The following is a 56840-nucleotide window of genomic DNA, read 5'->3' on the forward strand; positions in this document are numbered from 1 at the left end:
TGGTCTAAGCCGTGCAGATGTCCTGCTCCATCACCTCCACAACTCGGCCCTTAGGTATCGCGCGCCCCCAGCCTGCGCCAGGGTTCGCGCACTCGCCGGCCGCAGTCTTCCCTGTCGAGGTCGATCACGCTCGCCTGCACAGCATCAGGCGGGCGGTCCTGCCAATCTGGCGCACGCCTATCGGTCAACAGCCATAGCCAGCCTCGCCGCTCGGTCCGGCGGCCGAAGGTAGCAACAGCTGCGCCTGCGCGATGGCCGGCCCCCGCGGCGTGCCGCCGCCCGCGCCGATCGGGCGATCCATTCGTCGTTCCACGCGCCGCCTTGCGCGGCGGCCGGCGCAGATTCACGCGCGTGCGGGCGAAGCAAAGTAGCGCCATACGCTCCATGTCTGGTGCCCCGCCGCTGGAGGCCCGGCCGGGCTGGCACGCGATGCGGGCCGTGCGCGAGGGCCGGTATTGCCGGATCGCTGAGCCGCGCTTCGACGTGCTGGTGCGGCCGGGGCCGCGCATCGACGAGGCCGCGCAGGAGGTGCTGGCCTGCCTGGCGGCGGTGGACCGGCGCGTGGCCAGCACGCCCAGGCCCAGCAGCAGCAGGGACGCCATGCCCGGCTCGGGCACCTCGCCCACCGCCGGCGCTTCGAGCACGAAGGCCAGGTTGTCGGCATAGCCGTCGTTGTCGCCGCCGCCGATGCGCTCCATCGACAGCCAGAAGGCCAGCTGGCTGGTGCCGGCCGGCAGCAGGCCCTCGGCCTCGCGGTAGAACAGGCCGGTCTGGTTGTTGCGGTCCGCGGGCAGCACCGGGCCGATGGCGGCGCCGCCGATCTCGGTGCCGAAGCCGTCGAGGAACTGCACGTAGAACAGCGCGTTGTCGCCCTGGCTGCTCCAGCCGCCGAGCCAGCCGCTCAGCGAGAAGGCGATGGACCCGGTCGTCGCCATGCCGAAGTCCAGCGTCTGGTAGCCGACGGCGTAGGCGCCCGTGCCCGTGAACATCCTGGCGCCGCGGTCGGTCGGGCCCGGCTGCGTGGGCAGCACCCAGTTGCTGCCGTAGTTGACCGACTGGATCGGGCTGTAGCTGGAGTAGCCGGTCCAGCCGGTGACGCCGGCCTCGGCGTTGCCGTTGACGACCAGGTTGCTGCCGTACACGACGGCGGCCTGGCTGCTGCAGGCCACGGCGAGCAGCGCCGTGGCGATGAGGTGTCGAAATTGCATGGTGGTGATCGTGAAGTTCAGTTGATGCGGTATTGGTCGAGCTGTGCGGCGCCCTGCATCGCGGGGTCGCTGATCGACGGCAGGCCGTTCTCCAGGTGGCCGGCGAAGCGGCGCAGCCAGGCCGGCGCGCTGTTCACGCGCAGGCTGTAGTCGTACCAGTTCGAGCTGACGGCCAGCGGCAGGCGCACGCTGCTGCGCGAGCGCGCCACCACGCGCACCTCGGGCAGCTGGTGGGTGTAGTACTTGTTGGCGCTCAGCTGGAAGGTGCAGGGCTGACCGCCGTTGTTGACCAGCTCGACCACCAGTTCGCCGGTGGCGCGTTCGGCCCGCAGCACCATCTCGGGCAGCGCGGAGCCGCTGGCACGGCGCACGTCGCCCGCGATGTGGCGGTGAAAGCCGTTCGGCCCCAGCACCCAGAGGTCGTAGGCCGCGGTGGTGTTCCAGCGCCCTTTCAGCTGCTTGCCCGGCTCGACCGTGTAGCGGCGCGGCACCTGGTCCAGCGCCAGGCGGTCGTACACGTGGAACACGGCGCCAGCTTCGCCGGCGTTCTCGAAGGTCAGCACCACCTGGCCGCCCGCGTCGGGCACCTCGGCCTGCACCTGCAGCTCGTACGGCAGGGCGCGCGCCGGCCGCACGCCGGCGGCCTGCACCGGCGCGGCCAGCGCGGCCGGCGTGGCCGGCACCTTGGTGTCCACCAGCGCCAGCGACCGCGCGCGCCGCGCGGCCGTGGCCGGCAGCAGCTGCATGAAGCCGTTGTCTTCCGGATTCAAGAAGTCGAAGCACGACAGCAGGTTGCCGGACACCGCCCGGCGCCACGGGCTGATCAGCGGCTCCTGCACGCCGAAGCGGGCCTCGATGAAGCGCAGCACCGAGCTGTGGTCGGCCACCTGCGAGTTGACCCAGCCGCCCTTGGTCCACGGCGAGACCACGTACATCGGCACGCGCGGCCCCAGGCCGTAGGGCCGGTTGATGGTGCGCGCATCGGCGCCGTTGAGCACGTGGTGGTATTCGCCGGTGGTGTCGACGGTCGATGCGCCGGCCAGCTGGGCCTGCGCCGGGTTGGCGTTGTAGGCCGTGTACGAGGGCACGGCCGGCGGCGGCATGTGGTCGAAGAAGCCGTCGTTCTCGTCGAAGTTGACCAGCAGGACGGTCTTGCTCCAGACCTCGGGGTTGGAGGTCAGCGCGTCCAGCACGCGCGCGGTGTAGTCGGCACCCGATGCCGGGCTCGAGGGCCCTGGATGCTCGGAGCCCTCGGCCGTGGCGACGATCCAGCTGACCTGCGGCAGCCGGTCGGCCAGCACGTCGGCCTTGAGCAGGTCCAGGTCGCGCGTGCTGACGCCGCGGTCGCGCAGGGCCTGCGAATAGCCGGGACGCAGGTACCACGCGTTGCGGAACGGGCGGAAGCCGGCCAGCGGGTTGTCGGTGAAGTTGTCCGCCATGTTCTGGTAGACCTGCCAGCTGATGCCGGCGGCCTGCAGGCGCTCCGCATAGGTCACCCAGCGGTAGTCGGTGTTCTGGTCGGGGTTGAAGCTGTCGCGGCTGTTGTCGGTCGACGGGCCGCCGGCCTGGGCCAGCGGGTCGTTGTGCCCGGTCCACAGGAACAGGCGGTTGGTGTTGGTGCCGGTCTGCGTCGCGCAGTGGTAGTGGTCGCACAGCGTGAAGGCCTTGGCCAGCGCGAACTGGAACGGCAGGTCGGCCTCGGCGTAGTAGCCCATCGAATGGTTCTGCTTGGCCGTGCACCAGTCGTTCATGCGGCCGTGGTCCCAGGCGAGCTGCGCGTCGAGCCAGGAGTGCGGCGTGCCGGCCACGCGCATGACCGGAAAGTCCTGCTCGGTGTTCAGGCGGAACGGCGCGATCGGCTTGCTCGTGGGCCAGTTGGGCCGGCCGGGCACGGGCGCGCCGCCCACGGTCTGCTGCACGAACACGGACTTGCCGCTGAACAGGTTCTGCCGGTCCTTCACGGGCACCGGGAACGGATCGCCGAAGCCGCGCACGCCGGCGAGCGTGCCGAAGTAGTGGTCGAAGCTGCGGTTCTCCTGCGTCAGCACGACGATGTGCTCGACGTCCTGCAGCGTGCGCGTGCGCTGGTTGGCCGGCAGCGCCAGCGCGCGCTGGATGGCCGGAGGGAAGGTGGCGAGCACGGCGCTGGCGCCGCCGGCCTGGGCCAGGGTGCGCAGGAAATCGCGGCGGCTCATGGCTGCGCCTTTGTGCGCGGGAACGCGTTGGAGGAATGCATTTTGAGGTTCCGGGTCGATGGGGGGCGCTGACGCGGGTCAGCGAGGGCAATGTAGGCAGCGACGGTGACCGCGCGATGACGCGCTGTCGCACATGCGCGCATGCGGGCGCACAGGCCGGTCGCACACCCCGGCCGCTCGCCCCGGTCGCACACCCCGGCGCGCGTGCCGGTGCCGACGACCGACTCAGGCCCAGTCCCCGGGCCGCAGGCAGTCCACGCCCCAGGCCAGCGCCAGCGCCTGCGCGCGCCCCAGCCGCACGCGGCCCTGCTCGAAGTCGATCACACGCGCCTGCGCGGCCTCGCGCGGGCGGTCGGGCCGGTCGCGCGCACGTCCATCGGTCAGCAGCCACAGCCAGCCCTCGCCGCCCGGCCCGGCGGCCGAGGCCAGCAGCTGCGCCGCCTGCGCGATGGCCGGGCCCAGCGGCGTGCCGCCGCCCGCGCCGATGGGGGCGATCCAGTCGTCGTTCCATGCCGCCGCCTTGCGTGGTGGCAGGCGCAGCTCCACGCGGGTGCCGGCAAAGCACAGCAGCGCCACGCGCTCGCGCCGGCGGTAGGCCTGCTCCATGAGCGCGAGCAGCACACCCTTGGCCCGCGCGAGCGCGCCGCCCGTGGCCATGGAGCCCGAGCAGTCGAGCACGAAGCAGTGCAGCCGCTGGCCGGACGGCGGCTGCGGGCGGCGCCGCAGGTGTTGCGCCGCGAGCGTTGCGGCGCCGCGCGCGGCCAGCGTGCCGGGCCAGTCCCACCCGCCCGTGGCGGGGCTGCGCTGCGGCTGGCTGGCCAGCCGTGCCTCCGCACCGGTGGCGCGCCCGGCCGCATGGCCTGGCGCGGGATCGGCGCGGAGGCTCAGGCTTTTTTTGCGGCGGCCTTCGCGCTGGCGGACAGCAGTTCCGGCACGGCCAGGCGCACGGTGCCGGTGGGCTCGGGCGGCATGGCGCCCCAGTCCGATGCGCCAGCGGCTTCGGGCGGGGTGGCCCCGTCGGCAGGCGGTGGCCGGTCCGCCGTGGACGGGCCGGCGGGCGATGCGGCGGGCGGCACGGCCGGTTCCGGCGCGGGCGCCGGCGGCGGCACGCCGGGCTTGCGCCGGTGCACGAGCGCCAGCTCGGCCACGGCCTGCACGTGCGCGGGCGTGACCGCGTCGTCGCCTTGCCAGGCGGCCCAGGCGCGGGCCGCGCGCAGCAGCACGAGATCGGCCCGCAGCCCATCGACCTGCGCCTGCACGCACAGCGCGCCCGCGGCCTGCAGCACGGCGTCGGACCAGGGCAACGCGTCGGGCGCCTGCACGCGCGTGCGGGCCGCGCCCAGGCGCTGCGCCAGCGCGGCCTGCGGCGAGGCATGCTGCGCGCGGAAGGCGGCCGGGTCGGCCTCGAACTGCAGCCGCGCGCGCACCGCGGCCTGGCGTTCGGCCGGCTCGCGCAGGTTGCCGAGCCGCACGCACAGCCCCAGCCGGTCGAGCAGCTGCGGGCGCAGCGCACCCTCCTCCGGGTTCATGGTGCCCACGAGCACGAAGCGTGCGGCGTGGCGGTGCGAGATGCCGTCGCGCTCGACCACGTTGACGCCGCTGGCCGCGGCATCGAGCAGCACGTCGACCAGCGCGTCGGGCAGCAGGTTGATCTCGTCCACATAGAGCACGCCGCCGTGCGCGCGCGCCAGCAGGCCGGGCGCGAACCGCACTGTGTGCCCGGCCAGGGCCTGTTGCAGGTCCAGTGTGCCGGCCACATGCTCGAGCGAGGCGCCCAGCGGCAGCGTGACGAAGGGCGCGCCCGCCAGCAGTTCGGCCAGCGCACGCGCCGCGGTGGACTTGGCCGTGCCGCGCGGCCCTTCGACCAGCACGCCGCCGATGCGCGGGTCGATCGCGGCCAGCAGCAGCGCCTGGCACAGCGCGGGCTGCCCGGCGATGGCGGCAAAGGGAAACAACGGCGGCAGTTCGGTCTCGGACAGGTTCATCGCCCTCCCTCCATCAGGTTCTCGTGGTCCAACAGCAGATCTTCGAGCTGCTGGCGGTAGTCGCCGGGCTGCTCCCACAGGCCGCGCTGCATCGCCTCCAGCAGGCGCTCCAGCATGCCGCGCAGGGCCGCGGGGTTGTGTTCGGCCACGAATTCGCGCACCGCAGCGTCGCGCACGTAGGCGTCGGCCACCAGCGCGTAGTGGTGGTCGGCCACCTGGCCCGTGGTGGCGTCGAAGCCGAACAGATAGTCCACCGTGGCCGCCATCTCGAACGCGCCCTTGTAGCCGTGGCGCATGGCGCCCGCGATCCACTTGGGGTTGGTGACGCGCGCGCGCACCACGCGGCCGATCTCCTGGTGCAGCGTGCGCACGCGCGGCTGCTGCGGGTTGGCGTGGTCGCCGTGGTAGAGCGCGGGCGTCCTGCCCGAGACCTCGCGCACGGCCGCGGCCATGCCGCCCTGGAATTGCAGGTAGTCGGACGAGTCGAGGATGTCGTGCTCGCGGCTGTCCTGGTTCTGCGCCACGATGTCGAGCGCGCCCAGGCGGCGGCGCAGCGCGCCTGCGGCCGGCTCGCCCTCGCTGTCCTGCCCGTAGGCGTGGGCGCTCCAGCCGATCCAGGCGCGGGCCAGGTCGCCGGCGTCCTGCCAGTCGCCGCTATGCAAGAGCGGGTCCATGCCCGTGCCGTAGTGGCCGGGCGGCGCGCCGAACACGCGCCAGCCGGCCTGGCGGCGGGCCTGCTCGGCCGTGGCGCCAGCGTCCTGCAAGGCCTGGGCTTCGGCCAGGATGCGCGCGCGGATCGGGTTGTCTTCGGCGTCTTCCTCCAGCGCGGCCACGGCCTGCACGGCGGCGTCGAACATCTGCACCGCGAGCGGAAACGCGTCGCGGAAGAAGCCGGAGATGCGCAGCGTCACGTCCACGCGCGGGCGGTGCAGGCCGGCGCGCGGCACCACCTCGAAATCCTGCACGCGCTGGCTGCCGGGCGCCCAGCGCGGGCGCACGCCGATGAGGGCGAAGGCCTGGGCGATGTCGTCGCCGCCCGTGCGCATGGTGGCCGTGCCCCAGACCGACAGGCCCAGCGTGCGCGGGTACTCGCCATGCTCCTGCAGGTAGCGCTCCAGCAACTGGCGCGTGGCGAGCTGGCCCAGTTCCCAGGCGGCCTGGGTCGGGATGGCGCGCGTGTCCAGCGTGTAGAAGTTGCGGCCCGTGGGCAGCACGTCGGGCCGGCCACGCGAGGGCGAGCCGCTGGGGCCGGCCGGCACGAACAGGCCGCGCAGGCCGCGCATGAGCTGGCGCAGTTCCTCGCCACCGCAGGCGTCCAGCGCCGGGGCCAGTTGGTCGCGCACGCGCTGCAGCACGGCCTGGGTCTGCGGCCAGTCGGCGGCCTGCGCCGCGCCGTCCAGCAGTTGCTGGGCGATCAGCTCCAGGCGTTCGCGCGTGTCGCCTTCGTGGCGCCAGGGCTCGGTGCCCAGGGCCTGCAGCACGGCGGGGCGCGGGCCGGTCCAGGGCCGGGCCGCCTCCAGGCGCAGCGGGTCGAAGCCCGTGCCCGGCAGCAGGTCGGCCGCCAGCGCGGCCAGCAGGCCGGCGTCGGCGCCCTGCCCGCTGCCGTAGGGGAAGCGCGCGAGCGCCAGCAGCGTGTCCCTGCGCTGGCGGCCTGCGGGCGAGCGGCCGAAGACATGCAGCCCGTCGCGGATCTGCGTCTCCTTGAGCTCGCAGAGGTAGGCGTCGATGCGTTCGAGCAGCGCGTCCTCGTCCTGCGCTGCGCCGGGCGGCAGATCCAGCTCGCCGGCCAGGTGCTGGCGGCGCACGGCCTCCACGATCTGGCGGCGCAGCAGCGCGGCGCGGCGCGCGTCGACGAGCAGTGCGTCGTAGTACTCGTCGACCAGGCGTTCCAGGTCCTGCAGCGGGCCGTGGTTCTCGGCGCGCGTGAGCGGCGGCATCAGGTGGTCGACGATCACGGCCTGGCTGCGGCGCTTGGCCTGCGCGCCCTCGCCGGGGTCGTTGACGATGAAGGGGTACAGGTGCGGCAGCGGGCCGAGGATGGCGTCGGGCCAGCACGCGGCGGACAGCGCCAGGCTCTTGCCTGGCAGCCATTCGAGGTTGCCGTGCTTGCCCACGTGGACGATGGCGTCGATGGCGAACACGTCGCGCAGCCAGAAGTAGAAGGCCAGGTAGTGGTGCGGCGGCACGAGTTCGGCATCGTGGTAGCTGGCGTAGTCCTGCGCGCCCGCGGTGCCGAGCGCACGCGCCGGCTGGATGCCAATGAAGACCTGGCCCAGCCGCAGGCCGGCCACCATGAAGCGGCCCTGGCGCAGCGCGGGGTCGGCCTCGGGCGGGCCCCAGCGCGCGTCGATGGCGGCCGCCATGCCCTCGGGCAACGCAGCCAGGCGCGCCAGGTAGTCGGCCAGCGCGTAGCTCTGCCAGGCCGGGCGCAACGGCCACTGCGCGGGGTCGTTGGCGATGCCCTGCTGCAGCTGGCGCATCAGCGCGTCGCCGTCGTGCGGCAAGGGGCCATCGCCGAGCGCGTGGCCCTCGGCGGCCAGCGCCTGCAGGATGGCCATGACCGAGGCCGGCGTGTCCAGCCCCACGCCGCTGCCGATGCGGCCTTCGCTGCCGGGGTAGTTGGCCAGCACGAGCGCCAGCCGCTTCTCGGCCGCCGGCAGCGTGCGCAGCCGGCACCAGCGCTGCGCGAGTTCGGCCACGAAGTCCACGCGGTCGGGCTCGGCGTGGTAGGCCGCGATGTCGGCCTGCGTGACGGGGCAGCGGTGCGCCAGCCCCTTGAAGCTGATGGCGCGCGTGACGATACGGCCATCCATCTCGGGCAGCACCACCTGCATGGCGATGTCGCGCGGGCGCAGGCCCTGGGCATCGGCCCGCCAGTCGTCGCGGTTGCCGCCGCTGGTGATGACCTGCAGCACGGGCGCATCGCCCGCCAGGGCCTGGCCCGGCTCCAGCGCCGAGAAGGCCGTGGTGTTGAGCACCAATTGCACCGCGTGCGCGGCGCACAGCGTGCGCAGCGTGGACAGGCACAGCGCGTCCTTCAGCGAATCCAGCGCCAGCGGCAACGGGTTCAGGCCGCGCGCATGCAGCGCCAGGGCCAGCGCGTCGAAGGCGGCCGTGTTGCCGGCCAGGAGGTGCGAGCGGTAGAACACCAGCGCAACCACGGGCGCGCCGGGCCGCCAGGCGGCGCGCAGGTCGTCGATGCCCGGCACCGCATGGGGCTGCGCGCACAGCGCGGGCGGCACGTACAGCGCGGCCTGCGGCAGGCTGCGCGGCGGGGGCGGCGCCTCGCCCTGCCCCAGGCCCAGGTGCGCCACGGCCTGCAGGAAGGCGCGCGCATTGGCCGGCCCGCCGGCGCGCAGGTATTGCCAGAGCTGGCGGCTGTCGGCCTGCGGCAGCGTGCCGCGCGCGAGCAGGTGCGGGTCTTCCTGCAGGTCGCCCGAGAACATGGCCAGGCGCTGCCCCTTGGCGCGCGCCAGCGCGGCGATCTGCTGCACGCCGTAGGGCCAGGCCGATTCGGAGCCCAGGTGGTCCACCACCACCACGCGCGCGTGCTGCAGCACCTCTTCCACATACAGGTCGAGCGAGGCCGGCTGGCGCAGGTACAGCAGGTTGGCCAGGCGCAGGCTGGGAAAGCCGTTGAGCTGCTGCGCGGCGGCCGACAGCAGGGCCAGCGTGGTGTCGGCGGAGCTCAGCACGACGATGTCGGCGGGTTGCTGGTCCAGGCGCATGACGACGCTGGGGTCTTCGACGAAGCCGCCGGGGCGGGTGGAGAGAAGGTGCATGTCAGTCGCCTGCCGCCAATAGCGCGGCCGAGCGCAGCGATGGCCCGTGCATGACCCCGCGCCCGGGGCCCCTGTGCCCACGCCGAGGAGCGCAGTGGCCTGGGCGGCGCGGGGAACCTCGCGCTTTGTGAACTGACTCATTGCACTTGTTCGAGCTGAACGAACGCAGTGAGTGGTGCGAGTTGTGCAATGCGCCCAGGCCGCGAGCACCGCAGGTTGCCCGGAGCGCCAGCGGAGGGNGCACTTGTTCGAGCTGAACGAACGCAGTGAGTGGTGCGAGTTGTGCAATGCGCCCAGGCCGCGAGCACCGCAGGTTGCCCGGAGCGCCAGCGGAGGGACGGGGGCACCGGGGTCGCCTTCTCTTTGGTTACTTTCTCTTGGCGAAGCAAGAGAAAGTGACTGCACTGCCGGGGGCATATCCCGGCCTCTGGTGCCAGCAAGAAAAACTACGGTTGATCCACGTGAGGAGGCGGGGATTTCGCCCCCGCACGACGACTGACTTTTCTTGTCTCGCCAAGAAAAGTCAGCAAAAGAAGGCGACCCCGGTGCCCCTGTCCTTCCGCTTCGCTCCAGGCAACCTGCGGTGCTCGCGCCATGGGCTGCATTGCGCAACTCGCACCGTTCACTGCGTTCACTCAGCTCGGACAAGCGCAATGAGTCAGTGATTGAAGCGCAAGGTGCCCTTGCGCAGCCCATGGCGCTGCGCTCCTCGGCAGGGGCACAGGGGGAAGTCCCACTCGGGCAGTCGCTGCGCTCGGCCGCGAACGGCCGGCGCTGCGCGCGGCGAACGCTGGGAGCGGGCTGTGCCATCAGGCTTCGACGCCCGCCAGCCCGGCGCGCAGCGCGGCCTCGTCCAGATCCTGGCCGATGAACACCAGCCGCGTGCCGCGCCCCTCGCCGTCGCGCCAAGCGCGGTCGAAATGGTGGTCCAGCCTTCTGCCCACGCCCTGCAGCAGCCAGCGCATCGGCTTGCCCGGAATCTCGGCGAAGCCCTTCACGCGCAGGATGGTCTGCTGCTCCACCAGCCGCGCCAGGGCCGCCAGCAGGCGGTCGCGGTCCACGGCCGGCAGCTCGATGACATGCGCATCGAACGCGTCGTGGTCGTGGTCTTCTTCGTGGTCGTGGTGGCTCACGCGCTGGTCGATGGTGGTCTCGGCCGCCTTGGCCAGGCCCAGCAGCACGTCCAGCGGCAACTGGCCCTGGGTCGACTGCACCACCTTGACGGCGGGCGGCAGCTCCTCGCGCACGAGGGCCGTCACGCGCGCGACGGCGGCGGCGTCCACGAGGTCGGTCTTGTTCAGCACCACGAGGTCGGCGGCCGAGAGCTGGTCTTCGAACAACTCGTGCAGCGGCGACGCGTGGTCGAGGTTCGGGTCGGCGCGGCGCTGTTCGTCCACGGCCACGGGGTTGGCGGCGAACTGGCCGGCGTCGGCGGCCGGCGTGTCGACCACGGTGACCACGGCGTCCACCGTGAACACGTTGGCGATCTCGGGCCACTGGAAGGCCTGCACGAGCGGCTTGGGCAGGGCCAGGCCGCTGGTCTCGATCAGCACGGCGTCGATCTGGTCGCGGCGCTCGGCCAGCAGCTGCATGACCGGAAAGAACTCCTCCTGCACGGTGCAGCACATGCAGCCGTTGGCCAGCTCGTAGAGCGCGCCTTCCTGTTCCTTGCCGTCCTCGTCGCAGCCGATGCCGCAGGCCTTCAGGATCTCGCCGTCGATGCCCAGTTCGCCGAACTCGTTGACGATCACGGCGATGCGCCGGCCCTGGGCGTTGTCCAGGATGTGGCGCAGCAGCGTGGTCTTGCCGCTGCCCAGGAAGCCGGTGACGATGGTGGCGGGGATCTTTTGCATGGGTCGGTTCTCCAGAGTGTTGGGGTCAGAAGGAGCGCAGCGCGGGCAGCACCTCGCGCGCGAACAGGCGCATGGCCTGCAGCGCCTGGGCGTCGCTCCACAGGCCGTTGGCGTTGAACACGCAGCGCAGGTGGCCGATGCCGGTGCGCGCGCGCAGCGTGGCGATCTGGTCCAGGCACTGCGCCGGGCTGCCGCAGACGAACTGCTCGCGCAGCACGCGTTCGGCGTCGATGGGGGGCACCTGCTCGGGCGGCACGCCGCGCCGGCCCGCGAAGTACACGCGGCGCTGGTAGAGCTGCGGCCACAGCGTGGCCAGTTGCCGGGCCACCGCCGCCTCGTCGGGTGCGATGCAGACGTAGCGCGCCAGCGACGAGCGTGCCTGCAGCGCGGCCGCGTCGCCGCCCTGTGCCGCGGCCTGCGCGTGCAGCTGCGCGAGCTGGGCGCCTTCGGGCGGCTCCAGGCTCAGCAGCAGCGGCAGCTCCTGCGCGAGCGCGAAGCCCAGCGTCTCGGCCGTCGTGCCGGCCACGTACATGGGCGGATGCGGCCGCTGCACGGCCGGCGCCAGGGCCGCGCGCGGCGGAAACTGCCACGGGCCCTCGCCGGCCGCGAGCGGCTCGCCGCGCAAGGCCTGGCGCAGCAGCCGGCAGGATTGCTCGAAGCGCGCGCGGGTGTCCTGCGGCGCGATCTGCAGGGCCTGCAGCGCCGCGGGCTCGGTGCCGCGGCCCAGCCCCAGGTCGAGCCGGCCGCCGCTCTGGAAGTCCAGCTGGGCCACCTCTTCGGCCAGCATCAGCGGGTGGTGCACGGGCAGCACCAGCACCGAGGTGCCCACGCGCAGCCGCTCGGTGCGCGCCAGCAGCGCGGCGGCCAGCAGCAGCGGCGAGGGATACGGCCAGGGCTGCTCGGGCACGCGGAATTCGTTGAACCACACGCCGTCGAAGCCCAGCCGCTCGGCCTCCTCGAACAGCGCGAGAAAGCCGCGGTGGTCGCCGCGCGTGGCCTCGCGCGTCCAGCCCGCCAGGTCAATCCGCATGGCCATCCTCCTGCAGGCGGTGGGCGCGCAGCAGCGTGTGCGGCGGCACCGGCACGCGCTCGAAGCGCACGCCGAACACGGCGTCGAGCGCCGGCGCGTGCAGCAGCGCGGCGCCGCCGTCGAGTGCCACGCGGCCCTGGTCCAGCACCACCACGCGCTCGAAATGCTGGAAGGCCAGGTCGAGGTCGTGCATGGCGACGACCACCAGCCGCTCGCGCCCGCGTGCGGCCAGCGACTGCACCAGCGCGAGCCGGTGGCGCACGTCCAGCGCCGCGCCGGGCTCGTCGGCCAGCAGCACGGGCGGATCGGTGGCCAGCACGGTGGCCAGCAGCGCGCGGGCCTGCTCGCCGCCCGACAGCGTGGACCAGCGCCGTGCGGCAAAGGCGGCCAGGCCGGCCTGGTGCAGCACGGCGGCGGCGTCCAGCGCAGCCGCCTGCCCGTCCAGCCGCATGGCGACGAGCTCGTCCACACGCACATCCCAGTGCGGCTCAAAGTGCTGCGGCATGTAGCCCACGGCCTGCGCGCGGCGCGCCACCGGCAGGCCGGCCAGGTCCACGCCGTCGAGCAGCACCCGGCCCGCGTGCGGCGCCAGCAGCCCGGCCAGCAGTGACAGCAGCGTGGACTTGCCGGCACCGTTGGGGCCGACCAGGGCCACGGCGCTGCGCGCGGGCAGGTCGAGGCTGACCGCGTCGACCACGGTCCGGCCACGCCGGCGCAGCATGAGGCCGTGCGCCTGCAGGCGCGACACGGTAGTAGACGGCTCGCTCATGCCGACCGCAGCCGCCGCGCCAGCAGCACGATGAAGAACGGCCCGCCGGCCACGGCGGTGATGAGGCCCAGCGGCACTTCGGCCGGCGGCAGCGCCGCGCGCGCGATGGCGTCGGCCACGGTCACGACGATGGCGCCGACCAACGCCGAGGCCGGCAGCACCTTGCGGTGCAGCGGGCCGACCATCCAGCGCGCGATGTGCGGCGCGGCCAGCCCGACGAAGGCCACCAGGCCGCCATAAGCCACGGCGGCCGCCACCACGAGCGAACCCACGAGCACGGCACGCGGCACGAAGCGCGCCACGTCCAGCCCGAAGCCCTGGGCCGCCTGGTTGCCCAGGCCCAGCAGGTCCAGCCCACGCGCGATGGCGCGCGTGGCCGCCACGCAGGCCGCCGTGATCAGCGCCAGCACGGCGAGGCCTGCCCAGCTGGGCGTCTGGATGCCGCCCAGCACCCAGCTCATGACGACCTGCAGGCTCACGGTTTCGTCGGACAGGGCCAGCATCAGGAACGAGCGCACGGCGCCAAGCACCGCCGCCAGGGCTACGCCGGCCAGCAGCAGCCCGGCGGCATCGAGCGCGCCGGCCACGCGCGCCACGCCCAGCACCAGCATGGTGGCGCCCCAGGCGCCGAAGAAGGCCAGCGAGGACAGCGTGAGCGCCTGCGGCAGCCCCAGCGGCACGAGCAGCGCGATGGTGGCGCCCAGCGCCGCGCCGCCGGAGGCGCCGAGCAGGTAGGGCTCGGCGAGCGGGTTGCGGAACACGCCCTGGAACACCGTGCCCGACAGGCCCAGCAGCGCGCCGACCAGGGCGGAAGCCAGCACGCGCGGCAGCCGCCACTCGAACAGCAGGCGGCTGCGCAGCGTCTCGTCGCCGAGCACGGCCCGCCAGACGTCGGCCGGGCTGGCCCATTGGTGGCCCGCGCAGGCGCCCAGCAGCAGGCACCCGGCCAGCAGGGCCCAGGCGGCGCTCCAGGCGCGCCACGGGATCACGCGGGATGCAGCCATCGAGCGAGCTTCTCCACGCCATCGAGCGTGCGCGGCCCGGGGATCAGGAATTCGGAGCGCGAGACGGTGACCGCGCGGCCGCTGCGCACGGCCCGCATGCCGCGCCAGCCGGGCTGGCCGACGAGGTCGCGCAGGTCCGTGTCGGCGCCGGCGAACAGCAGCACGTCGGGGTCGGCCGCCAGCACGGCCTCGGGCGAGACCTGGGGCACGGCGCCAGCGCCGGCCAGCGCGAAGCGGCCGCCCGCGCGCAGCATGGCCTCGCCGGTGTAGGTGTTGGCGCGCGCCACCAGCAGCATGCCGTTGCCCAGGCGTCCGGTCAGCATCAGCATGCGCGGCGCGGGGCGGCCGGCCACGTGCGCATCGACCTGCGCCAGCCTGGCCTGCAGGTTGCCGGCCAGTGCCTCGCCGCGTTCGGCCACGCCCCCGGCCTGCGCGATGAGGCGCACGTTGCCGATGACCTCGGCCAGCGAGCGGCTCAGCAGCACCAGGATGGGCACGCCGATGCGCTCCATCGGCGCCACGAGTTGGTGCGCGGCCTGGCGCGCGGGCGTCACGACCACGAGGTCGGGCCGCTGCGCCACCACCGCATCGGCCGAGAAGCCGAGGCGCCCGCCGACCTTGGCGATGCGCTGCACCTCGGGCGGAAAGCGCGTGAAGTCCTCCACGCCGACGATGCGGTCCAGCATGCCGAGCGCGACCACCAGCTCGGTGTTGGACGAGAAGATGGTCACGATGCGCTGCGGCGGCGCGGGCAGGACCACGCGGCGGCCGAGGGCGTCGTGCAGCACGGTGGGCGCGGCGCGCGCGGGCAGGCCGGCCAGCGCCAGGCCGCCGGCGGCGCAGTGGCGCAGCAGGGCCCGGCGCGCAGTAGATGACGAGGCCATCTCAGTCATCCATGGCGCTGCGCGCCCAACGACGGGGCCGAGCGCAGCGATGGCCCGAATGGGACCCCGCGCCCGGGGCCCCTGTGCCCACGCCGAGGAGCGCAGCGGCCTGGGCGGCGCGGGGAACCTCGCGCTTCAACATCTGACCCATTGCACTTGTCCGAGCTGAACGAAGGCAGTGAGTGGTGCGAGTTGTGCAATGCGCCCAGGCCGCGAGCACCGCAGGTTGCCCGGAGCGCCAGCGGAGGGTCGTGGGGACCGGGGTCGCCTTCTCTTTGGTTACTTTCTCTTGGCGAAACAAGAGAAAGTGACTGCGCCGCCGGGCGCACATCCCGGCCTCTGGTGCCTGTGCGAACGCAGTGTGTTCTATGCACACCCCCTGCCGATCGGCGTTCGGAGGTGGGGCTATCCACCCCACACCCGGACTTACTTTTCTTGTCTCGCCAAGAAACGTAAGCAAAAGAAGGCGACCCCGGTGCCCCTGTCCTTCCGCTGCGCTCCAGGCAACCTGCGGTGCTCGCGCCATGGGCTGCATTGCGCAACTCGCACCGTTCACTGCGTTCACTCATCTCGGACAAGCGCAATGAGTCAGTCATTGAAGCGCAAGGTGCCCTTGCGCAGCCCATGGCACTGCGCTCCTCGGCAGGGGCACAGGGGGCAGTCCCACACGGGCCATCGCTGCGCTCGGCCTCGCGTTCGGGCCGTCGCTGCGCTCGGCCCATGGCCGCACTGCGGGCGCCTAGGTATCGTGGCATCTCAAAAGTCGACGTGCAGCCCGACCAGCAACTCGCGCCCCGGCATCGACGTGCCACACCCGCCGTTCTGGAACGCCGCGTTCGCCGTGCAGGGCGAACGGTCCAGCGCGATGAAGATGGGGTGGCGGTTCAGGTCGAACAGGTTGTTCACGCCGGCGAACAGCTTCACGCCCTGCGACACGCGGTAGTCGGCACGCAGGTTCCACACCGTGAACGCGCCCTTGCGGTGGATGAACGTGCTGCTGGGTTCGCCCTGCGGCACGAGCAGGTTCTCCTCGGTGTCGTACCACATCGGTCCGCGCAGCAGCGCCGAGAGCTGCACCGTCCAGGCGCCTGCGTCGCGCTGCGCGCCCTGGCCGTAGCGCAGGCCGGCCGAGGCCTCGTAGCGGTACATGCGCTGCACCTTGTCGGTGTTGGCCGTGGCGGCCACGCCCTTGTCGCGCATGTCGAAGTGGTAGTAGCCGCTGGCGAAGGCGTCGAGCACGCGGCCGGGCATCTGCAGCGCGCGCGCCAGGTCCACATTGCCGTTGAACTCGATGCCGCGTGCCACGATGTCGGCCGCGTTGTTGGCGTAGTCCGAGGTGTTGGTCGCGGGCCCGCGCGAGACGGTGACGATGCGGTCGGAGATGGTGTTCTGGAACAGCGCGGTGTCCAGCCGCCAGCCCGGTGCCTGCAGCGTGCCGCCGACCTCGATCTGCCGGCTCGTCTCCGGCTGGAGGTTGGCGTTGCCGAAGATGCGGCCGCCGCCCACGGCCGTGAAGTCCGAGGCCAGTTCGGTGGCGGTCGGGGCACGGAAGCCGGTGGATGCGCCGGCGCGCAGGTTCAGCAGTTCGCTGGCCTTCCAGGTCGCGCCCGCGGACCAGGTGTGGGTGTCGTACCTGCGCGTGGTGCTCACCGCCAGCGGCAGGTTGGGCGTGGTGTCGAAGCGCGTCCGGCCCCAGGTCTTGCGCAGGCCGGCGCGGAGCAGGAGCCTGTCGTCCAGCAGCGCCTGTGCGTCCTCGAAGTACAGCGCATGCACCTCCTCGGTCTGGTTGTTGTCGTAGGGCGCGACCTGGCCACTGGGGCCGCCCGGCAGGGCCACCCGCTCGCGGACGGAGCGCAGGCGGCTCTTCTCCCAGTCCAGGCCCAGCAGCAGGTCGTTGCCCTGCCCGAGCTTGAAGCGCGGCTGCAGGCGCAGGCCGCTCACGTCCAGCGCACGGTTGTTGTAGTCGCGCGAGGTACCGGGCACGGCGCTGGTGCCGGAGCGGACCACGGGCGAGGCCCAGTGGAATTCGTCGACGTCGGCCAGGTCGTAGGCCTGCGCCAGCCAGCTCACGCGCTGGTCGGCGGTGGCGCCCTCGTAGCGCAGGTCGAGCGAGCGGTTGCTGCGGTCGTCGCGGCTATAGATGTTGGCGCCCGATCCGCGGAAGCCCGCGTTGTAGATGCCGTCGGTGCGCAGCTGCAGCTCCACGCGGTGGTGCTCGGCCAGTTGCCAGCCCAGCGCGCCGCTGGCGCCGCGGCGCTCCCAGCCGGTGTTGGCCATGGTCGTGCCGCCCTCGCCGCCACCCTTGCCGGTTTGGTAGTCCCCGCGCTCGCCGCCACCGAAGCCAAGGTACCAGTCGAACCTGTCGCTCGCGCCCGCGGTCTGCGCATGGGCGCGCCACAGGCCCCAGGAGCCGGCCGTGAGGTCCACGCTGGAGCCGGGCGTCGTCGCGCCGGTCTTCATGATGATGTTGACCACGCCGCCCATGTTCTGGCTGCCGTAGACCACCGAGCCGGGGCCGCGCACGATCTCGATGCGCTCCACGTCGGACGGGCTCAGCTTGGACAGGTTGGCCGTGCCGGCGCGGCGGCCGTTGACCAGCACCAGCACCTGGCTGCGGAAGTCGCGGCCCTGCCCGTCGGTGGCGGCGCCGCGGATGTTCATCGAGGTCTGGGCGGCCGTCCACTCGCTCAGGAAGCCGACGGCGTTCTCGGCCAGGAGGTCGGTGACCGAGCGCGCGCTGGAACGCGCGATGGCCTCGCGGTCGATGGTCTGCGTGGTGGCGGCGATGCGGCTGCGGTCTTCGGGCCGGGCCGTGGCGGTGACGAAGACCTCGTCCAGCGCGCCGGAGGAAGGCGCCTGTGTCTGGCCCTGTGTTTGGCCCTGTGTCTGCGCCTGGGCCGGGCCGGCACCGCACAGCGCCAGCGCGGCGGCCAGCAGGGAAGACGGGGGAAGGAATCCGCCCGGGGCGGCCGTGCGCCGACGGCCACGGGATGGGGTATTGCGCATGCGTCGTTTCGTTCTTGCCCCGCTCTCCCGCAGGGCAGATCCACTGAACACACCACGGCGCACGCATTGCGACCCGGTCCGCGCACCGAGGGCGCAGTCCCGCGTCGGACCAGCGCACGCCCGCGGTGTCCGAAGTCGATCGCAAGGCCGGTATCCGGGCTCGCGGAGCGGCGCCTCGTGGAGGCGCCAGGCCCCTCGCCTTCCCACGCCCGGAGGACGCAGTGACTGCCGGCGCGGGGCGCCGGCGTGAGGGGTTGTGATCCGCTGACCGTTGCGGGGGCAGCGCAGGCTTCTCACCTGCTTCCCGTTTGACCACCTGGCCTTGCGGCCGGCGGCACCTTGCAACCGGGGCGTGGCGCCGTCTCTGTCGAGGGTCGCCACGGCCCGCGCGGATTATGGACGAGCCGGGTGCGGCCCGTGCCGCCATAACAAAGCTGCCATGCCGTCCATGGCCGCCGCGTGGCTGTTGCCATGGCGGCGGCGTTCCTAGACTGCCGTGGACCGCAATCCAGGAGTCCCACCATGCAACGCCGCCACTTCCTCGCCCTGGGCACCGCCGCCGCGCTGCCCACCTTCGCCCTCGCACAGGCCGACAAGCCGGTGCCGCTCAAGTTCACGCTGGACTTCCGCATCTCGGGCCAGACCGCGCCCTTCTTCGTGGCGCTGCAAAAGGGCTACTACGCGCAGGAAGGCCTGGCGCCCAGCTTCGACGTGGGCAGCGGCTCGGTGGCCGCCATCACCCGCGTGGCCAGTGGCGCCTACGACCTGGGCTTCGGCGACCTGTCGGCGCTGATGGAGTTCCAGGCCTCCCAAGGCCCGCTGGTGCAGGCCGTGTACCAGTACTACAACCGCGCACCCTTCGTGATCATCGCGCGCAAGGACCGCGGCGTGACCGACTTCAAGAGCCTGGCGGGCAAGCGCATCGCCGCGGCGGCCGTCGAATCCACGCGGCGCGCCTGGCCCATCGCGGCGCGGCATGCGGGCCTGAAGGCCGATGCGCTGCAGTGGGTGACGACCGACTTCTCGCAGCGCGACAACGTGATCGTGCGCGGCGACGTGGACGGCGCCACCTACTTCCACGACTCGGCCCTGTCGCTGTTCCAGCGCATCGACCCGACGCAGCTGGCCGTGCTGTCGTATGCCGACGTGGGTGCCAGCCTGTACGGCAACGCGATCCTGGCGTCGAGCAAGCTGGCGACGGAGCGGCCCGAGGTGGTGCGCGCCTTCCTGCGCGCCACGAACCGCGGCATCCAGGACACGCTGGCCGACCCGCTGGCCGCGATGGCGGCGGTCAAGGCCCGCGAGCCCATGGTCGACGAAAAGCTCGAGGCCCAGCGCTTCGCCATCACGGCCAGGTACATGGTCACGGCCGACACGCGCCAGCATGGCCTGGGCGCCGTGCGGGCCGAGCTGCTGGCCAGCCAGATCGACGAAATCGTGCAGGCCTACGAACTCAAGAACAAGCCGGTGGCCTCGGCGGTGTTCAACCCGGCGTTCCTGCCCGGCGCGGCCGAGCGCGCCTTCAAGGGATGACGATGGAAACATTGAACGAGGCCGACGGCCGCTACCTGCGCCAGGCCATCGCGCTGTCGGCCATCGGCAGCGCGCGCGGCAACCGGCCGTTCGGCGCGGTGGTGGTCTCGCCCACCGGCGAGGTGTTGGCCGAGGCCCACAACGACAACGCCGCCACGGGCGACTGCACCGCCCATGCCGAGGTCAACGCGCTGCGCCAGCTGAAGCGCGAAGCCATGGCCGGCGCCACGGTGTATGCCTCCGGCGAGCCCTGCGTGATGTGCGCGGGCGCGATCTTCTGGAGCGGCATCCGCCGCGTGGTGTTCGGCATCGACGCGGTGAGCCTGCGGCGCTTCCGCACCCAGGACGCCACGGCGGCCGACCTGCAGATGTCCTGCCGCGAGGTGTTTGCCCACAGCGCGGAACCTTTCACCGTGATCGGCCCTGCGCTTCTCGCCGAAGCCACGGCGCCGCACCAAGCCTATTGGGGAATTGAATGATGAACTACGCACTGCATGAACTGACCAAGGAATCGCGTATGGGCGCGGTCGGCACCGAGGCCGCGCGCGAGGTGCGCGTGATCGACCTGGCCGACTTCGAGAACCGCCACGCCGAGATCGCCGACCAGCTGTGGGACGCCGCGGTCGACGTGGGCTTCTTCCAGCTGTCCAACCACGGCATCCCGCTGGCCAAGGTGCGCGAGGCCTTCGCGATGACCGAGCGCTTCTTCGCGCTGCCGGACGAGGTCAAGGCGCGCCATCCGCTCAAGAAGGGCCTGAACGCCGGCTGGGAAAGCCGCGCCCAGGTGCGCCCGTCGACCGGCACGCCGGACCAGAAGGAGAGCTACCAGATCACGCGCCCGCACATGGACGGCCTGTGGCCTGGCGAGGAGGCATTGCCCGCGTTCCAGGAAACGATGCTGGCCTTCGAGGCGCAGGCCTGGACCGTGGCGATGCGCGTGCTGTCGTGCTTTGCGGTGAAGCTGGGCTTTGCGCGCGGGTTCTTCACGGCCGCCCATGATCCGAGCCAGCCCGACTACCAGAGCACGCTGCGCATGCTGCACTACTACGCGGTCGATCCCGCGCTGCGCGACCAGCTGGGCCTGTGGCGCGCCGGCGCGCACACCGACTTCGACTGCCTCACGCTGCTGTTCCAGCGCAGCGGCCAGGGCGGCCTGCAGCTGCTGCCGGGCAAGGACATGGCATCGCAGGCCTGGACCTCGATCACGCCGTCCGACGAGCTCATCACCTGCAACATCGGCGACATGCTGATGCGCTGGAGCGACGACCAGCTGCCCAGCAACTTCCACCGCGTGAAGAACCCCGCCGAACACGAGTACCAGGGGCCGCGCTACAGCCTGGCCTTCTTCGCGCAGGCCAACCGCGGCGTCATGATCGACAGCCCTTCGGGCAAGTACCCGAGCATCACGGCGGGCGACTACCTGCAGCAGCGCGTGGCGGCGAACTTCAAGAAGTACTGACGCCGCGGCGGCGCCCGCGCGCGGGGCTATGATCCCGCGACCCAGAGCACGCGGAGGAGCACCATGGCCTTGATGGACTTCATCAGGAAGCAATTCATCGACGTCATCCAGTGGACGGAGGACGGAGACGGCACGCTGGCATGGCGCTATCCCATGCAGGACATGGAGATCCAGTACGGCGCCTCGCTGACGGTGCGCGAGTCGCAGATGGCGGTCTTCGTCAACGAAGGCCAGGTGGCCGACGTGTTCGGCCCCGGGATGTACAAGCTCACCACGCAGACCATCCCGCTGCTGACCAACCTCAAGAACTGGGACAAGCTGTTCGAGTCGCCGTTCAAGAGCGATGTCTACTTCTTCAGCACGCGCCAGCAGGTCGACCGCAAGTGGGGCACGTCCCAGCCGGTCACGATCCGCGACAAGGACTTCGGCGCCGTGCGGCTGCGTGCCTTCGGCAACTACAGCTTCCGCATCCAAGACCCACGGCTGTTCCACACCGAGATCTCGGGCACGCGCGCGTCCTACGGCACGGCCGACCTCGAAGGCCAGCTGCGCGGGCTGGTGCTGCAGCACCTGTCCGACGGCATCGCGCAAAGCGGCATCCCGTTCCTGGACCTGGCGGCCAACCAGATCGAGTTCGCCCGCGCCATCGCCGCCGAACTGGCGCCGGCCTTCGGCGCCATCGGGCTCAAGCTCGAAGGCATGACGGTGCAGAACCTGTCGCTGCCCGAAGACCTGCAGAAGGTGCTCGACCAGAAGATCGGCATGGGCATGGTCGGCAACGACATGGGCAAGTTCATGCAGTACCAGACCGCGCAGGCCATCCCGAAGATGGCCGAAGGCGGCGGTGGCGGCAGCGGCATCGCGGGCGACGCCATGGGCCTGGGCGCCGGCGTGGCGCTGGGCCAGGTGCTGGCGCAGAACCTGCAGCAGGGCCTGCAGCAGCCGGCACCGGCTGCACCTGCGGCACCTGCTGCGCCCACCGTTGCGGCGCTCAAGCCCGAGGACGTGCTGGCCACGCTGGAGCGCCTGGGCGAACTCAAGGCCAAGGGCATCCTGACGGACGAGGAGTTCGCCAGCAAGAAGGCCGAACTGCTCAAGAAACTGGTCTGACATCCGCAGTGCGCCAGCGGCGCGGCCTCCTGGGCCGGGCCCGCCGCGCGCCTGCTGCACGCCCGCTGCACGCCTGAAATGGCCAACGACATTCCCCAGCGCAGTTACCGCGCGCCCTGCCCCGGCTGCGGCGCGCCGGTCGAATTCCGCCACGCCCAGTCCACGCACGCGGTCTGCGCCTATTGCCAGAGCACCGTGGTGCGCCAAGGCGAGGTGCTGCGCCGCCTGGGCCGCATGGCGGAGCTGTTCGACGACCACAGCCCGCTGCAGCTGCTGGCGCGCGGGCAATGGCAGGGGCAGGACTTCACGCTGGTCGGCCGGCTGCAGTACCGCGCATCGGCCGGCACCTGGACCGAATGGGAGGCCCTGTTCGCCGACGGCAGCCTGGCCACCCTGGGCGAGGACAACGGCAGCTATGTGTTCAGCCGCGCCGTGGCGCAGCCGGCCGCGTTGCCCGATGCGAGCCAGTTCCGCGTGGGTGCCAGCGCCACCGTGGCCGGCACGGCCTGCACCGTGGCCAGCAACGACAAGACGGCGCTGGTCTCGGCCCAGGGCGAGCTGCCGCACCTGCCGCCGCTGGACCAGGCGTTCGACATGGTCGAGCTGCGCAGCGACCAGGGCGAGGTGCTCAGCATCGACTACAGCCGCCGGCCGCCGCAGCTGATGCGCGGCCGGGCCGTGCAGCTGGAAGACCTGCAGCTCACCGGCCTGCGCGAAGACCTGGCGCGCCAGGCGCAGGGCCGCCAGTTCGCCTGCCCGCATTGCGGCGCCCCCGTACAGGTGGCGCTGGCCAGGAGCAAGGCCATCACCTGCCCGCAGTGCAGCGCGGTGATCGACCTCACGGCCGGCATCGGCGGCGAACTGCGCCACGCGCTGCAGGACGAGCCGCTGCAACCGCTGATCCCGCTCGGCGCGGTGGGCCGGCTGGAGGGCGTGGACTGGCAGGTGGTGGGCTTCCAGCACCGGCTGGGCCGCGACCCGGCAGACCGCGACGAAACGTTCGGCTGGAGCGAATACCTGCTCTACCACGGCCAGCGCGGCTTTGCCTTCCTGGTCGATGCGCAGGACGGGTGGAGTATGGTCAAGCCCACCACCGGCGCGCCCAAGCTGGCGGGCAACGGGCGCAGCGCGGGCTACCTGGGCAGCCGCTACGCGCTGCGCGAGGAATATGAGGCCGAGACCGACTACGTGGCCGGCGAGTTCTACTGGCCGGTGCGGCGCGGCGACCGCACGCGCAACCGCGACTTCGCCAACGGCCGCGCGCTGCTGTCGATGGAGCAGGCCGCCACCGAGGTGACCTGGTCCAGCGGCAGCCAGCTCGACAGCACGGTCGTGGCGCTGGCCTTCAAGTTGCAGCAGCGCAAGGAATTGTTCAAGCGCAGCGATGCCGCGCCGCTCAGCACGGGCACCGGCCTGAGCCGGACGGCCATCGTCCTGCTGGTGCTGCTGGTGCTGGTCGTCGTGCTGGTGAGCCGCTGCGACGACTGCGACCCGCGGCGCGAGAACTGCAGCAGCTACGGCAGCCGCTCCAGCGGCGGTTCGTTCGGTGGCTACAGCACCGGCGGCGGCCACAAATGAACCACTTTTCTGACGGAGGTTCCCCATGGGACTGGAATGGTTGAAACCCGGCGCCTTCTTCGGCTCCATCCTGTACGCGCTGATCGGCGTGGTGGTCTTCTGGCTGGCGTTCATCGTGATCGACAAGATCACGCCCTACGACCTGTGGGCGGAACTGGTCGAGAAGCAGAACGTGGCGCTGGCCATCGTGGTCGGCGCCATGTGCCTGGGCATTTCCATCATCGTGGCCGCCGCGGTGCAAGGTTGAAGCGGTGACGACTGCCGCGTCGCGGCCGGTGGCGGTCGCGCTGCTGGCCAGCGTCTTCGTGGTGGCGGCCTGCGGGCTGGTCTACGAGCTGGCCGCGGGCGCACTGGCCTCCTACGTGCTGGGCGACTCGATCCTGCAGTTCTCCACCATCATCGGCACCTACCTGTTCGCGATGGGGCTGGGCTCGTGGCTGTCGCGTTACTTCGAGCGCCAGCTGCCCGCGCACTTCCTGCGCATCGAGCTGCTGGTGGCGCTGGTGGGCGGCGCGCTGCCGGCCGTGCTGTTCGTGGCCAACGCCTGGACGCCGGACGCCTTCCGGCTGCTGCTGTACGGCCTGGTGCTGCTCGTGGGCACGCTGGTGGGCTTGGAGATCCCGTTGGTGATGCGCATCCTCAAGCGCGACGTGGCGCTCAAGGACCTGGTCTCGCAGGTGCTGACCTTCGACTATCTGGGCGCGCTGGCGGTGTCCATCGCGTTCCCGCTGGTGCTGGTGCCGCACCTGGGGCTGGTGCGCACGGGGCTGCTGTTCGGCTTCATGAACGCGGCGGTGGCGCTGTGGGCGCTGTGGCTGTTCCGCCATGAGCTGCGCCGCCTCAAGGCGCATGCGCTGGCCTGCGGGCTCACGCTGGCGGTGCTGGCCACCGGCTTCGTCGGCGCCGACCGGATCACTTCGCTGGCCGAGGACCGCTTCTACCAGGACCGCGCCGTCTTCAGCGCGCAGACGCCCTACCAGCGCATCGTCGTCACGCACGGGCGCAGCGGCCACCGGCTGTACCTGAACGGCAACCTGCAGTTCGCCGAGCACGACGAGTACCGTTACCACGAGGCCCTGGTGCACCCGGCCATGGCCGCCCACGGTGCGCCGTGCAAGGTGGCGGTGCTGGGCGGCGGCGACGGCATGGCGGTGCGCGAGATCCTCAAGTACCCCAGCGTCGAGCAGGTCACGCTGGTCGAGCTCGACCCGGCCATGACGGGGCTGTTCCGCGACAACGCCGCGCTGGCCGCGCTCAACGGCCATGCGCTGCGCTCGCCCAAGGTGACGGTGGTCAACACCGACGCCTTCCGCTGGCTGGAGGAGACGCGCGAGATCTTCGACGTGGTCGTGGTGGACTTTCCCGACCCGACCAACTTCTCCATCGGCAAGCTCTACACCAACTCGTTCTACGCCCTGCTGGACCGGCACCTGGCGGCCAGCGGCTATGCGGTGGTGCAGTCGACCTCGCCGCTGCTGGCGCGCCAGAGCTTCTGGACGGTGGTGCAGACCATCGAATCGGTCGGCCTGCAGACCGCGCCCTACCACGCCCATGTGCCCAGCTTCGGCGAATGGGGCTTCGTGCTGGCCGGGCGCCGGCCCTGGCGGCTGCCCCGGCAGCTGCCGGAGGGGCTGCGCTTTCTCGACGTGGCGGGCGTGGCGGCGCTGTTCGACTTTCCACGCGACATGGCGCGCGTGCCCGCCGAGGTGAACCGCCTGTCGAACCAGGTGCTCGTGAACCTCTACGAGGACGAATGGGGCAAGGCCAAGCCATGATCTCGCGCCGCGCCTGGCTGGCCGGCGCCGCGCTGCCGCTGCTGGCGGCCCAGGGCTGCGACGCGCCGGCCACGCCGCTGGCCGGCGGCTTCGTGGGCACCAGCCCCGAGCGCGGCCACCTGCTGCGCGCGGCCATGGCGCAGACGCCGGCCCGTACGCAACGCACGCGCGTGGTCATCGCCGGCGGCGGCGTGGCCGGCCTGGCCGCGGCGCGCGCGCTGCGCCAACGCGGCATCGAGGATTTCGTGCTGCTGGAACTGGAAGACCAGGCCGGCGGCAACAGCCGCGCCACGCAGCTCGGTGGCCTGCCCTGCCCGCTCGGCGCCCACTACCTGCCCCTGCCCACGGACGCCGCGCACGAGGTGCAGGACCTGCTGGAAGAACTGGGCCTGCGCCGCCGCGTGGCCGGCCGCTGGGAATACGACGAGCGCCACCTGTGCCACAGCCCGCAGGAGCGGCTCTACCGCGACGGCCACTGGCAGGACGGCCTGCTGCCCCTGCAGGACATCACCGCCGGCACGCTGGCGCAGTACCGGCGCTTTGCCGCGCGCGTGGCGCAGTTGCAGCGCAGCGCCCCGTTCGCCATGCCGGCGCAACGCGCGGCCTTCGCGCCCGAGCACGCGGCGCTGGACGCGCAGACCATGGCGCAATGGCTGGGCCGCGAAGGCCTGGACGATGCGCAGCTGCGGTGGTACCTGGACTACTGCTGCCGGGACGACTTCGGCGCCGGCCTGGCCACGGTGTCGGCCTGGGCCGGCATCCACTACTTCGCCAGCCGGCACGGCTTCCATGCGCCCGGCGACGCCGCGGCCGAACGCGAGGCGGTGCTGACCTGGCCCGAGGGCAACGCCTGGCTCACGCAGCGGCTGGCACGGCCGCTGGGCGAGCGGCTGCGCAGCGCGCGCGTGGTGCGCCGCATCGCCACGCAGCGGCAGGGCGTGGTGGTGCAGGCGCTGGACCCTGCCAGCGGCCAGCTGGAGCAATGGGAGTGCGCGCAGTGCATCGTTGCGCTGCCGGTGTTCGTGGCTGCGCGCGTGCTGGCCGATCCGCCGGCCTTCGTGCGCGCGGCGGCGGCCGCGCTGCGTTACGCGCCCTGGCTGGTGGCCAACGTGCACCTGCGCGCCGCACTGGCCGACCATGGCGGCGCGGCGCCGAGCTGGGACAACGTGGTCTACGGCAGCCGCGCGCTGGGCTATGTCGATGCGGGCCACCAGAGCCTGGAACAGCGCCGTCCGGACACGCCACGCGTGCTGAGCTGGTACCAGGCGCTGGGCGATGTGCCGGGCGCGCGCGCCGCACTGGCCCAGCAGCCCTGGCAGCACTGGGCGCAGCAGATGTTCGAGGAGCTGGAGCAGGCCCACCCCGACCTGCGCGCCAAGGCCACGCATGTGGCGGTTGCGCGCTACGGCCACGCCATGGCCATGCCGGTGCCGGGGCTCGTGCAGGGCCTGCGGGCCAACGCCGCGACGCCGCGTGCCGGCGCGCTGCTGTTCGCGCACGCGGACTGGTCGGGCTACTCGGTGTTCGAGGAGGCCTTCACGCGCGGGCACCTGGCGGGACTGGCGGCGGGATGAGGCCGCGCTCCAGCGACTGGCGCACCGCGTCGCGGGCGTCGAAGCGCGCGACCAGCGCATCCAGCAGCGCATGGGCCTGCGCGCGGTGGTCGGCGCCGAAGTTGCAGACGTAGACGTCCAGCGTCACGGCGGCCTGCTCGGGCCAGGTGTGCACGCACAGGTGCGATTCGGCCAGCAGCACCGTGGCCGTCACGCCGCCCGGGCCCTGGTCCGTGTCGGGAAAGCGGTGCAACAGCTGGCCCACGGGCTGCAGGCCGGCATCGCGCACGGCCTGAACGCACCAGGCGACAAGCGCCGGAGCATCGATGAGCCAACGCGGCGCGCAGCGGCAGCCGTGCAGGTCGGCGGTCAGGTGCAGGCCGCGCATGCTGCCCCCGCTGGCATCACTTGCCGTTGATGCCCAGCAGCTCCACCTCGAACTGCAGCGTGGCGTTCGGCGGGATCACGCCGCCGGCGCCCCGGCTGCCGTAGGCGATGGCGGCCGGGCAGGTCAGCTTGGCCTTGCCGCCGACCTTCATCTTCTGCACGCCTTCGGTCCAGCACGGGATCACGCCGTTGAGCGGGAACTCGATGGGTGCATTGCGCTTGTAGGAGCTGTCGAACTCCTTGCCGTCCAGGAAGGTGCCCCGGTAGTGCACCTTGACCTTGTCGCTGGCGCCCGGCGCGGCGCCCGTGCCGTCCTGCAGCGAGCGGTAGACGAGGCCGGAGGGCGTGACCTGTGCACCGGGCTCCTTGGCGGCGGCCTCGGCCGTGGTGGCGCCCTGGGCCCAGGCGGTGCTGGCGAGCAGCGCGGCGAGCAGGACGGCGGGGGTACGGATGGTCATGCGGTCTCCTTCGAAAGCCATGCGGCAAAGCCGGCCATTATGGCCAGCCGCCGAGGATTGCCGGGGACCGCGGCGGGCCATGCAGCGGTCGATAAGGCAGCCTGTACGGCGGCCTATACTGCATCGCAGCAATCGGACCCCAAGTTCCGCCATCCCCAGAAGGCTTCCCCCGTGGCTACATCTCCTTCCCCCGCGCGCAGCAGCGTCGCGCCCGCGGAACATTGCGTGCTGGTGCTGCAGGGCGGCGGCGCCCTCGGCGCCTACCAGGCCGGCGTGTACGAGGCCTTGGCCGAACGCGGCGTGGCGCCCGACTGGGTGGCGGGCGTCTCCATCGGCGCGATCAACGCGGCGCTCATCGCCGGCAATGCGCCCGAGCGCCGCGTGGACCAGCTGCAGGCGTTCTGGGCCCAGGTCTCGTCCGGCCTGCCGCTGCCTGCGCTGCCCGCCAGCTATGGCGACGAGGCGCGCAGCCTGTTCAACACCACCAGCGCCGCACTGACGGCCAGCTTCGGCGTGCCGGGCTTCTTCATGCCGCGCATCCCGCCGGCGCCGCTGCAGCCGGCCGGCAGCGTGGCCGCGCTGAGCTGGTACGACACCGCGCCGCTGCGCAGCACGCTGGAGCGGCTGGTGGATTTCGACCGCATCAACGACGCCCATTGCCGCGGCAAGGTGCGGCTGTCGGTCGGCGCGGTGGACCTGGAAAGCGGCAACTCGGTGTACTTCGATTCGGTCGACCCGACCTGCACCCACCCCATCGGGCCGGAGCATGTGATGGCCAGCGGCGCGCTGCCGCCGGGCTTCGCGCCGGTGGCCGTGGATGGCAGGTGGTACTGGGACGGCGGCGTGGTCTCCAACACGCCGCTGCAGTACGTGATCGACCAGCCCAGCGTGCAGGACATGCTGGTGTTCCAGGTCGACCTGTTCAGCGCGCGCGGCGCGTTGCCGCACAACCTGGACGAGGTGGCCGAGCGCGCCAAGGACATCCAGTACGCCAGCCGCACGCGCATGAACACCGACCTGGTGGCCGTCCAGCAGCGCCTGGCCGAGGCCGCGCAACGCCTGGCCGACAAGCTGCCGGCGAACCTGCAGGGCGACCCCGACCTGCAGGCCCTGCTCAACGCGGGCAATTGCAATGCCGTGACCGTCATGCACCTGATCCACCGCAGCAAGAGCCACGCCGGCCAGTCCAAGGACTACGAGTTCTCGCGCCAGACCGTGGCCGACCACTGGGCCGCGGGCCGCGCCGATGTCCAGGCCAGCTTCGCCGACCCGCGCTGGCGCGACCGTCCGCGCAAGAAGGCCGGCATCACGGTGCTCGACCTGGCGCCCCGGCCGGCCGGCCGCTGAACCCTTCAACACCCCGCTCCCCGAAAGGACACGCCATGAAACTCAAGGACAAAGTCACGCTCGTCACCGGCGCCGCCAGCGGCATCGGCAAGGAGATCGCCTGCACCTATGCGCGCGAGGGCGCACGCGTGGCCATCGCCGACATGAACAAGACGGCCGCCGACGCCACTGCAGCCGAACTGCGCGCCGCCGGCCACCAGGCCATGGGCGTGGCCATGGACGTGACCAGCGAGGAGCAGGTCAACGCCGGCGTGGCCGAGGTGGTGGCCGCCTGGGGCACGGTGGACGTGCTGGTCAGCAACGCCGGCATCCAGATCGTGCACCCCATCGAGGACTTCCCGTTCGCCGAGTGGAAGAAGATGCTGGCCATCCACCTGGACGGCGCCTTCCTCACCACCAAGGCGGTGCTGCCGCACATGTACAAGCAGAACAGCGGCTCCATCATCATGATGGGCTCGGTGCACTCCAAGCTGGCCTCGGTGCTGAAGGCGCCCTATGTGACGGCCAAGCACGGCCTGCTGGGCCTGGCCCGCGTGCTGGCCAAGGAAGGCGGCCCGCACAACGTGCGCGCCAACGTGATCTGCCCGGGCTTCGTGCGCACGCCGCTGGTGGACAAGCAGATCCCCGAGCAGGCCGCCACGCTCAAGATCAGCGAGGACGACGTGATCAAGAAGGTCATGCTCAAGGACACGGTGGACGGCGAGTTCACCACCGTGGCCGACGTGGCCGAGGTGGCGCTGCTGTTCGCGGCCTTCCCGAGCAATGCGCTGACGGGCCAGTCGCTGATCGTGAGCCACGGCTGGGCCATGGAGTGAGCCGCGGGCGGGGGCATCCCCGCCCCTGGTCTGCCGCCTGGAGGGCGCCCGAACGGCGCCTTGGCTGACCGGCGCCGCTCGCCGCAGCTTGCAGCCAGCGCGCACCATGCCCGGGAGACTGCGGGCATGCACCACACGAACTTCACCCAGCCGATCCACACCCAGACGATCGGCCGCCCTGGCCGTTTCGGCCGCTGGAGCCGCGGCTCCATCATGGCCGCCCTGGCCACCTCCGCATTGCTGCTGGGCGCATGCGCCAGCAAGGGCCCGCCGCCGCTGGAAGCCATGACCGCCGCCCGTGCCGCCCTGGCACAGGCCGAGGCCGCAGGCGCCGGCCAGCTTGCGCCTGTCGAGCTGCTGTCCACCCGCGACAACCTCGCCAAGGCCGATGCGGCACTCGGCGCCGAGCAGTTCGACCAGGCCCGCCGCCTGGCCGACCAGGCCACCGCCGACGGCGCATTGGCCGAACGCAAGGCGCGCGCCGAACGCGCGCGCATGGCCGCGTTGGAACTGCAGCGCGCCAACGCCACGCTGCAGCAGGAAATCGGTCCGCGCACCACGCGCCAGTGACCGCTGCAGGCGTGGCACGCACGCCAACGCCACCGCCCATGTCATCGGCCGCGCGCAATGGCGCAGCCGGTGCCGAACCATTTTTTCGAGATTTCGCCATGAAGACGTTCCACCACACCTCCCAGCATGTTCGACGCGGCCTTGCGCTGCTGGTACCGGCCAGCGCGCTGCTGCTGGCCGCCTGTGCCTCCACACCCGCCAACAACCCCGCACTGGACGAGGCCCGCGCCATCTACAGCCGCGCTGCCAGCGATGCCGACACCGTGCGCAGCGCGCCCGTGGACCTGCGCCAGGCCGAGCAGGCACTGCAACAGGCCGAAGCCGCGTTCAGGGACGGCAAGGATCCGCAGGATGTCGCGCACTACGCCCAGCTGGCGCGCCAGCGCGCCGCCACGGCACTGCAGTCGGGCGACATTGCCCGCGCCGAGCAATCGGTGGCCGCGGCCGGCGCCGAGCGCAACCGCATCCTGATGGCCGCCCGCTCGCAGGAGGCCGAACAGGCCCGCATGCAGGCCCAGAGCGCACGCACACAGGCAGAACTGGCGCGCGAGCAGGCGGCCCGGCAAGGCGCGTCCGCCCAGGCGGCCCAGGACCGGGTGGCCAGGCTGCAGCAGGAAATGGCCGAACTGCAGGCCAAGCAGACCGATCGCGGCATGGTGCTGACGCTGGGCGACGTGCTGTTCGACACCGGCCGTGCCGAGCTCAAGCCCGGCGCCTTCGCCACGCTGGACCGCCTGGCGGCCTTCATGCGCGACAACCCCGAACGCCGGCTGGACGTCGAGGGCCACACCGACTCGGTGGGTTCGGACACGTTGAACGTGGCGCTGTCGCAGCAGCGCGCGGAATCGGTCCGCGCCGCGCTGGTGCAGCGCGGCGTGGACGGCGCGCGCATCGAGACCAAGGGCCTGGGCAAGGCCGTGCCCGTGGCCAGCAACGCCTCGGCCGAAGGCCGCCAGCGCAACCGCCGTGTGGAGATCGTGATCGGCAGCGCCGGCTGATCAGCCGGCCACGGGCTCCAGCACATGGATGGCCCGGTTGGCCACCCACTCCTTGGTCTTGGCGCCATAGGCCGCCATGTGCGGTGCCTTGGCATGGGCCTTGAGCGCATCGAAGCTCGCCCATTTCTCGACCACGACGAAGGTGTCGGCACCGAAGGTCGCCCAGCCTGGCGGCAGGTTGGCGGCGTCGACCACCGCGCCGTACTCGATGCAGCCGTCCTCGGCCAGCACCGCGGCGCGGTTGTCGTTGAAAGCAGCCAGCACGTCGCCGCGCTTGCCGGGGTGGGTGGTGATGATGGCCAGCACCTGGATCATGGAATCGGTCTCCTCGAAGATGGCGGCCCCCTGGCCGCCGGCGGCGCCGATTCTGCCCGCGCCCCGCGCTAGCCCGCTGTCGCGGACGGAGCAGTGGCCTGCCAGCCGCCGCCCAGCACCTTGTACAGCGTGACACGGTTGGCCTGCTCGGTCAGCAGCAGGCTGATCAGCGTCTGCTGCGCGGTGTACAGCGCGCGCTGCGCATCCAGCACCTCCAGGTAGCTGCCGCCACCGCCCTTGAACAGCGCCTGGGCCAGGTCGAAGCTGCGCGTGCTGGCCGCGACGAGTGCGCGCTGCGCATCCAGGCGCTCGGCCAGCGTGCGGCGCTCGGCCAGCGCATCCGCCACCTCCCGGAAGGCCACCTGCAGCGTCCTCTCGTAGCTGGACAGCACGATGTCGCGCTGCACCTCGGTGGCGCGCACCTGGTTGCGCCGTGCCCCGTTGTCGAACAGCGGCAGGCTGATCGAGGGGCCGAAGCTCCAGGCCCGGCTGCCGGCCTCGAACAGGCTGGACAAGCCCGGGCTGGCCACGCCGGCCGAACCCGTCAGCGCGATGCGCGGATACAGCGCCGCGCGTGCAACCCCGATGTCGTGGTGCGCAGCGCGCAGCGCGTGCTCGGCCGCCAACACGTCGGGCCGCTGCTGCAACACGCTGGACGGCAGGTCGGCCGGCGGCGCAGGCAGGGAAGCGACCGTGACGGACTGGTCGCCCGGCAGCAGATCGGCCGGCAATGGCACGCCCGCCAGCAGCGCCAGCGCATTTCGGCCCTGCTCGACCAGGCTGTCGAAGGCCGCGACCTGGCCGCGTGCCGACTCCACCGTGGTCTGCGCCTGCGCCAGCGCCACGCCGGACTGCGCGCCCAGCGCATGCGCCTGGCGGATCAGGTCGTAGGAGCGCTGCTGGCTCTGCAGCGTCTCGCGCGCCAGGCGCAGCCGTTGCTGGTCGGTGGCCAACTGCAGCCAGGCCTGCGCCACGGACGCCACCAGGCTGATCTGCACGCTGCGGCGTGCGTCCTCGGTGCGCAGGAATTCCTCGAGCGCGGAGTCGGACAGGTTGCGCACGCGGCCGAAGAAGTCGAGCTCGTACGCCGTCAGGCCGAAGTTGGTGCTGAAGCGGTCGGCGATGCTGGCATTGCCGCTGGTGGTCAAGGCCGCCGGCGTGCGCGCGCGGCTGGCAGCACCGCCGAGTTCCACCGAAGGCAGCGTGGCGGCGCTGGTCACGCCGTAGAGCGCGCGGGCACGCTCGATGCTGAGCGCGGCGGAGCGCAGGTCGCGGTTGTTGTCCAGCGCCAGCGCCAGCACGCCACGCAGGCGCTCGTCGACGAAGAACTCCTGCCAGCCGGCCAGCGGCTGCGTGGCCGCCGGCGCGCCAGGCCAGGCCTGGGGAATGGGGGCGGCGGGCTGCTGGTAGCGCGGCGCCAGGTTGGCGCAGCCGCACAGCACGGCCACCACGGCCAGGGGGATCAGGGCGCGGCGCATCAGTGGCCTCCCTGCTCGGCCAGGGGCGCCTGCACGGCCGTGACGGCCCGGCGCTTGCCGCGCCGCTCCAGCCAGCCGCGGATCAGCACGAAGAACAGCGGCACGAAGAAGATGCCCAGCGCCGTGCCGATGGCCATGCCGCCCAGCACCGAGGTGCCGATGGCGACGCGGCCGCCGGCGCCCGCGCCCGTGCCGATGGCCAGCGGCAGCACGCCGAAGCCGAAGGCCAGCGAGGTCATCAGGATCGGGCGCAGCCGCAGGCGCACGGCTTCCATGGTGGCGTCGAACACGCTCTTGCCCTGCTCCTGCAGCTGCTTGGCGAACTCCACGATCAGGATGGCGTTCTTGGACGACAGGCCCACCGTGGTCAGCAGCCCCACCTGGAAGTACACGTCGTTGGTCAGCCCGCGCGTGCTCGTGAACAGCAGCGCGCCGATGATGCCCAGCGGCACCACCAGGATCACCGAGAAGGGCACGGACCAGCTTTCGTACAGGGCCGCCAGGCACAGGAACACGAACAGGATGGAGATGGCGTAGAGCATGGGCGCCTGCGCGCCCGACAGCCGCTCCTGGTAGGAGGCGCCGGTCCATTCGTAGTCGATGCCCAGCGGCATCTCCTTCATGACCTGCTCGACCGCCGCCATGGCGGCACCGGAACTCACGCCCGGCGCGGCGTCGCCCGTGAACTCGTAGGCAGGCGCACCGTTGTAGCGCGCCAGCTGCGGCGAGCCGTAGCTCCAGCGCGAACTCGAGAAGGCGTGGAACGGCACCATCTGGCCCAGGCTGTTGCGCACGCTCCAGCGCTCGATGTCGGCCGGCAGCATGCGGAAGGCCGCATCGCCCTGCATGTAGACGCGCTTGACGCGGCCGTTGTTCAGGAAGTCGTTGACGTAGGTGCCGCCCATGGCGGTGGACAGCGTGCTGTCGATGGCGCTGGTGGTCAGGCTCAGCGCGCCGGCGCGCGCGTCGTCGATGTCGATGCGGAACTCGGGCGTGTCGTCCAGGCCGTTCATGCGCACGTTGCGCAGCTCGGGCCGGGCCTGCAGCATCTCCAGCGTCTTGCGCTGCGCGGCGACGAGCGCGTCGTGGCCCAGGCCGTTGATGTCCTTGAGGAAGAAGTTGAAGCCCGAGGCCGCGCCCAGCCCGCGCACCGCCGGCGGCAGCTGCACGATGATGCGCGCGTCGCGGATCTTGCCGAGGTCGCGGCCGGCGCGCGCGGCGATGGCGGCGGCCGAGCTCGATGCCGCGGTGCGCTCGTCCCAGTCCTTGAGCTTGACGAAGGCGCGCGCCGAACTCTGGTCGCCGTTCTGGCCCGTCAGCACGTTGACGCTGACCACCTCGGGCATCTTGCCGAAGTACTCCTGCACCTCGGTCACGACGGGCTGCAGCCGCGCGTTGGACGCCCCCGGCGGCAGGTTCATCTGCACCGTGACGAAGCCCTGGTCCTCGTCGGGCAGGAAGGCCGTGGGCAGGCGCGAGAACAGCACCACCACGCCGGCGATGATCAGCGCGTAGACGATCAGCGTGCGCTTGCCGCGCTTCAGGATGCCGCCCACCGTGCCCTGGTAGGCGTTGGCGCTGCGGTCGAAACCCTTGTTGAAGCCGGCGAAGAAGCGGTCGACCCAGCCCAGCGGCCCGCGCCGCGGCGCCGCGCCATGCGGGCCGTGCGCGCCCTTGGGGATGGGCTTGAGCAAGGTGGCGCACAGCGCCGGCGTGAGCGACAGCGCCACCAGCACCGACAGCACCATGGACGAGACGATGGTGATCGAGAACTGCCGGTAGATCACGCCCGTGGAGCCACCGAAGAAGGCCATCGGGATGAACACCGCCGACAGCACCAAGGCGATGCCCACCAGGGCCGGCGTGATCTCGGCCATGGACTTCCTGGTGGCCTCCTTGGGCGAGAGGCCCTCCTCGCTCATCACGCGCTCGACGTTCTCGACCACCACGATGGCGTCGTCCACCAGGAGGCCGATGGCCAGCACCATGGCGAACATGGTCAGCGTGTTGATCGAGTAGCCGGCGGCCGACAGCACGCCGAAGGTGCCCAGCAGCACCACCGGCACCGTGATCGCGGGGATCAGCGTGGCTCGGAAGTTCTGCAGGAACACATACATCACGATCACGACCAGCAGCACGGCCTCGAACAAGGCCTTGACGACCTCCTCGATCGACGCGCTGACGAAGGGCGTGGTGTCGTAGGTCACGAAGGTCTGCAGCTGGTTCGGGAAGAACGGCTGCAGCTCGGCGATCTTGGCGTTGATGGCTTCGGCCACCTTGACGGCGTTGGCCCCGTCGGCCAGCACGATGCCCAGGCCCGCGCCCGGGTTGCCGCGCAGGATGGAGCGCACGGTGAGGTTCTCGGCACCGAGCTCCAGGCGCGCCACGTCCTTCAGGCGCACGACCGCGCCATCGGGCGTCACGCGCAGCACCACGTTGCCGAACTGCTCCACCGTCTCGAGCTTGCTGCGCGCGGTGATGGTGGCGGTGAGCTGCTGCTCGGCCACGGCCGGCAGGGCGCCCAGCTGGCCGGCGGAGACCTGGGCGTTCTGGGCCTGCAGCGCCGTGTTGACGTCCGACGGCATCAGCGCGTACTTGCGCAGCTTGTCCGGGTCCAGCCAGATGCGCATGGCGTAGCCGGTGCCCAGCACCTGCACGTCGCCCACGCCGTCGACGCGGCTGATCACGTCGACGAGGTTGCTGTTGATGTAGTCGCCCACGTCCACGGCCGAGGCGCTGCCATCGCCCGAGTAGAAGGCGATGACCATCAGGAAGTCGTTGCCGCCCTTGGTGACGAACACGCCGCGGCTCTGCACCTGCTGCGGCAGGCGCGACATGGCCGGCTGCATCTTGTTCTGCACCTGCATCTGGGCCACGTCGATGTCGGTGCCCGGGGCGAAGGTCAGCGTGATGCGCGACTGGCCCGAGGAGTTGCTGGTGCTCTGCATGTACAGCAGGTTGTCCAGCCCCTTCATCTGCTGCTCGATGATCTGGGTGACCGAATCCTCGACCGTCTTGGCCGAGGCGCCGGTGTAGGTGGACCCCACCGACACGCGCGGCGGCGCGATGTTGGGGTACTGCTCGAGCGGCAGCGTGCGGATCGACATGATCCCGGCGAGCATGACGATGATGGACAGCACCCACGCGAAGATGGGGCGCTCGATGAAGAAATGCGCCATGGAATGGACTCCTGGCGCTCAGCGCACGATCTTGGCGTTGGCCAGCGGGCCGGCACTGGCCACCGAACCGGGGCCGGGGCCGCCCTTGCCGTTGACCGGCGCCGGCGTACCGGGACCGGGCTTGGGCTGGACCTCGCTGGCGCGCACGAGATCGCCGGCGCGGGCGCGCTGCGAGCCTTCGACCAGCACGCGGTCGCCCGCCTGCAGGCCTTCCAGCACCTGCCAGCGGTTGGCGACGGCGCGGCCGACCGTCACGGCGCGCCTGACCAGCTTGTCGTCAGGCCCCACGACCAGCGAGGAGGCGCTGCCGTCGGGCGCGCGCGTCACGGCCTGCTGCGGCACCAGCACGGCATCCTCGGCCACGCCCTCCTCGAGCACGGCGCGCACGTACATGCCGGGCATGAGCAGGCGGTCGGGGTTGGGCACCACGGCACGCAGCGTCACGCTGCCCGTGCCGGCGTCCACGGTCACGCCGGCGAAGGTCAGCTTGCCGGCATGGGGGTAGACGGTGCCGTCCTCCAGCAGCACGCGGATCGGCGCCTCGTCGGCCCGGCCGCGCGACAGGCGGCCGCTGGCCAGCTCGCGCTTGAGGCGCAGCAGCTCGGCGCTGGACTGGGTCACGTGCACGTTGATCGGGTCGAGTTGCTGCACCGTGGTCAGCGGCGTGGCCTGGTCGGCCGTGACCAGCGCGCCGGCCGTCACGCTGGACAGCTCGATCCAGCCGCTGATGGGCGCCACGATGCGCGTGCGCGACAGGTTGATGCGGGCCGTCTGCTCGGCCGCGCGGGCCACGGCCACATCGGCCTCGGCCTGGTCGGCCGCGGCCTGGGTCTGCTCGTTGACCTGCTGGCTGATGGCGTCGATCTTGACGAGCTCTGCGTTGCGTCTGGCCACGCTGCGGGCGGTGGCCAGCGTGGTCTCGGCCCGGCGCACGTTGGCCCGGGCGCTGGCCGCCGTGGCCTCGAAGCTGGCCGGATCCAGCTGGTACAGCACCTGTCCGGCCCGGACCTGCGTGCCTTCGGTGAACAAACGCTGCTGCACGATGCCACCCACCTGCGGCCGGATCTGCGCGATCACGGGCGCCACGGTGCGGCCCGCCAGTTCGGTCGTCACCGGCATGCGCTCGGTCTTGAGCGTCACCACGCCCACGTCCTTGGCCTGGGGTGCGGCAGCGGGCGCGGCGGCCTTGCCGTCGCCGGCGCCGGCGCCGTTGCGCGAGCAGCCGGTGGCGGCCAGCAACGCGATCAGCAGGGGCACGCACAGGTCGCGTGGGCGCAGGGACGGTTTCAGAATCGGCATGGATGAACCTGTGGGATCTCTCGAAATACCGGACAGCCGGATCCGGACGTGGCCAGTGGAGGCGCCACGGTGGACAGGGCCGGCTCCGGCGAGTTCCCGTCCACGGCCCGCCGGTATGCAGCTTTGCAAAGCAGACACAATGGCAGGCGCTCCGAGCCGCAAGCAAGTGCGACGCCGCCACCGGCACCACCCCCTCGCGGCGAACGCCGAACGATACACCGGCTGGATACATTTGGTCATGAATGGCGCGCAAATTGCGCCCGCACAGGAGACACGCATGCCACCGCCACCCACCGTGCTGGCCTTCGACACTTTCGGCACCGTCGTCGATTGGCACGCCAGCATCGCGCGCGAGATGCGCGCCCTGCACCCCGAGGTCGATGCCGACGCCTTCGCCAGCGCCTGGCGCGAGGGCTACCAGCCCGCCATGCAGCGCGTGCGCTCGGGCGAGCTGGGCTGGACGCTGATCGACGACCTGCACCGCCTGATCCTGGACCACATCCTGCCGCGCTTCGGCCTGCAGGCCATGCCGGAGGATGCGCGCCGCGACCTGAACAAGGCCTGGCACCGGCTGGACCCATGGCCGGACGTGCTGGCCGGGCTGCAGCGCCTCAAGCGCCGGTACACCCTGTGCACGCTGTCCAACGGCAACATCGGCCTGCTGGCCAACATGGCCAAGCGCGCCGGCCTGCCCTGGGACTGCATCCTGTCGGCCGAGGTGTTCCGTGCCTACAAGCCCGATCCGGCCACCTACCTGGGCGTGGCGCGCGTCTTCGACCTGCCGCCGCAGCAGGTCATGCTGGTGGCCGCGCACCACAGCGACCTGGCCGGCGCGCGCGCCTGCGGCCTGCAGACCGCCTACATCGAGCGGCCACTGGAGTTCGGCACGGGCGCGCCCAAGGACGTGTCACCGCGGCCCGGGAACGACCTGCACTGCCGCGACTTCCTGGACCTGGCAGACCAGCTCGGCGCCTGAGACGGTGTAGCACCACGCCAGCACGGCTTTGCCGGTATGGCTAGCATCGCCGGCCATGACCGCACTCTCCGTACTCGACCTCTGCCCCATCGTGGAGGGCGGCGACGCCGCCCAGGCCTTCCACAACAGCCGCGACCTGGCCCAGCACGCCGAACGCCTGGGCTACCAGCGCTTCTGGCTGGCCGAGCACCACGGCATGCCCGGCATCGCCAGCGCCGCCACCTCGGTCGTCATCGCCCACGTGGCGGGCGGCACCAAAACGATCCGTGTGGGCGCGGGCGGCATCATGCTGCCCAACCATTCGCCGCTGGTGATCGCCGAGCAGTTCGGCACGCTGGCCTCGCTGTTCCCGGGCCGCATCGATCTGGGCCTGGGCCGTGCGCCGGGTTCGGACCAGGCGACTGCGCGCGCACTGCGCCGCGACGCGTTCGAGTCGCCCGACCATTTCCCGCAGGACGTGGTCGAGCTGATGCACTACCTCTCGCCGGCCGCGGCCAACGCGCGCATCCAGGCGATTCCGGGCACTGGCCTGCAGGTGCCGGTCTGGATCCTGGGCTCCAGCCTGTTCGGCGCACAGCTGGCGGCCGAGCTGGGCCTGCCGTTTGCATTCGCCTCGCACTTCGCGCCGGCCGCGATGATGGATGCCATTGCGATCTACCGGTCGCGCTTCAAGCCGTCGGCGCAGCTGGCGAAACCGCATGTGATGCTGGGCATGGGGGTGTTCGCCGCGGACACCGACGAAGAGGCCCAGTTGCTGGCCAGCTCGATGCAGCAGGCCTTCGTCAACCTGCGCAGCGGCAGGCCGTCCCGGCTGCAGCCGCCCAAGCCGGGCTATCTGGAGCAGCTGACGGCGCCGGAGCAGGCCATCCTGGCCCAGACCATGAGCGCCGCGGCGATCGGCTCACCGGACACGGTGCGTCGCCAGCTGAAGGAGTTCATTGCCCGCACCGGGGCCGATGAGTTGATGGTCGCCACGCAGATCTACGACCACGCCGCCCGCGTGCGGTCTTACGAGATCCTGGCGCAGGTGCACCAGGGTTGATTCACCACTCGCCGACGGCGCGCACGCGCTGGTCCAGGTCGGGCCAGTCGCCATGGCCTTCCGCAGCTTCCGGCGCCTGGGGCGAGGCGTCCGACCAGACGGCTCCGCGACCCGCAAGGCGCTGCATGAATTGCTGCCCCTCGTGCAGTGCAGACGTGACGAAAGACGAGGCGGAAGGCGGTGCGTCGTGGGGGGATGGCATGGCGCGGCTCCTGTTGCGTTTGGGCAACGAAAGTGTAGGCAGGGCTCGATGAACAGTCCGTGACATCGGCACGCAGACAACGTGACGGATGCACGTTTTGACCCAGAAATTTGCAAGCGGCTGTGACAGCGGCCGACTTTCTACAATCGCCGCGCAATGACTGACGCTTCCACCAACTCTCCGGCTCCGGCCGATGCCCCATCGCAGCCGCAACGCAAGCGTCGCAGCCAACCCGGCCGCAAGGGTCCGCAACAGCGCCCGCAGGGCCGCCCCGTCCATCCCCTGCTGGAGAAACTGGCCGAGCTGCATCCCGCCCTGTTCGGCGCGCGGTTCCGCCCGCTCAAGCTGGGCACCTTCCAGGATTTGATGGAACGCCACCCGGGCGTCTTCGAACCCGCCGCGCTCAAGGAGGCACTGGGGCAGCATGCCCGGTCGTCGCGCTACCTCGAAAGCCTGGCCCGCGGCGATGCGCGCCATGATCTCGATGGGCAGCCCGTGGGCCCGCTGGCGCTGGACCACCACCACCATGCGATGACCGAACTGTTCAAGCGCCGCCAGGCGCGCAGCAAGGAGGACCTGCAGCCCGCCCTGCGCGCACGTGTGCGGGCCCTGTTCGTGCAAAGCGGCCTCGACCGCGCAGGCTATGCGGCTGCCGCCAAAGTCAATCCGGAAGCCTTGGCAGCGCTGCTCGACGAGGCCGACCATGACCAGGCCGCCGACATCGCACGGCGTGAAGCCCTGCTGCGCGCGTTCGAGCTGGGTGGACTGAGCGAAGCGGTGTTTGCCGATCAATACGGGCTGGCGCCGGATGCGGTTGCACCCCTGCTGGCCCAGGCCCGCGACGACCGGCGCGTGCGCGCGACGCGCTGAAGACAGCGAGCGCAACGCTTCAGCGCGGCACGATCAGGACCGGGTTGTCGGTCTTGGGCTCGATGGTCACCTCGGTCTGCCCGGGGGGCACCACCACCGTCTCGACTTCGCGGATCACGCCGCCGCCGCCCACGCTGCCACTCTGGTTGCCGTAGCCCAGCACGCGCGCGGTGCAGGCCGCATGGTCTTCACCGCCCAGTGCATCGCAGCGGCGCATGGCATTGGCGACCAGTTGGTCCTGGCCCTGCGTCTGCAGCTCACCCTTGCGCTTGTCGGCCTGGGCGTTGGCGGCTTCGCGCAGGCAGGTGTCCTGCGCCTGCGGCGTGGCACCGTTGAGGCAGGCCGCGCGCTCGCGCTCGTAGCTGCCCGAGCTGTCGATGCCGGTGGCGGGTGCGGCGATCTGGGCGCTGGCAGCGCCGACTGCGAAGGCGCAGACCAGGCCGAAATACGCGAAGGGCCGGCTGCGCTGGCCTTGCGGGGTACGTTGTTGCACAGACATGGTGGACCTCTTGTGTTCCTGCTGACGATGCGCCAAGTCTAGGAACGGCCGCTCGCACGGCAAGCCGGACGGAGCCGGTGCCGGCCCCGCCCGGAATGCCCACGCGGCTGTAGGACAAATGGGCTGGCCGGCCCCTACACTCGCGCCGATCCACCACAGAGAGACACCCATGCTGACGCTCTACTACGCACCGAAGACCTGCGCGCAAGCCTCCCACATCGCCCTGGCGGAGAGCGGCCTGCCCTACCGCACCACGCGGCTGAACTTCCTCGAGGGCGAACAGCGCCAGCCGGCCTATCTCGCCATCAACCCCAAGGGCCGGGTGCCGGCCCTCGTGACGGAACACGGCACCCTGACCGAGACCCCCGCCATCCTGGCCTACATCGCCCAGAGCGCACCGCAGGCGCGCCTGGCACCGCTGGACGACCCCTTCGCGTTCGCGCAGCTGCAGGCCGTCAACAACTACCTGTGCTCGACCGTGCACGTGGCCCATGCCCACCGCTTCCGCGGCGCACGCTGGGCCGACGACAAGTCCGCACACGAGTCCATGCAGCGCAAGGTGGCGTCCAACATGCGCGAGTGTTTCGAGCTAATCGAGGCCCAGATGCTGCGCGGCCCGTGGGTGATGGGCGAGCAGTATTCCGTGGCCGACGCCTACCTCTACACGCTGGCCGGCTGGCTCGAAGGCGACGGCGTCGACCTGGCCGGCCTGCCCGCCACGCGCGCGCACCGCGAACGCATGGAACAGCGACCGGCGGTGCAGAAGGCGCTGGCCGAGGAAGCGGCGGGCGCCTGAGCGCCCGAGCGCCTAACCGCCTGCGCGCTTGACGTTGTAGCCCTGCTTGCGCAGGGTCTCCATGACCATGGTGACGTGGTCGCCCTGCACCTCGATCTGCCCGTCCTTGACGGTGCCACCGCTGCCGCAGGCAGCCTTCAGCTGCTTGCCCAGCTTCTGCAGCCCGGCCTCGTCGACCGGCACGCCCCAGACCACGGTCACGCCCTTGCCCTTGCGGCCCTTGGTCTCCAGCCGCACACGCACCGTGCCGTCGCCCTGCGGCGCCGTGGCGGCCTGCTTGCAGACGCACTGCGCGACGGGCTGGCGGCAGTCCGGGCACATGCGGCCGGCCTCGGTCGAATAGACCAGGCCACCCAGGCCGCCGAACCCCTTCATCACAAGGCCTGGCCCAGGCGGGCGATGCCTTCCTCGATCTTGGCCACGTCGGCCGTCGCGAAGCTCAGCCGCAGCGTGGACAGGTCGGGATCGTGCGCGAAGAACGGCGCGCCCGGCACGAAAGCCACCAGCTTCTCGATGGCGCGCTGCGCGAACGCGCCCGCATCGCGCCCACCGGTGAGGCGCGCCCAGAAAAACATGCCACCCTTGGGTGCATCGAACACGATGGCATCGCCCAGTTCGGCGCGCAGGCGATCGGCCATCACGCGCGCGCGCTCGGCGTAGACCTGGCGCACCTGGTCCAGTGCGCCGTCCAGGCGGTTCAGCGTCAGGTAGTGCGCGGCCGTGGCCTGCGTCAGGTTGGAGGTGTGGGCGTCGCTGAACTGCTTGCACATGGTGGCGTTGGCCAGCAGCGCGGGCGGCGCGATGAGCCAGCCCACGCGCAGGCCGGGCGACAGGATCTTGCTCATCGAGCCGCAGTGCGCCAGCCACTCGCGGCTGCCCGGCACCTCGGCGGACAGCGCCAGCAGCGAGGGCGGCGCGGGCTGGTCGAAGTACAGCTCGCCATAGGGATCGTCCTCCACCACCAGCGTACCGGTGCGCGCGGCGATCTCCAGGATGCGGCGGCGCCGCTCCAGGCTCAGCATGGCGCCATGCGGGTTGCCGAAGTTCGGGATCAGGTAGACCAGCTTGGGGCGGTGCTCCTCGATCAGGCGCTCGAGCGGCTCCACCAGCAAGCCATCGGCATCGATGGGCGCGCCGACCACGTTCGCGCCGTACAGGCGGAAGCACTGGATCGTGGCCAGGAAGGTCGGCGCCTCGACGATGACCTTGTCGCCCGGCGAGATCATGGTCTTGCCGATCAGGTCCAGCGCCTGCTGGCTGCCGGTCGTCACGATCAGGCCTTCGGGCTGGACCTGGGCGCCCTTGTTGGCCATGAACAGCGCCAACTGCTCGCGCAGGGGGCCGTAGCCCTCGGTGGCGCCGTACTGCAGCACCGGGCCGGGCGTGTCGCGCAGCACCGCGGCGGTGGACATGGCGATGCCCTCGGCGTCGAACAGCGTGGGGTCGGGAAAGCCGCCGGCGAAGCTGATGATGCCGGGCTTGCCGAGGAGCTTGAACAGCTCGCGGATGGCGGAGGTCTCGACGTTCTTGAGGCGGTCGGCGAATTGCATGGAAGTCTCTCTTGCGTGTGTTCTAGAAGCCCGCGGCCAGGCCGTCGCGGCGCGCATCGCTGGCGGCCACGTAGCCTTCGACCTGGGGGTCGCCCGCGCGCCAGATGAACTGGCCCGCGCCGAAGTCCTGGTAGGAGTCCTGGATCACCTCCATGCGGTGGCCGCGGGCGGCCAGGCCTTCGATGGTGGCGCGCCGCATGGTCGACTCGACGTTGAGCTCCAGGCCGGCGTTGTAGCGCCAGCGCGGCGCGTCGCAGGCGGCCTGCGGGTTCTGGCCGTAGTCCAGCATGCGCACCAGCGTCTGCACGTGCCCCTGCGGCTGCATGTTGGCGCCCATCACGCCGAAGCTCATGACGGGCTGGCCGTCCTTGGTCAGGAAGGCCGGGATGATGGTGTGGAACGGCCGCTTGCCCGGCGCCACCTGGTTGTGGCCTGGCTGCAGCGAGAAGGCGTGGCCGCGGTTCTGCAGGCTGATGCCGAAATCGGGCTCCACCGCGCCCGAGCCGAAGCCCATGTAGTTGCTCTGGATGAAGCTGACCATCATGCCGTCCTCGTCGGCCGCGGTCAGGTAGATGGTGCCGCCCTTGACGGGGTTGCCGGCGCCGAAGTCCTGCGCGCGGCGCATGTCGATGCGCTTGGCGCGCGAGGCCAGGTAGGCGTCGTCCAGCAACTGCTCGGCCGTCACCTCCATGCTGGCGGGCTCGCCCACGTAGCGGTAGGTGTCGGCGAAGGCCAGCTTCATGGCCTCTATCTGCACGTGCTGCGAATCCACGCCGTCCACCTCCATGCCCGCGATGTCGAACTGCTCGAGGATGCCCAGCGCGATCAGCGCCGCGATGCCCTGTCCGTTCGGCGGGATCTCGTGCAGCGTGTGGCCGCGGTAGTCGCGAGCGATGGGCGCCACCCATTCGGGCTGGTAGCCGGCGAAGTCCTGCGCCGTGAGGCTGCCGCCGTGCGCGGCCGAGAACCTGGCGATGGCCGCGGCGATCTCGCCGCCATAGAAGGCTGCGCCGCGCGTCTCGGCAATCGCGCGCAGCCCGCGCGCGGCGGCCTTGAACTGGAACAGCTCGCCCACGCGCGGTGCCCGGCCCCAGGGCAGGAAGGCGTCGGCAAAGCCCGGCAGGCCGCGCAGTTCCTCGGTGGCGGCCTCCCACTTCTGCTGCACGACCACGGGCAGCAGGTAGCCGCGCTCGGCGATCTCGATGGCCGGCTGCATGAGGTCGGCGAACGGCAGCTTGCCGAAGCGCTCGGACAGCGCCGCCCACGCGCTCACGGCGCCCGGCACGGTGACGGCGTCCAGGCCGCGCTTGGGCGGGTTGGCGGCGCCCGCACCGTACTTGCCCTGGAAGTAGCCCGGCGTCCAGCTGGCCGGCGCGCGGCCCGACGCGTTCAGCCCGTGCAGCTGGCGGCCGTCCCACAGGATGCAGAAGGCGTCCGAGCCCAGGCCGTTGCTGACCGGCTCGACGATCGTCATCGCGGCAGCCGCTGCGACGGCGGCATCGACCGCGTTGCCGCCCTGCTGCAGCATGCGCAGGCCGGCCTGGGCCGCCAGCGGGTGCGAGGTGCTGCAGACGTTGCGCGCGAACACCGGCGTGCGCACCGAGGTGTAGGGATTGGCGAAGTCGAAATGCATGGGCGGTCCATCTCCTGGGGCAAGCCCACGATTGTAGAAGTGCGCCCTCCACCGAACTCCTACACTGCCGCGCCATGACGCCCCACGACATCGAGAGCTTCTTCGCCACGCTGCAGGCGGCCAACCCCCACCCCGTCACCGAGCTCCAATACACCAGCGTGTTCGAGCTGCTGGCCGCCGTGCTGCTGTCGGCCCAGGCCACCGACGTGGGCGTGAACAAGGCCACGCGCCGGCTGTACCCGGTGGCCAACACGCCACACAAGATCCTGGCGCTGGGGCTGGAGGGACTGGAGAGCTACATCCGCACCATCGGCCTGTACCGCACCAAGGCCAGGAACCTGATGGCCACCTGCCAGATCCTCGTCGACCGGCACGGCGGCGAGGTGCCGCGCACGCGCGAGGCGCTGCAGGCCCTGCCCGGCGTCGGCCGCAAGACCGCCAACGTGGTGCTCAACGTGGCCTTCGGCGAGCCCACCATGGCGGTGGACACGCACATCTTCCGCGTGGCCAACCGCACCGGCCTGGCACCGGGCAAGACGCCCGACAAGGTCGAGCAAGGGCTGCTCGCGCGCGTGCCGCCGCGCTACCTGGTCGATGCCCACCACTGGCTGATCCTGCACGGGCGCTATGTCTGCCAGGCGCGCAGGCCGCAGTGCTGGCGCTGCGGCGTGGCGCGCTGGTGCGACTACGAACCCAAGAGCGACCACCCCGCCTGAATGGCGCACGGCGCGGAGCCATCCATGCCCTCCGGGGGTGCCTGTGCGTGGGCCGGCGCGATGAAATGGTGCGCCCGCGCAGCACGCCGGCAGCGCGCGCGGTCTACTGCTGCTGGCTGGCGCCCACGAGCCAGCCCGCCAGCGCCTCGGCCGGCATCGGCCGGCCGTACAGGTAGCCCTGCACGATGGTGCTGCCGCGCTCGGCCAGCAACTGCGCCTGCTGGGCGTTCTCGACGCCCTCGGCCACCACGGTGAGCTTCAGGCTGTCGCCGATGCGCAGGATGGTGTTGGTCAGCGCGCGGGCGGTGGCGTTGTCGGCCAGGTCGCGCACGAAGCTCTGGTCGAGCTTGAGCTCGTCGATGGGCAGGCGGTGCAGGTAGCTCAGGCTGGAGTAGCCCGTGCCGAAGTCGTCCAGCGACAGATGCACGCCCATGGCGCGCAGGGCATGCAGCGCGGCCAGCACGCTGGGTGTGGCGTCCAGCAGCATGCTCTCGGTCATTTCCAGGGTCAGGTCGCTGGCCAAGAGGCCATGGGCGTGCAGCAGCCCGCGGACCAGGGCGACCAGGCCTTCCTCCTCGAAGTTGCGCGTGGACAGGTTCACCGCCATGCGCGGCACCGGCACGCCCTGGCGCCGCCACTGCGCCATCTGGCGGCAGGCTTCGCCGAGTGCCCAGCGGCCCAGCTCGGCCACCATGCCGGCCTCCTCGGCCAGCGGGATGAAGCGCGCCGGGGGGATGTCGCCCAGCTGCGGGTGCGACCAGCGCGCCAGCGCTTCCACGCCGTACAGCCGGCCGGAACGGCGGTCGATCTGCGGCTGGTAATACAGGCGCAGGCCGCCGTCGCGCAGGCCCAGGCGCAGCGCCGCCTCCAGCGCCACGCGCTCGCGCGTGCGCTGCTGCATCTCCTCGTTGAAGAAGCGCGCGCCGCCGCGCCCGCCCATCTTGGCCTGCGTGCGCGCCATGTCGGCGTGGTGCAGCAGCGTGTCCATGTCGGTGCCGTCGTCGGGGAACATGGCCACGCCGATGCTGGCGGTGGGCTGCAGCGTCACGCCCGGCAGCTCCAGCGGCGCGGCCACCGCCGCCAGCAGCCGCTCGGCCGCCGTGGCCGCCTGCCGCACCGGGCAGGACGGCAGGATCACGGCGAACTCGTCGCCGCCCAGCCGGCCGGTCAGGTCGATGCTGCGCACGCAGCCCATCAGCCGGCGCGCGGTCTCGCGCAGCAGCTGGTCGCCGCTGCCGGGGCCCTGCGTCTCGTTGACCAGCCGGAAGCGGTCCAGGTCGATGCACAGCACGGCCATGGGCGCGCCCTTGCCGGCCAGTTCCTCCAGCAGCTGCGTGGCGCGCGACTTCAGGGCGATGCGGTTGGCCAGGCCCGTCAGCATGTCCACGCTGGCCAGACGCTCCATGCGCAGCCGCGCGCGTTCGCGCTCCAGCGCCAGCGCGCACAGGCGCACGCAGATCTCGGCCAGGCTGCGGTGGAACGCGCTCGGGCCGCGGCAGCTGGCGAAGTACAGCGCGAACACGCCGACCACGTTGCCGTCGCTGGCCCGCACCGGGCAGGACCAGCAGGCCCGCAGGCCCTGCGGCAGCACCAGGTCCAACAGGCTCTGCCAGGCCGGGTCGGCGGCGATGTCGACGGCCTCCACGGCGTCGCCGGTCCAGGCCGCGGCACCGCCGCCGCCGGCCTGCGGCCCGACCGGCAGCCCGTCCAGGGCCTCGCCCAGCGCCACCGGCAGGCTGGGGCCGGCCAGGGGGTGCAGGATGCCGAGCTCGTCCACGTCCAGCACCGTGCAGAACAGCTCGGGCGCGATGCGCTCGACCTCCTCGCAGACCAGGCCCATCAGCGCGGCCACCGGCAGCTCGTGCACCATGGCGTCGAGCACGCGGTGCTGCAGCACCTCGTGCACCTTGGTCAGCGTGATGTCCGAGAACATCGAGCAGATGTACCGCGCGCTGCCATCGGCATCGCGCACCACGTTGCTCGTGATCGAGACCCACAGCGGCTGGCCGCTGCTGGTGTAGACCAGCAGCTCCATGCGGAAGTTGGCGGGCTGCTCGGGGTCGCGCGCGGCCGCCAGGGCCTGCAGGTCGGTCGAGGGACCGGCCAGCACGTCGGCGGGCCGCCGGCCGCGCAGGTCGTCCAGCTGGTAGCCCATCAGGCGCGAGAAGCCGGGGTTGACGTACAGCGTGCGCAGGTCGGGTCCGCAGACCACGATGGCGTCGTCGCTCGCCTCGACCACGAGCGGCGCCAGCGTCTGCAGGGAAGCGTCGTGGTCCATCGGGAAAGTCTAGCCGGGCAGTTCGCCGCGATTGGACACGCCGGCGCCCGCGAAGCTGGCCATTTCGCGCAACAACAGGCTGGCCGACTGCAGCAGCGGCCAGGCCAGCGCGGCGCCCGAGCCCTCGCCCAGGCGCAGGCCCAGCTCCAGCAGCGGCCGCACGCCCAGGTGGGCCAGCGCCACCGCGTGGCCACGTTCGCCCGACAGGTGCGAGAACACGCAGTAGCTGCGCACCGCCGGTGCCAGCGCCTGCGCCACCAGCACCGCGGCGGTGGTGATGAAACCGTCGACGACCAGCACGCGGCGCTCGCGCGCGCCCTGCAGCACGACGCCGACCAGCGTGGCAATCTCCAGTCCGCCCAAAGCCGCCAGCGCGGCCAGCGGCGTGCGTGCCTGGGCGTGCCGCAGGTACACCGACTGCAGCACGCGCAGCTTGTGCGCCAGCGCCGGGCCGGCCATGCCGGTGCCCGAGCCGGTGCAGGCGGCGATGTCCTGGCCGGTCAGGCGCGCCGTGAGCAGCGCCGCGGCCGAGCTGTTGCCGATGCCCATCTCGCCCAGCAGCAGCGTGTTGCCGGGCAACTCGCGCACCAGCGCCATGCCGCAGGCGATGGCCTCGGCGCACTGCGCGGGCGACATCGCCGGCCCGCACGCGCTGTCGGCCGCGCCGTGCGCCACCTTGCGCACCAGCAGGCCGGGCCGCGCCGCGAAGTCGTGCGCCACCCCGCAATCGACCACCGTCAGCGCGATGGCGTGCTGGCGCGCCAGCACGCTCACGGCGGCGCCGCCGGCCAGGAAGTTCTCGACCATCTGGCGCGTGACCTCCTGCGGGAAGGCCGACACGCCCTGCGCCACCAGCCCGTGGTCGGCCGCGCAGACCACCATCTGCGGCGCCTGCAGCACGGGCGCCTCGCTGGCCAGGATCAGGCCCAGCTGCCGGGCGAGTTGCTCGATGCGGCCCAACGAACCGGGCGGCTTGGTCTTGTGGTCCAGGAGGTGCTGCAGGCGCTGGGCAAGCGCGGTGTCGTCGGCGTCGGCGATGGCCGGCAGGCGCAGCCGGGAAAGGGTGTCGGATTCTGTCACCCGGCGATTGTCGCGCGCGCCGGTGTAGGCCAACGCCCACAGGCGATGCCGCGATCGGCGGATGGCGGCCGGCGCGTCGCCTTGGCGATAGTGCAGGCATCCATTTCCAAACGAGGTGCCCGATGACGCTGCCACCGTCCCCCTCCGATGTGATGAGCGCGTTGCCGGGCCACGACCTGGTCCGGCCGCTGTCCGCCGTCCCTGCATCCGCCGCGGCCCCGCGCGAGGCCGGCACGGCCATGGCCTACACCCAGGGCCTGCGCGGCTACGCCAGCGCCCACGAACAGATGACCCGCATGGAAGTCGTGCGCCGGCTGGCCCGGCTCAAGGGCTACGCGGTGTCCGAGGAATTCGCGCAGCCACCATTGGGGCGGGTCTACCTCGTGCCCAGCGACACCATCGTCGGCGTCGAACGTGCGCAGGACCTGGGCATCCATGGCCGCGACGACTTCTTCGGCGGCGTCGTGCCGCGCCCCTTCGTCTCGACCAAGGCCATCACCCACCCTCTGGTGTCGGGCGACGCGCACGCGCCGGAGGGCTGGAACCCGGCCTTCAGCCGCATGGTGGGCGACGCCGTACTGCCGGGCTTCACGGCCTTCACGCGCGCCGACGCGGCGCTGGCCGCCGACCGGCTGCTGCAGCACGGCCCGGTGCGCATCAAGGTGGTGCGCGAGACCGGCGGCAATGGCCAGACCGTGGCCAAGGACCGCGCCGCGTTCGACGCCTGCCTGGCCGGCATCGCCGACGACCTGCTGGACAGGGACGGCGTGGTCGTCGAGCAGAACCTGCGCGAGGTGGACACGCTGAGCGTGGGCCAGGTGCATGTGGCCGGCATGGTGGCGACCTACTTCGGCCGCCAGCGCCTGACGCCCAACCACCATGGCGCCGAGGTCTACGGCGGCTCCGACCTGACGGTGGTGCGCGGCGATTTCCAGGCGCTGCTGGCCTTGCCGCTGCTGCCCGAGGAGCGCATCGCGGTCGAGCAGGCGCTGCTCTACGACAGTGCCGCGCAGTCCTGCTTCCCGGGCTTCTTCGCCTCGCGCATCAACTACGACGTGGCCCAGGGCCTGATGCCCGGCGGCGAATGGCGCTCCGGCGTGCTGGAGCAGTCCTGGCGCGCCGGCGGCGCCACCGGTGCGGAGATCGCCGCGCTGGAGGCCTTCCGGGACGATCCGCAGCGCCGGGTGGTGCGCGCCAGCGGCTACGAGGTCTTCGGACCCTGCGACGCACTGCCGCCGGGTGCCGTCGTCTATTTCCGCGGGGTGGACGACCAGGTCGGCCAGCTCACCAAGTACACCACCGTCGAGACAGACCGCCCCAGCGATGACGACCACCCGGCATAACAGCATCCACATTCCCGTCGGCGACCGCAGCATCGCCGGAACCCTGGTGGGCCCGAACAGCCTGATGCCGGGCGTCATGCTGGTGCACGGCTGGGACGGCAGCCAGGAGCAGTACATCGCCCGGGCGCACGAAATCGCGGCGCTGGGCTGCATCTGCCTGACCTTCGACCTGCGCGGCCACGCCAAGGACCGCGCCGCGCGCGACGCCGTCACGCGCGAGGACAACCTGGCCGACATGCTGGCCGCCTACGACGTGCTGGTCGGCCACCCCTCGGTGGACGGCGCGGCCGTGGCCGTGGTGGGCAGCAGCTACGGTGGCTACCTGGCGGCCATCCTGTCCACGCTGCGGCCGGTGCGCTGGCTCGGCATGCGCGTGCCGGCGCTGTACAAGGATGCCGACTGGCTGGTGCCCAAGCACGCGCTGAGCCGCGAGGAACTGGTGGCCTACCGCAACAGCGTGGTCGCGCCGGCCAGCAACCGCGCGCTGTCCGCGGCCGCGCAGTTCGAGGGCGACGTGCTGATGGTGGAGTCCGAGTTCGACACGCTGGTGCCGCACCCCGTCATCAAGAACTACCTGGACGCGTTCCAGCGCGCCCACTCCATGACCTACCGCGTCATCAAGGGCGCGGACCACGCCCTGTCGCAGAAGGTCTGGAGCCAGTCCTACACCAACGTGCTGGTCAACTGGGTGGGCGAGATGGTCAAGGGCGCCAAGGAAGAGGCCGAGGCCGCGCGCGTGCACAAGGCTTCCGCCGCCCGCGAGAAGACCGGCGCCAAGGTGCTGCACTCGGCCAGTGGCAAGGTGCTGGCATCGGGCTCGGACTCGCCGGCGATCGCCTGAGCGCGCCGCGGGCGCGTGGCCGCGCCGGTCAGGCGCGCGCGCTCCAGCGGTCCAGCACTTCCAGCGCTTCGTCGAAGCGGTAGTCGCCCACCGCCTCCAGCACCTGCTCCATCACCGGCTGCGCGGCGCTGCCGACGGCCGCCGCGCGCAGCGATTCACCCAGGTTCAGCGCGTCGGGGTCGGACTCGACGAGCAGTTCGCGCAGTTCGCCGGCCAGCCTGAGCAAGGTGGCCTGGGCCTGGGCAGGCGCCGCCTGCACCGCGGGCGCGATCGGTTCGTCGGCGGGCGCCAGCAGGGTCGACAGGCCTGCCAGCACGGGCGAGAGCTCGCGCCCCACGCGTGCCAGCGCGGCCAGTTGCTGCTGCCGCCCGCGCCCCTGGTTGCAGGCCAGCTCCAGCTCGGTCGCGGCCTCCCAGACCCCGTTGGCGCCGATGGTGCCGGCCGTGCCGCGCAGCGTATGGGCCAGCCGCGCCGCCAGTGTCAGGTCGCCGCCGTCCAGCGCGGCCGTGAAGGCCTGCGCGAACCGCGCGTTGCCCGAGGCGAACTTGTCCAGCATGCGGCGGTACAGCTGCGCGTTGTTCTGGGTGCGGCGCAGGCCGCCGGTCACGTCGATGCCGGGCAGCGCGCCCGGCGCGGCGCTCGCCGGCACCGGCGCCGCCGCCTTGGCCACCACGGCCGGCCGCCGCATCCTGGGCCGGATCCAGCGCGCCATGGTCACGAACATCTCTTCCACGTCGATGGGCTTGGAGATGTGGTCGTTCATGCCCGCCGCCAGCACCCGTTCGCGGTCGCCGGCCATCGCGTTGGCCGTCATCGCCAGCACCGGCAGCCTGGCCCAGCGCGGATCGGCGCGGATCGCCCGCGTGGCCTCGAAGCCGTCCATCACGGGCATCTGGCAGTCCATGAGCACGCCGTCGAAGTCGGCATCGCCCGCCAGCATGTCCAGCGCCTGGCGCCCATGCTCGGCCACGACGACGTGCAGCCCGGCCTGGCCGAGCAGATCCAGCGCCAGTTCCTGGTTCAGCGCGTTGTCTTCCACCAGCAGCACGCGCGCGCCCGCCAGCGCGGCAGCGGCGGCGCCCGGCAGCAGCGTGGGCGTGGCCGGCGCGGCCGCGGACTTGGGCGCCAGCACCTCGCCGATGGTCTCCAGCAGCGTGGACGGCGTGACGGGCTTGGTCAGCACGGCCTGCAGCGAGACGCCGGCCGAGCGGGCGGATTCCATGACCTCCTCGCGCGCATAGGCGGTGACCATGATGCTGGCCCGCGCATGGTCGACGTGCTGCTCCTGCAGCTGGCGCAGCGCCTCCACGCCGCTCATGCCGGGCATCTTCCAGTCCACCAGCAGCAGCTCGTAGGGCTTGCCGTCGCGCGCGGCTTCGGACGCGGCCTTCACGCCCGCCTCGCCGCTGGCGGCGGTGTCCACCCGGAGCCCCATTTCCGTGGCCAGCGCGGCCGTGATGTCGCGGGCCATGGCGTTGTCGTCCACCACCAGCGCGCGCAGGCCCTCGATCTGCTGCGCCAGCGGCATGCGCGGCGCGGCCTGGCCTTCGGCGGCTTCGGCCTGGCGCACGAACGGCAGCACGAACTGGAAGCACGAGCCCTTGCCGGGCTGGCTGTCGGCCCAGATGCGCCCGTCCATGAGGCCCACCAGGTGCCGCGAGATCGCCAGACCCAGCCCGGTGCCGCCGTAGCGGCGCGAGGTCGAGGTGTCGGCCTGGGTGAAGGATTCGAACACCGTCTCGACCTGGGCCGGCGTCATGCCGATGCCGGTGTCGCGCACGTGGAACTGCAACTCGGCATGGCCGACGTCGGTGCGCAACGCGCGCACGCCGACCGTGACCTCGCCCCGGTCGGTGAACTTGACCGCGTTGTTGGCCAGGTTGAGCAGCACCTGGCCCAGGCGCAGCGGATCGCCGACGAGCAGCGTCGGCACCTCGCTGGGCAGGTCGAACACCAGCTCCAGGTCCTTCTCGTCGGCCTTGAAGCCGACCTGGTTGGCCAGGTCGTCCAGCACCTGGTCGAGCCGGAACGGCACCTGCTCGATGGTCAGCTTGCCGGCCTCGATCTTCGAGAAGTCCAGGATGTCGTTGATGATGCCCAGCAGCCCCTTGGCCGCGCGGTGCGCCTTCTCCACGTAGTTGCGCTGGCGCGGCGTGAGGTCGGTCTGCAGCGCCAGGCGCGACATGCCGATGATGGCGTTCATGGGCGTGCGGATCTCGTGGCTCATGTTGGCCAGGAAGTCGCTCTTGGCGCGCGCGGCCTGCTCGGCCTGCTCCTTGGCCGCCAGGAGGTCGTGCATGAGCTCGGAGTTGCGCTCGCTCATGCGCGCATCCATCAGCGTCAGCAGGATGGTGAAGCCCAGCACCACGAAGGCCAGCACGCTGACGGCCGCCGCCAGGCCGGTGCCCGGCACGCCCCAGGCGCTGGGCACGCTCACGCAGTTGTCGGCGAAGCGCGCCGCCGCCATGCCGGTGTAGTGCATGGCCGCCACGGTGCAGCCCATGACCAGCGCGCCGACCACGCGCGTCCAGGCCGGGCCGGACTGGCGCGCATGGCGGAAGGCCAGCCAGACCCCGGCGATCGACAGCCCCACGGCCACGCCCACGGACACCAGCACCATGCCCCAGTCGAAACGGATCGGCGGCGCCAGCTCGATGGCCATCATGCCGCTGTAGTGCATGGCGCCGATGCCCGAACCCAGGATCACCGAGCCCAGCAGCACATGGCCGGCGTTCGGCTTGGCGACCTTGCGGATCAACAGCAGCAGACCGGCCGAAGCCAGCGTGGCCGGCAGCATCGACAGGCCGGTCCACCACGCCTGGTAGCTGAACTCGATCGGCACGCGCAAGGCCAGCATGCCGACGAAATGCATGGCCCAGATGCCGAAGCCCATGGCCAGCGCGCCACCGGCCAGCCAACCCCTCCAGGACCGGTCACGGCTGTAGGCCAGACGCCCCGCCAGTCCGAGGGTGGCATAGGCAGCCACGACGGCAATGGCCACCGACAACGCAACGAGCCAGAAGTTGTAGCTTGTGGTCAATTTCGGTCGCTCGGTTTATGAGCGAGAAAGTGTACCGAATTGTTGCATTATCAGTGCACCAGATTGTGTAGGAACGCCGCGCCCACATGCGCATCCACGAAGTCCGCCAGGCCGTCGAAAACCTGGTCCAGCGTCTGGCTGGCGCTGCCGAACAGGGCCTGCAGCACGCCCGGGTCCTCGAACAGCCCGTGCAGGTACACGCCGAGCACTTGGGCGTGGCCCCCCTTGCCGCCCTGCCAGCCCAGGCCGTCGGGCAGCACGGCCGTGGCCAGGTCGCCGGCCCGCGCCATGGCGCTGTGCGCCTCGGTCTGCCCGTGGTGGATCTCGTAGCCCTGCACCGCCAGGCCGGACAGTGCCTGCCAGGACCCCTGCACGGTGCCGAAACGCGTGCGTGTGGCGCGCACGGTCTTGTCCTGCGCGAACTGGGTCACCAGCGGCAGAAGGCCCAGGCCCGGCGCGTTGCCGTCGATGCCGTGCGGGTCGACCAGCGCCTCGCCCAGCATCTGCAGCCCGCCGCAGATGCCCAGCACGGCGCCGCCGGCCTGCGCATGCCCGGCGATGGCCGCGTCCAGGCCCTGGGCACGCAGCCACGCCAGGTCGCCGCTGGTGTGCTTGGAGCCGGGCAGCACGATCCAGTCGGTCGCCGGCGACAGGCCGGCCAGCTCGGCGGGCGAACGCACCCAGGCCAGGCGCAGCCCGGCCACGTTCTTGAGCGGCTGGAACTCGTCCAGGTTGCTGATGCGCGGGTAGGCGACGACGGCCACCGTGCGCTGCACGGCGCCGGCCTGCCGCGTGCGGTCGTCGAACACGCCGTCCTCCTCGGGCAGCCCGTGTTGCCACCACATCGGCAGCGTGGCCACGGTGGGCACGCCGGTCAGTTGCTCCAGCATCTGCGGGGCGGGCGCCAGCAGCGCCGCGTCGCCACGGAACTTGTTGAGCACGAAGCCGTGGACCAGCGCGCGCTGGGCCGGCGGCAGCAGCGCCCAGGTGCCGTACAGGTGGGCGAAGGCGCCGCCGCGGTCGATGTCGGTCACGAGCAGGCAGCGCGCGCCGGCATGCGCGGCCACGCGCATGTTGACGATGTCGCTGTCGGCCAGGTTGATCTCGGCCGGCGAGCCCGCGCCTTCGATGACGACCACGTCGTTCTCCGCGCGCAGCGCGTCCAGCGCCTGCGCCACCTGCGGCCAGACCCTGGCGCTGCGCGCGCGCCAGGGCATGCCGGTCAGTTCGGCGTCGACGCGGCCCAGCAGCACCACCTGGCTGTGGGTGTCGCGCTCGGGCTTGAGCAGCAGCGGGTTCATGCGCACCTCGGGCACGGCGCGCGCGGCCAGCGCCTGGAAGTACTGGGCGCTGCCGATCTCGCCGCCCTCCACCACGCGGGCGTTGTTGCTCATGTTCTGGGCCTTGAAGGGCGCCACCCTCAAGCCCTGGCGCGCATACCAGCGGCACAGCGCCGTGGTGACCCAGCTCTTGCCCGCGCCGCTGGTGGTGCCCAGCACCATGACGCAGCGCGCCGGGCCCTCGTTTCGCTTGCTTTGCATCCGGCGATTCTCGCGGCTGCCACCTGGGCGGCTGCCGCGCCCCTCACAATCGATCCACCATGGACAAGCACTACCTGACCCCGCTCTTCGCACCGCAGGCCGTCGTCGTGCTGGCCGGCGACCCCGGCACGCCGGAGCAGCTCACGCCGCAGGCGCGCCAGCTGCACCGGGCGCTGCGCGCGCAGCGCTTCCAGGGCCAGCTGTCCTTCCTGGACGTGCACACCAGCGGCACGCTGGCCGACCTGGCCCAGGCCCGCGCCGACCTGGCCATCGTCGCGCTGCCGCCCGACCGGATCGCCCAGGCGCTGGAATTGGTGGGCCGCATCGCCTGCCGCGCCGCGCTGGTGCTGGGCAGCGGCATCGACGCCCCACTGGCGGCCGGACTGCACCGCATCGCCGCGCGCGAGGGCTTCCACCTGATGGGCCCCAACGGCCTGGGCCTGCAGCGCCCGGCGCTGGGCCTGAACGCCTCGGCGCTGGGCGCGCTGGCGGCACCCGGGCCGCTGGGCCTGGTGGCGCAGTCTGGCGCGCTCTCGGCGGCCATGCTGGACTGGGCGCACGCCAATGCCGTGGGCTTCTCCTCGGTGGTGGCGCTGGGGCCGAACCCGGGCGTGGACATCGCCCAGGCGCTGGACTTCATGGCCAACGACCCGGCCACGCACAGCATCATCCTGTACCTGGAAGGCATCCTGTGCGCGCGGCGCTTCATGAGCGCGCTGCGCTCGGCCGCCAACGCCAAGCCGGTGCTGGTGCTCAAGGCCGGCCGCCGGCCGGCCGGCAACGCGGCGGCGCAGACCCACAGCGGCGCCATCGTCGGCGCCGACGACGTGTTCGATGCCGCGCTGCGCCGCGCCGGCGCCGTG

General features: G+C 71.8%; 46 protein-coding genes and 1 riboswitch (1 of these 47 running past the window's edge). Of the genes, 20 read left to right on the forward strand and 26 right to left on the reverse strand.

Annotated elements, in window-relative coordinates; translation table 11 throughout:
• Window positions 1-50: 50 nt before the first annotated feature.
• The 11 genes from ASF44_RS32550 to ASF44_RS13675 form a co-directional block, all read right to left on the reverse strand.
• Window positions 51-1208 carry a PEP-CTERM sorting domain-containing protein gene (locus ASF44_RS32550; protein ID WP_200930601.1) on the reverse strand — a complete coding sequence of 386 codons (1158 nt, stop codon included), beginning with the start codon at window positions 1206-1208 and terminating at the stop codon, window positions 51-53.
• A gap of 17 nt (window positions 1209-1225) precedes the next feature.
• Window positions 1226-3403: a phosphocholine-specific phospholipase C gene (locus tag ASF44_RS13630; RefSeq protein WP_056899770.1), complete on the reverse strand. Its 2178-nt coding sequence runs from the start codon at window positions 3401-3403 to the stop codon at window positions 1226-1228.
• Between the two features lie 225 nt (window positions 3404-3628).
• A complete protein-coding gene (locus ASF44_RS13635) occupies window positions 3629-4081 on the reverse strand; it encodes a VWA domain-containing protein (RefSeq protein WP_082524758.1) in 453 nt (150 codons plus the stop codon).
• 206 nt (window positions 4082-4287) lie between these two features.
• Window positions 4288-5388, reverse strand: coding sequence for an ATP-binding protein (locus ASF44_RS13640; protein ID WP_056899772.1), 1101 nt, complete (start codon window positions 5386-5388; stop codon window positions 4288-4290).
• Window positions 5385-9170 carry a cobaltochelatase subunit CobN gene (gene cobN / locus ASF44_RS13645; protein ID WP_056899773.1) on the reverse strand — a complete coding sequence of 1262 codons (3786 nt, stop codon included), beginning with the start codon at window positions 9168-9170 and terminating at the stop codon, window positions 5385-5387. Before cobN ends, ASF44_RS13640 begins: the two co-directional genes overlap by 4 nt.
• 809 nt (window positions 9171-9979) lie before the next feature.
• Entirely contained in the window at window positions 9980-11023 is a 1044-nt protein-coding gene (gene cobW, locus ASF44_RS13650) for a cobalamin biosynthesis protein CobW (protein WP_056899774.1), read from the reverse strand.
• A gap of 25 nt (window positions 11024-11048) precedes the next feature.
• On the reverse strand, window positions 11049-12053 hold the full coding sequence (locus ASF44_RS13655) for an LLM class flavin-dependent oxidoreductase (RefSeq protein WP_056899816.1): 1005 nt from the start codon (window positions 12051-12053) through the stop codon (window positions 11049-11051).
• Complete coding sequence (locus ASF44_RS13660) at window positions 12043-12822, reverse strand: ABC transporter ATP-binding protein (RefSeq protein ID WP_056899775.1); 780 nt, start codon at window positions 12820-12822, stop codon at window positions 12043-12045. Before ASF44_RS13660 ends, ASF44_RS13655 begins: the two co-directional genes overlap by 11 nt.
• Window positions 12819-13826, reverse strand: coding sequence for an iron ABC transporter permease (locus ASF44_RS13665; RefSeq protein WP_056899776.1), 1008 nt, complete (start codon window positions 13824-13826; stop codon window positions 12819-12821). Before ASF44_RS13665 ends, ASF44_RS13660 begins: the two co-directional genes overlap by 4 nt.
• A complete protein-coding gene (locus ASF44_RS13670; protein WP_056899777.1) occupies window positions 13808-14710 on the reverse strand; it encodes an ABC transporter substrate-binding protein in 903 nt (300 codons plus the stop codon). The genes ASF44_RS13665 and ASF44_RS13670 overlap by 19 nt, the downstream gene beginning before the upstream one ends.
• 756 nt (window positions 14711-15466) lie before the next feature.
• On the reverse strand, window positions 15467-17716 hold the full coding sequence (locus tag ASF44_RS13675) for a TonB-dependent receptor (RefSeq protein WP_056899778.1): 2250 nt from the start codon (window positions 17714-17716) through the stop codon (window positions 15467-15469).
• A gap of 127 nt (window positions 17717-17843) precedes the next feature.
• Window positions 17844-18073: riboswitch (cobalamin riboswitch) on the reverse strand.
• A gap of 165 nt (window positions 18074-18238) precedes the next feature.
• Between ASF44_RS13675 and ASF44_RS13680 the strand changes: the two genes are divergently transcribed.
• The 8 genes from ASF44_RS13680 (at window position 18239) to ASF44_RS13715 (ending at window position 26745) form a co-directional block, all read left to right on the forward strand.
• Window positions 18239-19249, forward strand: coding sequence for an ABC transporter substrate-binding protein (locus ASF44_RS13680; RefSeq protein ID WP_056899779.1), 1011 nt, complete (start codon window positions 18239-18241; stop codon window positions 19247-19249).
• Window positions 19246-19728 (forward strand): nucleoside deaminase, encoded by a 483-nt coding sequence (locus ASF44_RS13685; protein ID WP_056899780.1) that lies wholly within the window; start codon window positions 19246-19248, stop codon window positions 19726-19728. The genes ASF44_RS13680 and ASF44_RS13685 overlap by 4 nt, the downstream gene beginning before the upstream one ends.
• Window positions 19728-20708: an isopenicillin N synthase family oxygenase gene (locus tag ASF44_RS13690; protein ID WP_056899781.1), complete on the forward strand. Its 981-nt coding sequence runs from the start codon at window positions 19728-19730 to the stop codon at window positions 20706-20708. The genes ASF44_RS13685 and ASF44_RS13690 overlap by 1 nt, the downstream gene beginning before the upstream one ends.
• A gap of 63 nt (window positions 20709-20771) precedes the next feature.
• On the forward strand, window positions 20772-21818 hold the full coding sequence (locus tag ASF44_RS13695) for an SPFH domain-containing protein (RefSeq protein WP_056899782.1): 1047 nt from the start codon (window positions 20772-20774) through the stop codon (window positions 21816-21818).
• Between the two features lie 78 nt (window positions 21819-21896).
• Complete coding sequence (locus tag ASF44_RS13700; protein WP_056899783.1) at window positions 21897-23396, forward strand: DUF4178 domain-containing protein; 1500 nt, start codon at window positions 21897-21899, stop codon at window positions 23394-23396.
• A 25-nt stretch (window positions 23397-23421) separates the two neighbouring features.
• The gene (locus tag ASF44_RS13705) at window positions 23422-23643 is read left to right on the forward strand and encodes a DUF350 domain-containing protein (RefSeq protein WP_056899784.1); all 222 of its coding nucleotides are present in this window, start codon (window positions 23422-23424) and stop codon (window positions 23641-23643) included.
• A gap of 4 nt (window positions 23644-23647) precedes the next feature.
• The gene (locus ASF44_RS13710) at window positions 23648-25171 is read left to right on the forward strand and encodes a polyamine aminopropyltransferase (protein ID WP_056899785.1); all 1524 of its coding nucleotides are present in this window, start codon (window positions 23648-23650) and stop codon (window positions 25169-25171) included.
• Window positions 25168-26745: an FAD-dependent oxidoreductase gene (locus tag ASF44_RS13715; protein ID WP_235579216.1), complete on the forward strand. Its 1578-nt coding sequence runs from the start codon at window positions 25168-25170 to the stop codon at window positions 26743-26745. The genes ASF44_RS13710 and ASF44_RS13715 overlap by 4 nt, the downstream gene beginning before the upstream one ends.
• Here the strand turns inward: ASF44_RS13715 and ASF44_RS13720 are convergent.
• Window positions 26708-27112 (reverse strand): S-adenosylmethionine decarboxylase family protein, encoded by a 405-nt coding sequence (locus ASF44_RS13720; RefSeq protein WP_056899786.1) that lies wholly within the window; start codon window positions 27110-27112, stop codon window positions 26708-26710. The two genes, ASF44_RS13715 and ASF44_RS13720, sit on opposite strands and share 38 nt — an antisense overlap.
• Before the next feature lie 16 nt (window positions 27113-27128).
• Window positions 27129-27569: an FKBP-type peptidyl-prolyl cis-trans isomerase gene (locus ASF44_RS13725; protein WP_056899787.1), complete on the reverse strand. Its 441-nt coding sequence runs from the start codon at window positions 27567-27569 to the stop codon at window positions 27129-27131.
• 171 nt (window positions 27570-27740) lie between these two features.
• Here ASF44_RS13725 and ASF44_RS13730 point away from each other — a divergent pair, with 171 nt between their 5' ends.
• From ASF44_RS13730 to ASF44_RS13745, 4 genes are all read left to right on the forward strand, one after another.
• Window positions 27741-28916, forward strand: coding sequence for a patatin-like phospholipase family protein (locus tag ASF44_RS13730; RefSeq protein WP_056899788.1), 1176 nt, complete (start codon window positions 27741-27743; stop codon window positions 28914-28916).
• A gap of 35 nt (window positions 28917-28951) precedes the next feature.
• On the forward strand, window positions 28952-29731 hold the full coding sequence (locus ASF44_RS13735; protein ID WP_056899789.1) for a 3-hydroxybutyrate dehydrogenase: 780 nt from the start codon (window positions 28952-28954) through the stop codon (window positions 29729-29731).
• A gap of 126 nt (window positions 29732-29857) precedes the next feature.
• The gene (locus ASF44_RS13740) at window positions 29858-30301 is read left to right on the forward strand and encodes a DUF4398 domain-containing protein (RefSeq protein WP_056899790.1); all 444 of its coding nucleotides are present in this window, start codon (window positions 29858-29860) and stop codon (window positions 30299-30301) included.
• 98 nt (window positions 30302-30399) lie between these two features.
• Window positions 30400-31299, forward strand: a complete 900-nt coding sequence (locus ASF44_RS13745; RefSeq protein ID WP_082524760.1) for an OmpA family protein — start codon at window positions 30400-30402, stop codon at window positions 31297-31299.
• Here the strand turns inward: ASF44_RS13745 and ASF44_RS13750 are convergent, their stop codons facing one another.
• The 4 genes from ASF44_RS13750 to ASF44_RS13765 all read right to left on the reverse strand — a co-directional run bounded on the left by ASF44_RS13750 (window position 31300) and on the right by ASF44_RS13765 (window position 37570).
• Window positions 31300-31614, reverse strand: a complete 315-nt coding sequence (locus tag ASF44_RS13750; protein ID WP_056899791.1) for a putative quinol monooxygenase — start codon at window positions 31612-31614, stop codon at window positions 31300-31302.
• 68 nt (window positions 31615-31682) lie between these two features.
• Entirely contained in the window at window positions 31683-33092 is a 1410-nt protein-coding gene (locus tag ASF44_RS13755) for an efflux transporter outer membrane subunit (protein ID WP_056899792.1), read from the reverse strand.
• Window positions 33092-36271 (reverse strand): efflux RND transporter permease subunit, encoded by a 3180-nt coding sequence (locus ASF44_RS13760; RefSeq protein WP_056899793.1) that lies wholly within the window; start codon window positions 36269-36271, stop codon window positions 33092-33094. The genes ASF44_RS13755 and ASF44_RS13760 overlap by 1 nt, the downstream gene beginning before the upstream one ends.
• 18 nt (window positions 36272-36289) lie before the next feature.
• On the reverse strand, window positions 36290-37570 hold the full coding sequence (locus ASF44_RS13765) for an efflux RND transporter periplasmic adaptor subunit (RefSeq protein WP_056899794.1): 1281 nt from the start codon (window positions 37568-37570) through the stop codon (window positions 36290-36292).
• A gap of 277 nt (window positions 37571-37847) precedes the next feature.
• Between ASF44_RS13765 and ASF44_RS13770 the strand changes: the two genes are divergently transcribed.
• Together ASF44_RS13770 and ASF44_RS13775 are read left to right on the forward strand one after the other, a co-directional pair.
• Window positions 37848-38546, forward strand: a complete 699-nt coding sequence (locus tag ASF44_RS13770; protein WP_056899795.1) for a haloacid dehalogenase type II — start codon at window positions 37848-37850, stop codon at window positions 38544-38546.
• A 55-nt stretch (window positions 38547-38601) separates the two neighbouring features.
• Window positions 38602-39588, forward strand: coding sequence for an LLM class flavin-dependent oxidoreductase (locus ASF44_RS13775; RefSeq protein WP_056899796.1), 987 nt, complete (start codon window positions 38602-38604; stop codon window positions 39586-39588).
• Window position 39589: 1 nt separating this feature from the next.
• Here the strand turns inward: ASF44_RS13775 and ASF44_RS31770 are convergent, their stop codons facing one another.
• Window positions 39590-39790 carry a hypothetical protein gene (locus ASF44_RS31770; protein ID WP_156374494.1) on the reverse strand — a complete coding sequence of 67 codons (201 nt, stop codon included), beginning with the start codon at window positions 39788-39790 and terminating at the stop codon, window positions 39590-39592.
• Window positions 39791-39946: 156 nt separating this feature from the next.
• Between ASF44_RS31770 and ASF44_RS13780 the strand changes: the two genes are divergently transcribed.
• The gene (locus tag ASF44_RS13780; protein WP_056899797.1) at window positions 39947-40660 is read left to right on the forward strand and encodes a ProQ/FINO family protein; all 714 of its coding nucleotides are present in this window, start codon (window positions 39947-39949) and stop codon (window positions 40658-40660) included.
• 19 nt (window positions 40661-40679) lie between these two features.
• On the opposite strand, the gene ASF44_RS13785 is transcribed toward ASF44_RS13780, so the two are convergent.
• The gene (locus tag ASF44_RS13785; RefSeq protein WP_056899798.1) at window positions 40680-41159 is read right to left on the reverse strand and encodes a hypothetical protein; all 480 of its coding nucleotides are present in this window, start codon (window positions 41157-41159) and stop codon (window positions 40680-40682) included.
• 169 nt (window positions 41160-41328) lie between these two features.
• On the opposite strand from ASF44_RS13785, the gene ASF44_RS13790 reads away from it, so the two are divergent.
• Window positions 41329-41955: a glutathione S-transferase family protein gene (locus tag ASF44_RS13790; protein ID WP_056899799.1), complete on the forward strand. Its 627-nt coding sequence runs from the start codon at window positions 41329-41331 to the stop codon at window positions 41953-41955.
• A 12-nt stretch (window positions 41956-41967) separates the two neighbouring features.
• On the opposite strand, the gene ASF44_RS13795 is transcribed toward ASF44_RS13790, so the two are convergent.
• From ASF44_RS13795 to ASF44_RS13805, 3 genes are read right to left on the reverse strand one after another with little or no spacing between them, the layout of a single operon-like run.
• The gene (locus ASF44_RS13795) at window positions 41968-42330 is read right to left on the reverse strand and encodes a translation initiation factor Sui1 (RefSeq protein ID WP_056899800.1); all 363 of its coding nucleotides are present in this window, start codon (window positions 42328-42330) and stop codon (window positions 41968-41970) included.
• Complete coding sequence (locus ASF44_RS13800; protein WP_056899801.1) at window positions 42330-43505, reverse strand: PLP-dependent aminotransferase family protein; 1176 nt, start codon at window positions 43503-43505, stop codon at window positions 42330-42332. Before ASF44_RS13800 ends, ASF44_RS13795 begins: the two co-directional genes overlap by 1 nt.
• Window positions 43506-43527: 22 nt before the next feature.
• A complete protein-coding gene (locus tag ASF44_RS13805; RefSeq protein ID WP_056899802.1) occupies window positions 43528-45138 on the reverse strand; it encodes a gamma-glutamyltransferase family protein in 1611 nt (536 codons plus the stop codon).
• Between the two features lie 74 nt (window positions 45139-45212).
• On the opposite strand from ASF44_RS13805, the gene nth reads away from it, so the two are divergent.
• Window positions 45213-45854: an endonuclease III gene (gene nth, locus ASF44_RS13810; RefSeq protein ID WP_056899803.1), complete on the forward strand. Its 642-nt coding sequence runs from the start codon at window positions 45213-45215 to the stop codon at window positions 45852-45854.
• A gap of 103 nt (window positions 45855-45957) precedes the next feature.
• On the opposite strand, the gene ASF44_RS13815 is transcribed toward nth, so the two are convergent.
• Both ASF44_RS13815 and cobT read right to left on the reverse strand, forming a co-directional pair.
• Window positions 45958-48132 (reverse strand): EAL domain-containing protein, encoded by a 2175-nt coding sequence (locus tag ASF44_RS13815; RefSeq protein ID WP_056899804.1) that lies wholly within the window; start codon window positions 48130-48132, stop codon window positions 45958-45960.
• Between the two features lie 9 nt (window positions 48133-48141).
• On the reverse strand, window positions 48142-49212 hold the full coding sequence (gene cobT, locus ASF44_RS13820) for a nicotinate-nucleotide--dimethylbenzimidazole phosphoribosyltransferase (RefSeq protein WP_235579217.1): 1071 nt from the start codon (window positions 49210-49212) through the stop codon (window positions 48142-48144).
• Window positions 49213-49334: 122 nt separating this feature from the next.
• Here cobT and ASF44_RS13825 point away from each other — a divergent pair, with 122 nt between their 5' ends.
• Window positions 49335-50555, forward strand: a complete 1221-nt coding sequence (locus tag ASF44_RS13825) for a DUF3182 family protein (protein WP_235579218.1) — start codon at window positions 49335-49337, stop codon at window positions 50553-50555.
• Window positions 50536-51396 carry a S9 family peptidase gene (locus ASF44_RS13830; RefSeq protein WP_082524762.1) on the forward strand — a complete coding sequence of 287 codons (861 nt, stop codon included), beginning with the start codon at window positions 50536-50538 and terminating at the stop codon, window positions 51394-51396. The genes ASF44_RS13825 and ASF44_RS13830 overlap by 20 nt, the downstream gene beginning before the upstream one ends.
• A 28-nt stretch (window positions 51397-51424) precedes the next feature.
• Here the strand turns inward: ASF44_RS13830 and ASF44_RS13835 are convergent, their stop codons facing one another.
• Both ASF44_RS13835 and ASF44_RS13840 read right to left on the reverse strand, forming a co-directional pair.
• Window positions 51425-54436 carry a response regulator gene (locus ASF44_RS13835; RefSeq protein WP_156374495.1) on the reverse strand — a complete coding sequence of 1004 codons (3012 nt, stop codon included), beginning with the start codon at window positions 54434-54436 and terminating at the stop codon, window positions 51425-51427.
• Between the two features lie 50 nt (window positions 54437-54486).
• The gene (locus ASF44_RS13840; protein ID WP_056899806.1) at window positions 54487-55977 is read right to left on the reverse strand and encodes a cobyric acid synthase; all 1491 of its coding nucleotides are present in this window, start codon (window positions 55975-55977) and stop codon (window positions 54487-54489) included.
• Window positions 55978-56036: 59 nt separating this feature from the next.
• Here ASF44_RS13840 and ASF44_RS13845 point away from each other — a divergent pair, with 59 nt between their 5' ends.
• Window positions 56037-56840: the 5' end (the start) of a bifunctional acetate--CoA ligase family protein/GNAT family N-acetyltransferase gene (locus tag ASF44_RS13845; RefSeq protein WP_056899807.1), read on the forward strand. Its footprint extends 1887 nt past the window's final position; only the first 804 of its 2691 coding nucleotides appear in the window; the start codon lies at window positions 56037-56039; the stop codon falls past the right edge of the window.

This window comes from Pseudorhodoferax sp. Leaf274, assembly GCF_001422445.1.
In the GTDB taxonomy this organism is placed as follows: domain Bacteria; phylum Pseudomonadota; class Gammaproteobacteria; order Burkholderiales; family Burkholderiaceae_C; genus Pseudorhodoferax.

Coding starts and splice junctions, on each gene's coding strand:
- ASF44_RS13790 (WP_056899799.1), top strand. CDS start 41,329: ATGCTGACGCTCTACTACGCACCGAAGACCTGCGCGCAAGCCTCCCAC.
- nth (WP_056899803.1), top strand. CDS start 45,213: ATGACGCCCCACGACATCGAGAGCTTCTTCGCCACGCTGCAGGCGGCC.
- cobN (WP_056899773.1), bottom strand. CDS start 9,170: ATGCACCTTCTCTCCACCCGCCCCGGCGGCTTCGTCGAAGACCCCAGC.
- ASF44_RS13755 (WP_056899792.1), bottom strand. CDS start 33,092: ATGCGCCGCGCCCTGATCCCCCTGGCCGTGGTGGCCGTGCTGTGCGGC.
- ASF44_RS13655 (WP_056899816.1), bottom strand. CDS start 12,053: ATGCGGATTGACCTGGCGGGCTGGACGCGCGAGGCCACGCGCGGCGAC.
- ASF44_RS13785 (WP_056899798.1), bottom strand. CDS start 41,159: ATGTCTGTGCAACAACGTACCCCGCAAGGCCAGCGCAGCCGGCCCTTC.
- ASF44_RS13765 (WP_056899794.1), bottom strand. CDS start 37,570: ATGCCGATTCTGAAACCGTCCCTGCGCCCACGCGACCTGTGCGTGCCC.
- ASF44_RS13780 (WP_056899797.1), top strand. CDS start 39,947: ATGACTGACGCTTCCACCAACTCTCCGGCTCCGGCCGATGCCCCATCG.
- ASF44_RS13670 (WP_056899777.1), bottom strand. CDS start 14,710: ATGGCCTCGTCATCTACTGCGCGCCGGGCCCTGCTGCGCCACTGCGCC.
- ASF44_RS13640 (WP_056899772.1), bottom strand. CDS start 5,388: ATGAACCTGTCCGAGACCGAACTGCCGCCGTTGTTTCCCTTTGCCGCC.
- ASF44_RS13740 (WP_056899790.1), top strand. CDS start 29,858: ATGCACCACACGAACTTCACCCAGCCGATCCACACCCAGACGATCGGC.
- ASF44_RS13725 (WP_056899787.1), bottom strand. CDS start 27,569: ATGACCATCCGTACCCCCGCCGTCCTGCTCGCCGCGCTGCTCGCCAGC.
- ASF44_RS13745 (WP_082524760.1), top strand. CDS start 30,400: ATGAAGACGTTCCACCACACCTCCCAGCATGTTCGACGCGGCCTTGCG.
- ASF44_RS13825 (WP_235579218.1), top strand. CDS start 49,335: ATGACGCTGCCACCGTCCCCCTCCGATGTGATGAGCGCGTTGCCGGGC.
- ASF44_RS13675 (WP_056899778.1), bottom strand. CDS start 17,716: ATGCGCAATACCCCATCCCGTGGCCGTCGGCGCACGGCCGCCCCGGGC.
- ASF44_RS13815 (WP_056899804.1), bottom strand. CDS start 48,132: ATGGACCACGACGCTTCCCTGCAGACGCTGGCGCCGCTCGTGGTCGAG.
- ASF44_RS13685 (WP_056899780.1), top strand. CDS start 19,246: ATGACGATGGAAACATTGAACGAGGCCGACGGCCGCTACCTGCGCCAG.
- ASF44_RS13750 (WP_056899791.1), bottom strand. CDS start 31,614: ATGATCCAGGTGCTGGCCATCATCACCACCCACCCCGGCAAGCGCGGC.
- ASF44_RS13775 (WP_056899796.1), top strand. CDS start 38,602: ATGACCGCACTCTCCGTACTCGACCTCTGCCCCATCGTGGAGGGCGGC.
- ASF44_RS13680 (WP_056899779.1), top strand. CDS start 18,239: ATGCAACGCCGCCACTTCCTCGCCCTGGGCACCGCCGCCGCGCTGCCC.
- ASF44_RS13735 (WP_056899789.1), top strand. CDS start 28,952: ATGAAACTCAAGGACAAAGTCACGCTCGTCACCGGCGCCGCCAGCGGC.
- ASF44_RS13700 (WP_056899783.1), top strand. CDS start 21,897: ATGGCCAACGACATTCCCCAGCGCAGTTACCGCGCGCCCTGCCCCGGC.
- ASF44_RS32550 (WP_200930601.1), bottom strand. CDS start 1,208: ATGCAATTTCGACACCTCATCGCCACGGCGCTGCTCGCCGTGGCCTGC.
- ASF44_RS31770 (WP_156374494.1), bottom strand. CDS start 39,790: ATGCCATCCCCCCACGACGCACCGCCTTCCGCCTCGTCTTTCGTCACG.
- ASF44_RS13690 (WP_056899781.1), top strand. CDS start 19,728: ATGAACTACGCACTGCATGAACTGACCAAGGAATCGCGTATGGGCGCG.
- ASF44_RS13705 (WP_056899784.1), top strand. CDS start 23,422: ATGGGACTGGAATGGTTGAAACCCGGCGCCTTCTTCGGCTCCATCCTG.
- ASF44_RS13800 (WP_056899801.1), bottom strand. CDS start 43,505: ATGCAATTCGCCGACCGCCTCAAGAACGTCGAGACCTCCGCCATCCGC.
- ASF44_RS13665 (WP_056899776.1), bottom strand. CDS start 13,826: ATGGCTGCATCCCGCGTGATCCCGTGGCGCGCCTGGAGCGCCGCCTGG.
- cobW (WP_056899774.1), bottom strand. CDS start 11,023: ATGCAAAAGATCCCCGCCACCATCGTCACCGGCTTCCTGGGCAGCGGC.
- ASF44_RS13805 (WP_056899802.1), bottom strand. CDS start 45,138: ATGCATTTCGACTTCGCCAATCCCTACACCTCGGTGCGCACGCCGGTG.
- ASF44_RS13715 (WP_235579216.1), top strand. CDS start 25,168: ATGATCTCGCGCCGCGCCTGGCTGGCCGGCGCCGCGCTGCCGCTGCTG.
- ASF44_RS13830 (WP_082524762.1), top strand. CDS start 50,536: ATGACGACCACCCGGCATAACAGCATCCACATTCCCGTCGGCGACCGC.
- ASF44_RS13720 (WP_056899786.1), bottom strand. CDS start 27,112: ATGCGCGGCCTGCACCTGACCGCCGACCTGCACGGCTGCCGCTGCGCG.
- ASF44_RS13760 (WP_056899793.1), bottom strand. CDS start 36,271: ATGGCGCATTTCTTCATCGAGCGCCCCATCTTCGCGTGGGTGCTGTCC.
- ASF44_RS13795 (WP_056899800.1), bottom strand. CDS start 42,330: ATGAAGGGGTTCGGCGGCCTGGGTGGCCTGGTCTATTCGACCGAGGCC.
- ASF44_RS13840 (WP_056899806.1), bottom strand. CDS start 55,977: ATGCAAAGCAAGCGAAACGAGGGCCCGGCGCGCTGCGTCATGGTGCTG.
- ASF44_RS13695 (WP_056899782.1), top strand. CDS start 20,772: ATGGCCTTGATGGACTTCATCAGGAAGCAATTCATCGACGTCATCCAG.
- ASF44_RS13660 (WP_056899775.1), bottom strand. CDS start 12,822: ATGAGCGAGCCGTCTACTACCGTGTCGCGCCTGCAGGCGCACGGCCTC.
- ASF44_RS13770 (WP_056899795.1), top strand. CDS start 37,848: ATGCCACCGCCACCCACCGTGCTGGCCTTCGACACTTTCGGCACCGTC.
- ASF44_RS13630 (WP_056899770.1), bottom strand. CDS start 3,403: ATGAGCCGCCGCGATTTCCTGCGCACCCTGGCCCAGGCCGGCGGCGCC.